54 protein-coding genes and 1 tRNA gene (1 of these 55 running past the window's edge) are annotated in these 56,049 nt (G+C 72.6%); 21 read left to right on the top strand and 34 right to left on the bottom strand.

Annotated features, from left to right (window positions below):
* Window positions 1-1,368: the 3' portion of a multiple monosaccharide ABC transporter ATP-binding protein gene (gene mmsA / locus ACYQBY_RS20665; RefSeq protein WP_459645781.1), read on the top strand. 219 nt of this gene lie to the left of the window's left edge; the window shows 1,368 of its 1,587 coding nt (coding positions 220-1,587); its start codon lies off the left edge, out of view; it ends in the stop codon at window positions 1,366-1,368.
* Window positions 1,365-2,609, top strand: a complete 1,245-nt coding sequence (gene mmsB / locus ACYQBY_RS20660; protein WP_459645780.1) for a multiple monosaccharide ABC transporter permease — start codon at window positions 1,365-1,367, stop codon at window positions 2,607-2,609. Before mmsA ends, mmsB begins: the two co-directional genes overlap by 4 nt.
* Before the next feature lie 80 nt (window positions 2,610-2,689).
* On the opposite strand, the gene ACYQBY_RS20655 is transcribed toward mmsB, so the two are convergent.
* The 4 genes from ACYQBY_RS20655 to ACYQBY_RS20640 form a co-directional block, all read right to left on the bottom strand.
* Window positions 2,690-3,097: a rhodanese-like domain-containing protein gene (locus tag ACYQBY_RS20655; RefSeq protein WP_459645779.1), complete on the bottom strand. Its 408-nt coding sequence runs from the start codon at window positions 3,095-3,097 to the stop codon at window positions 2,690-2,692.
* Between the two features lie 87 nt (window positions 3,098-3,184).
* The gene (locus ACYQBY_RS20650; protein WP_459645778.1) at window positions 3,185-5,923 is read right to left on the bottom strand and encodes an endo-1,4-beta-xylanase; all 2,739 of its coding nucleotides are present in this window, start codon (window positions 5,921-5,923) and stop codon (window positions 3,185-3,187) included.
* 186 nt (window positions 5,924-6,109) lie between these two features.
* Window positions 6,110-6,592 carry an anthrone oxygenase family protein gene (locus ACYQBY_RS20645; protein ID WP_459645777.1) on the bottom strand — a complete coding sequence of 161 codons (483 nt, stop codon included), beginning with the start codon at window positions 6,590-6,592 and terminating at the stop codon, window positions 6,110-6,112.
* Between the two features lie 40 nt (window positions 6,593-6,632).
* Entirely contained in the window at window positions 6,633-7,334 is a 702-nt protein-coding gene (locus ACYQBY_RS20640; RefSeq protein ID WP_459645776.1) for a hypothetical protein, read from the bottom strand.
* Window positions 7,335-7,787: 453 nt separating this feature from the next.
* On the opposite strand from ACYQBY_RS20640, the gene ACYQBY_RS20635 reads away from it, so the two are divergent.
* Window positions 7,788-8,729, top strand: a complete 942-nt coding sequence (locus ACYQBY_RS20635; protein ID WP_459645775.1) for an alpha/beta hydrolase — start codon at window positions 7,788-7,790, stop codon at window positions 8,727-8,729.
* Window positions 8,730-8,795: 66 nt separating this feature from the next.
* Here the strand turns inward: ACYQBY_RS20635 and ACYQBY_RS20630 are convergent, their stop codons facing one another.
* Window positions 8,796-9,218 carry a VOC family protein gene (locus ACYQBY_RS20630; RefSeq protein ID WP_459645774.1) on the bottom strand — a complete coding sequence of 141 codons (423 nt, stop codon included), beginning with the start codon at window positions 9,216-9,218 and terminating at the stop codon, window positions 8,796-8,798.
* Window positions 9,219-9,337: 119 nt separating this feature from the next.
* On the opposite strand from ACYQBY_RS20630, the gene ACYQBY_RS20625 reads away from it, so the two are divergent.
* On the top strand, window positions 9,338-10,165 hold the full coding sequence (locus ACYQBY_RS20625; RefSeq protein ID WP_459645773.1) for a YciE/YciF ferroxidase family protein: 828 nt from the start codon (window positions 9,338-9,340) through the stop codon (window positions 10,163-10,165).
* 72 nt (window positions 10,166-10,237) lie between these two features.
* Here the strand turns inward: ACYQBY_RS20625 and ACYQBY_RS20620 are convergent, their stop codons facing one another.
* The 5 genes from ACYQBY_RS20620 to ACYQBY_RS20600 form a co-directional block, all read right to left on the bottom strand.
* Complete coding sequence (locus tag ACYQBY_RS20620) at window positions 10,238-10,765, bottom strand: hypothetical protein (RefSeq protein ID WP_459645772.1); 528 nt, start codon at window positions 10,763-10,765, stop codon at window positions 10,238-10,240.
* A gap of 25 nt (window positions 10,766-10,790) precedes the next feature.
* Window positions 10,791-13,973, bottom strand: coding sequence for a CHAT domain-containing protein (locus ACYQBY_RS20615; RefSeq protein WP_459645771.1), 3,183 nt, complete (start codon window positions 13,971-13,973; stop codon window positions 10,791-10,793).
* A complete protein-coding gene (locus tag ACYQBY_RS20610) occupies window positions 13,960-15,108 on the bottom strand; it encodes a hypothetical protein (RefSeq protein ID WP_459645770.1) in 1,149 nt (382 codons plus the stop codon). Before ACYQBY_RS20610 ends, ACYQBY_RS20615 begins: the two co-directional genes overlap by 14 nt.
* Before the next feature lie 278 nt (window positions 15,109-15,386).
* Complete coding sequence (locus ACYQBY_RS20605; RefSeq protein ID WP_459645769.1) at window positions 15,387-15,710, bottom strand: hypothetical protein; 324 nt, start codon at window positions 15,708-15,710, stop codon at window positions 15,387-15,389.
* A 145-nt stretch (window positions 15,711-15,855) separates the two neighbouring features.
* A complete protein-coding gene (locus ACYQBY_RS20600) occupies window positions 15,856-16,836 on the bottom strand; it encodes an ATP-binding protein (RefSeq protein WP_459645768.1) in 981 nt (326 codons plus the stop codon).
* A 203-nt stretch (window positions 16,837-17,039) separates the two neighbouring features.
* Here ACYQBY_RS20600 and ACYQBY_RS20595 point away from each other — a divergent pair, with 203 nt between their 5' ends.
* Window positions 17,040-17,852, top strand: coding sequence for an alpha/beta fold hydrolase (locus tag ACYQBY_RS20595; RefSeq protein WP_459645767.1), 813 nt, complete (start codon window positions 17,040-17,042; stop codon window positions 17,850-17,852).
* 36 nt (window positions 17,853-17,888) lie between these two features.
* On the opposite strand, the gene ACYQBY_RS20590 is transcribed toward ACYQBY_RS20595, so the two are convergent.
* From ACYQBY_RS20590 to ACYQBY_RS20560, 7 genes are all read right to left on the bottom strand, one after another.
* Window positions 17,889-18,215: a hypothetical protein gene (locus ACYQBY_RS20590; RefSeq protein WP_459645766.1), complete on the bottom strand. Its 327-nt coding sequence runs from the start codon at window positions 18,213-18,215 to the stop codon at window positions 17,889-17,891.
* A 452-nt stretch (window positions 18,216-18,667) separates the two neighbouring features.
* Window positions 18,668-19,063, bottom strand: coding sequence for a MerR family transcriptional regulator (locus ACYQBY_RS20585; protein ID WP_459645765.1), 396 nt, complete (start codon window positions 19,061-19,063; stop codon window positions 18,668-18,670).
* A gap of 9 nt (window positions 19,064-19,072) precedes the next feature.
* Entirely contained in the window at window positions 19,073-19,537 is a 465-nt protein-coding gene (locus tag ACYQBY_RS20580) for a hypothetical protein (RefSeq protein WP_459645764.1), read from the bottom strand.
* Window positions 19,538-19,857: 320 nt separating this feature from the next.
* Complete coding sequence (locus ACYQBY_RS20575) at window positions 19,858-20,652, bottom strand: DUF429 domain-containing protein (RefSeq protein WP_459645763.1); 795 nt, start codon at window positions 20,650-20,652, stop codon at window positions 19,858-19,860.
* 496 nt (window positions 20,653-21,148) lie between these two features.
* Window positions 21,149-22,432 carry a 5-methylcytosine restriction system specificity protein McrC gene (locus ACYQBY_RS20570; RefSeq protein ID WP_459645762.1) on the bottom strand — a complete coding sequence of 428 codons (1,284 nt, stop codon included), beginning with the start codon at window positions 22,430-22,432 and terminating at the stop codon, window positions 21,149-21,151.
* A 5-nt stretch (window positions 22,433-22,437) separates the two neighbouring features.
* Complete coding sequence (locus ACYQBY_RS20565; RefSeq protein WP_459645761.1) at window positions 22,438-24,147, bottom strand: AAA family ATPase; 1,710 nt, start codon at window positions 24,145-24,147, stop codon at window positions 22,438-22,440.
* A 283-nt stretch (window positions 24,148-24,430) separates the two neighbouring features.
* Entirely contained in the window at window positions 24,431-25,762 is a 1,332-nt protein-coding gene (locus ACYQBY_RS20560; protein WP_459645760.1) for a DNA-methyltransferase, read from the bottom strand.
* 537 nt (window positions 25,763-26,299) lie between these two features.
* Here ACYQBY_RS20560 and ACYQBY_RS20555 point away from each other — a divergent pair.
* The gene (locus ACYQBY_RS20555) at window positions 26,300-26,617 is read left to right on the top strand and encodes a hypothetical protein (protein WP_459645759.1); all 318 of its coding nucleotides are present in this window, start codon (window positions 26,300-26,302) and stop codon (window positions 26,615-26,617) included.
* 207 nt (window positions 26,618-26,824) lie between these two features.
* On the opposite strand, the gene ACYQBY_RS20550 is transcribed toward ACYQBY_RS20555, so the two are convergent.
* Complete coding sequence (locus tag ACYQBY_RS20550; protein ID WP_459645758.1) at window positions 26,825-27,541, bottom strand: creatininase family protein; 717 nt, start codon at window positions 27,539-27,541, stop codon at window positions 26,825-26,827.
* A 22-nt stretch (window positions 27,542-27,563) separates the two neighbouring features.
* Complete coding sequence (locus ACYQBY_RS20545; protein WP_459645757.1) at window positions 27,564-28,703, bottom strand: hypothetical protein; 1,140 nt, start codon at window positions 28,701-28,703, stop codon at window positions 27,564-27,566.
* A gap of 212 nt (window positions 28,704-28,915) precedes the next feature.
* On the opposite strand from ACYQBY_RS20545, the gene ACYQBY_RS20540 reads away from it, so the two are divergent.
* The 4 genes from ACYQBY_RS20540 to ACYQBY_RS20525 are packed head-to-tail and all read left to right on the top strand — an operon-like array spanning window position 28,916 to window position 32,437.
* The gene (locus ACYQBY_RS20540) at window positions 28,916-29,236 is read left to right on the top strand and encodes an SCO3933 family regulatory protein (RefSeq protein WP_459645756.1); all 321 of its coding nucleotides are present in this window, start codon (window positions 28,916-28,918) and stop codon (window positions 29,234-29,236) included.
* Between the two features lie 11 nt (window positions 29,237-29,247).
* Entirely contained in the window at window positions 29,248-29,445 is a 198-nt protein-coding gene (locus ACYQBY_RS20535) for a hypothetical protein (protein WP_459645755.1), read from the top strand.
* A complete protein-coding gene (locus ACYQBY_RS20530) occupies window positions 29,442-30,878 on the top strand; it encodes an FtsK/SpoIIIE domain-containing protein (protein ID WP_459645754.1) in 1,437 nt (478 codons plus the stop codon). The genes ACYQBY_RS20535 and ACYQBY_RS20530 overlap by 4 nt, the downstream gene beginning before the upstream one ends.
* A gap of 47 nt (window positions 30,879-30,925) precedes the next feature.
* Window positions 30,926-32,437 (top strand): replication initiator, encoded by a 1,512-nt coding sequence (locus ACYQBY_RS20525; protein WP_459645896.1) that lies wholly within the window; start codon window positions 30,926-30,928, stop codon window positions 32,435-32,437.
* Window positions 32,438-32,474: 37 nt separating this feature from the next.
* On the opposite strand, the gene ACYQBY_RS20520 is transcribed toward ACYQBY_RS20525, so the two are convergent.
* Window positions 32,475-32,678 (bottom strand): hypothetical protein, encoded by a 204-nt coding sequence (locus tag ACYQBY_RS20520; protein WP_459645753.1) that lies wholly within the window; start codon window positions 32,676-32,678, stop codon window positions 32,475-32,477.
* A gap of 190 nt (window positions 32,679-32,868) precedes the next feature.
* On the opposite strand from ACYQBY_RS20520, the gene ACYQBY_RS20515 reads away from it, so the two are divergent.
* A complete protein-coding gene (locus tag ACYQBY_RS20515) occupies window positions 32,869-33,060 on the top strand; it encodes a helix-turn-helix transcriptional regulator (protein WP_459645752.1) in 192 nt (63 codons plus the stop codon).
* Between the two features lie 64 nt (window positions 33,061-33,124).
* On the opposite strand, the gene ACYQBY_RS20510 is transcribed toward ACYQBY_RS20515, so the two are convergent.
* On the bottom strand, window positions 33,125-33,619 hold the full coding sequence (locus ACYQBY_RS20510) for a phosphopantetheine adenylyltransferase (RefSeq protein ID WP_459645751.1): 495 nt from the start codon (window positions 33,617-33,619) through the stop codon (window positions 33,125-33,127).
* 127 nt (window positions 33,620-33,746) lie between these two features.
* On the opposite strand from ACYQBY_RS20510, the gene ACYQBY_RS20505 reads away from it, so the two are divergent.
* Together ACYQBY_RS20505 and ACYQBY_RS20500 are read left to right on the top strand one after the other, a co-directional pair.
* Window positions 33,747-33,926, top strand: coding sequence for a helix-turn-helix domain-containing protein (locus tag ACYQBY_RS20505; RefSeq protein WP_369055614.1), 180 nt, complete (start codon window positions 33,747-33,749; stop codon window positions 33,924-33,926).
* Between the two features lie 2 nt (window positions 33,927-33,928).
* Window positions 33,929-35,077: a site-specific integrase gene (locus ACYQBY_RS20500; protein WP_459645750.1), complete on the top strand. Its 1,149-nt coding sequence runs from the start codon at window positions 33,929-33,931 to the stop codon at window positions 35,075-35,077.
* 91 nt (window positions 35,078-35,168) lie between these two features.
* On the opposite strand, the gene ACYQBY_RS20495 is transcribed toward ACYQBY_RS20500, so the two are convergent.
* From ACYQBY_RS20495 to ACYQBY_RS20485, 3 genes are all read right to left on the bottom strand, one after another.
* Window positions 35,169-35,241 (bottom strand) — tRNA-Thr (locus ACYQBY_RS20495).
* A 114-nt stretch (window positions 35,242-35,355) separates the two neighbouring features.
* On the bottom strand, window positions 35,356-36,054 hold the full coding sequence (locus tag ACYQBY_RS20490) for a GNAT family N-acetyltransferase (RefSeq protein WP_459645749.1): 699 nt from the start codon (window positions 36,052-36,054) through the stop codon (window positions 35,356-35,358).
* A gap of 9 nt (window positions 36,055-36,063) precedes the next feature.
* Window positions 36,064-38,316, bottom strand: a complete 2,253-nt coding sequence (locus ACYQBY_RS20485; protein WP_459645748.1) for a serine/threonine-protein kinase — start codon at window positions 38,314-38,316, stop codon at window positions 36,064-36,066.
* A gap of 234 nt (window positions 38,317-38,550) precedes the next feature.
* Between ACYQBY_RS20485 and ACYQBY_RS20480 the strand changes: the two genes are divergently transcribed.
* Together ACYQBY_RS20480 and otsB are read left to right on the top strand one after the other, a co-directional pair.
* Entirely contained in the window at window positions 38,551-39,999 is a 1,449-nt protein-coding gene (locus ACYQBY_RS20480; protein ID WP_459645747.1) for an alpha,alpha-trehalose-phosphate synthase (UDP-forming), read from the top strand.
* Window positions 39,996-40,811: a trehalose-phosphatase gene (gene otsB / locus ACYQBY_RS20475; RefSeq protein WP_459645746.1), complete on the top strand. Its 816-nt coding sequence runs from the start codon at window positions 39,996-39,998 to the stop codon at window positions 40,809-40,811. The genes ACYQBY_RS20480 and otsB overlap by 4 nt, the downstream gene beginning before the upstream one ends.
* A gap of 27 nt (window positions 40,812-40,838) precedes the next feature.
* Here the strand turns inward: otsB and ACYQBY_RS20470 are convergent, their stop codons facing one another.
* The 4 genes from ACYQBY_RS20470 to ACYQBY_RS20455 form a co-directional block, all read right to left on the bottom strand.
* Window positions 40,839-41,447 carry a CE1759 family FMN reductase gene (locus ACYQBY_RS20470; RefSeq protein ID WP_459645745.1) on the bottom strand — a complete coding sequence of 203 codons (609 nt, stop codon included), beginning with the start codon at window positions 41,445-41,447 and terminating at the stop codon, window positions 40,839-40,841.
* Complete coding sequence (locus ACYQBY_RS20465; protein ID WP_459645744.1) at window positions 41,444-42,550, bottom strand: LLM class flavin-dependent oxidoreductase; 1,107 nt, start codon at window positions 42,548-42,550, stop codon at window positions 41,444-41,446. The genes ACYQBY_RS20470 and ACYQBY_RS20465 overlap by 4 nt, the downstream gene beginning before the upstream one ends.
* Before the next feature lie 85 nt (window positions 42,551-42,635).
* Window positions 42,636-43,838: a cation:proton antiporter gene (locus tag ACYQBY_RS20460; protein WP_459645743.1), complete on the bottom strand. Its 1,203-nt coding sequence runs from the start codon at window positions 43,836-43,838 to the stop codon at window positions 42,636-42,638.
* Window positions 43,839-43,846: 8 nt separating this feature from the next.
* The gene (locus ACYQBY_RS20455; RefSeq protein ID WP_459645742.1) at window positions 43,847-44,329 is read right to left on the bottom strand and encodes a cation:proton antiporter regulatory subunit; all 483 of its coding nucleotides are present in this window, start codon (window positions 44,327-44,329) and stop codon (window positions 43,847-43,849) included.
* A 307-nt stretch (window positions 44,330-44,636) separates the two neighbouring features.
* Between ACYQBY_RS20455 and ACYQBY_RS20450 the strand changes: the two genes are divergently transcribed.
* Together ACYQBY_RS20450 and ACYQBY_RS20445 are read left to right on the top strand one after the other, a co-directional pair.
* Window positions 44,637-45,710 carry an ABC transporter ATP-binding protein gene (locus tag ACYQBY_RS20450; RefSeq protein ID WP_459645741.1) on the top strand — a complete coding sequence of 358 codons (1,074 nt, stop codon included), beginning with the start codon at window positions 44,637-44,639 and terminating at the stop codon, window positions 45,708-45,710.
* Window positions 45,711-45,828: 118 nt separating this feature from the next.
* Window positions 45,829-47,091: a DUF4032 domain-containing protein gene (locus ACYQBY_RS20445; RefSeq protein ID WP_459645740.1), complete on the top strand. Its 1,263-nt coding sequence runs from the start codon at window positions 45,829-45,831 to the stop codon at window positions 47,089-47,091.
* A gap of 51 nt (window positions 47,092-47,142) precedes the next feature.
* Here the strand turns inward: ACYQBY_RS20445 and ACYQBY_RS20440 are convergent, their stop codons facing one another.
* From ACYQBY_RS20440 to cysS, 3 genes are read right to left on the bottom strand one after another with little or no spacing between them, the layout of a single operon-like run.
* A complete protein-coding gene (locus ACYQBY_RS20440) occupies window positions 47,143-47,664 on the bottom strand; it encodes a MarR family winged helix-turn-helix transcriptional regulator (RefSeq protein ID WP_459645739.1) in 522 nt (173 codons plus the stop codon).
* A gap of 57 nt (window positions 47,665-47,721) precedes the next feature.
* The gene (rlmB, locus tag ACYQBY_RS20435) at window positions 47,722-48,687 is read right to left on the bottom strand and encodes a 23S rRNA (guanosine(2251)-2'-O)-methyltransferase RlmB (protein WP_459645738.1); all 966 of its coding nucleotides are present in this window, start codon (window positions 48,685-48,687) and stop codon (window positions 47,722-47,724) included.
* Complete coding sequence (gene cysS / locus ACYQBY_RS20430) at window positions 48,687-50,126, bottom strand: cysteine--tRNA ligase (protein WP_459645737.1); 1,440 nt, start codon at window positions 50,124-50,126, stop codon at window positions 48,687-48,689. Before cysS ends, rlmB begins: the two co-directional genes overlap by 1 nt.
* Window positions 50,127-50,197: 71 nt before the next feature.
* Here cysS and ACYQBY_RS20425 point away from each other — a divergent pair, with 71 nt between their 5' ends.
* The 3 genes from ACYQBY_RS20425 (at window position 50,198) to ACYQBY_RS20415 (ending at window position 53,412) form a co-directional block, all read left to right on the top strand.
* The gene (locus tag ACYQBY_RS20425) at window positions 50,198-51,403 is read left to right on the top strand and encodes an S-(hydroxymethyl)mycothiol dehydrogenase (RefSeq protein ID WP_459645736.1); all 1,206 of its coding nucleotides are present in this window, start codon (window positions 50,198-50,200) and stop codon (window positions 51,401-51,403) included.
* A complete protein-coding gene (locus tag ACYQBY_RS20420) occupies window positions 51,403-52,113 on the top strand; it encodes an MBL fold metallo-hydrolase (protein ID WP_459645735.1) in 711 nt (236 codons plus the stop codon). The genes ACYQBY_RS20425 and ACYQBY_RS20420 overlap by 1 nt, the downstream gene beginning before the upstream one ends.
* Before the next feature lie 87 nt (window positions 52,114-52,200).
* Window positions 52,201-53,412 (top strand): AI-2E family transporter, encoded by a 1,212-nt coding sequence (locus ACYQBY_RS20415; RefSeq protein ID WP_459645734.1) that lies wholly within the window; start codon window positions 52,201-52,203, stop codon window positions 53,410-53,412.
* A gap of 10 nt (window positions 53,413-53,422) precedes the next feature.
* On the opposite strand, the gene ispF is transcribed toward ACYQBY_RS20415, so the two are convergent.
* Genes ispF through ACYQBY_RS20400 form a run of 3 tightly spaced genes read right to left on the bottom strand, consistent with a single transcriptional unit; the run spans window position 53,423 to window position 55,103 of the window.
* Window positions 53,423-53,935 carry a 2-C-methyl-D-erythritol 2,4-cyclodiphosphate synthase gene (ispF, locus tag ACYQBY_RS20410; RefSeq protein ID WP_459645733.1) on the bottom strand — a complete coding sequence of 171 codons (513 nt, stop codon included), beginning with the start codon at window positions 53,933-53,935 and terminating at the stop codon, window positions 53,423-53,425.
* Window positions 53,932-54,624, bottom strand: coding sequence for a 2-C-methyl-D-erythritol 4-phosphate cytidylyltransferase (gene ispD / locus ACYQBY_RS20405; RefSeq protein WP_459645895.1), 693 nt, complete (start codon window positions 54,622-54,624; stop codon window positions 53,932-53,934). The genes ispF and ispD overlap by 4 nt, the downstream gene beginning before the upstream one ends.
* Entirely contained in the window at window positions 54,621-55,103 is a 483-nt protein-coding gene (locus ACYQBY_RS20400) for a CarD family transcriptional regulator (RefSeq protein WP_459645732.1), read from the bottom strand. Before ACYQBY_RS20400 ends, ispD begins: the two co-directional genes overlap by 4 nt.
* Before the next feature lie 245 nt (window positions 55,104-55,348).
* Here ACYQBY_RS20400 and ACYQBY_RS20395 point away from each other — a divergent pair, with 245 nt between their 5' ends.
* Window positions 55,349-56,020 carry a hypothetical protein gene (locus ACYQBY_RS20395; RefSeq protein WP_459645731.1) on the top strand — a complete coding sequence of 224 codons (672 nt, stop codon included), beginning with the start codon at window positions 55,349-55,351 and terminating at the stop codon, window positions 56,018-56,020.
* Window positions 56,021-56,049 lie beyond the last annotated feature (29 nt).

Genomic DNA, 56,049 nt, shown 5'->3' with positions numbered 1-56,049 from the left:
CAGGGGATCGCCGACTCCGAGCACAGCGGCATCGCGATCATCCACCAGGAACTCGCGCTGGTGCCGTACCTGTCCATCGCGGAGAACATCTTCCTCGGCAACGAGGTGAAGGGCCGCAGCGGTCTCATCGACTGGCACCGCGCCAACGGCGAGGCCTCCAAGCTGCTGGCCCGCGTCGGGCTGCACGAGAACCCCACCACGCCCATCGGCCAGCTCGGCGTCGGCAAGCAGCAGCTCGTCGAGATCGCCAAGGCGCTCAGCAAGAACGTGAAGCTCCTCATCCTCGACGAGCCCACCGCCGCGCTGAACGACACCGACTCCGAGCACCTGCTCGGCCTGCTGCGCACCCTGCAGTCCGAGGGCATGACCAGCATCATGATCTCGCACAAGCTCAACGAGATCACCGCGGTCGCGAACTCCACCACGATCATCCGCGACGGCCGCACCATCGAGACCCTCGACATGGTCGCGGACAACGTCACGCAGGAGCGCATCATCCGCGGCATGGTCGGCCGCGACCTGGAGAGCCGCTACCCCGACCGGGAGTCCAACCCGGGCGAGGAGGTCCTGCGCATCGAGAACTGGACCGTCGGGCACCCCGTGCAGGACCGCCTCGTCGTCGACGGCGCCGAGCTGAGCGTGCGCGCGGGCGAGGTCGTCGGGATCGCGGGCCTGATGGGCGCCGGGCGCACCGAGCTCGCGATGAGCGTCTTCGGCCGCTCCTACGGCCGCTTCCTCGGCGGGCAGCTCTACAAGCGCGGCAAGCCGATCCAGACGCGCTCGGTGCGGGAGGCGATCCGCCACGGCATCGCCTACGCCACCGAGGACCGCAAGAAGTACGGGCTGAACCTCATCGACGACATCAAGCGGAACGTCTCCGCCGCGGCGCTCGGCAAGCTCGCCAGGGGCGGGCTCGTCAACTCCCACGAGGAGATCCGCGTCGCCGAGGACAGCAAGCGGAGCATGAACATCAAGGCCCCCACGGTCATGGCCATCACCGGCAAGCTGTCCGGGGGCAACCAGCAGAAGGTCGTCCTGTCCAAGTGGCTGTTCGCCGACCCGGACGTCCTCATCCTCGACGAGCCCACCCGGGGCATCGACGTCGGGGCGAAGTACGAGATCTACACGATCATCAACCGGCTCGTGGCGGCCGGCAAGGCCGTCATCGTCATCTCCTCCGAGCTGCCCGAGCTCCTCGGGATCTGCGACCGCATCTACACCCTGTCCGCCGGCCGGATCACCGGCCAGCTGCCCAGGGAGCAGGCGACGCAGGAGAGCCTCATGGCGCTCATGACGAAGGAGAAGGAGCCGGTCACGACCGCACCCGCCACCTCCACCGCCGACCGCAACCAGGAGCACACCGCATGAGCGGCAACCCCGTCGTCACGGGCTCGTCCCAGGCCAACACCCCGAAAGGCCTCCCGCCGGCGCACACGGGCAGCGCGAACCCGCTGGTCGCGATCAGGAACAACCTGCGCACCAGCGGCATCTACGTCGCGTTCGTCTTCGTCGTGGTGCTGTTCGCCTTCCTCACGGACGGGCTGTCGCTGAGCTCGGGCAACGTCACCAACATCATCCTGCAGTACTCCTACGTGCTGGTCCTGGCGATCGGCATGGTGATCGTCATCGTCGCCGGGCACATCGACCTGTCGGTCGGGTCCGTGGTGGCGCTGTGCGGGGCGGTCTCGGCGAAGCTCGTCATCGCCAGCGGGTACGACTGGTGGGTGGGCCTGCTCGCGGCGATCGGCGTGGGCCTGGTCATCGGCGCCTGGCAGGGCTTCTGGGTGGCCTACATGGGCATCCCCGCGTTCATCGTGACCCTCGCGGGCATGCTGCTGTTCCGCGGCCTGACGTTCTACGTGCTGAACAACGTCTCCCTCTCCCCGTTCCCGAGGGAGTACTCGCAGGTCGCCACCGGGTTCCTCAACGGCCTCCTCGGCGGGTTCGGCTACGACGCGTTCACCCTGCTGATCTTCGCGCTCGCCGTCGCCGGCTACGCCGTCAGCCAGGTCCGCACCCGCAGGGCGCGCATCCGGTACGAGCAGGTGGTCGAGGCCATGCCGCTGTTCGTCCTGAAGCTCGTCGCGGTGGCCGCGGTCGTCATGTTCTTCGCGTGGAAGCTCGCCACCGCCCGCGGCCTGCCGGTCGTGCTGATCATCCTCGCGGTGCTGATCCTGGCGTACTCCGTCATCACCCGGTCCTCCGTGTTCGGCCGCCAGGTCTACGCCATCGGCGGCAACCTCTCCGCCGCGCAGCTGTCCGGCGTGGACGTCCGGAAGGTCAACTTCTGGATCTTCGTGAACATGGGCTTCCTGGCCGCCGTCGCGGGCGTCATCTTCTCCTCCCGCTCCAACGGCGCACAGCCCGGTGCCGGTACCGGCTTCGAGCTCGAGGCCATCTCCGCGGCGTTCATCGGCGGCGCCGCGGTCACCGGCGGCGTGGGCACCGTGACCGGTGCGATGGTCGGTGGCCTGCTCGTCGGCGTGCTCTCCAACGGCATGCAGCTGCTGAACCTGGACCAGTCCCTGCAGTCGGTCATCAAGGGCCTCGTGCTCCTGCTGGCCGTCGCGTTCGACGTCTACAACAAGCGGCGCGTCGGCAACCGCTGACCCCGGCCGCACCCCGCACGACGGGCCCCCGCTCCAGCCGGAGCGGGGGCCCGTCGCCGTTCCGGGGCGGACGTGCCCCGTCAGCGGCGCACGTCCGCCGGCCCCCGCCCCACCGGGAACCCCGCGGCGATCCACGCCTCCACCCCACCGGCCAGGTCCGTCGCCCGGTGCAGGCCGACCGCGCGCAGGGAGGCCGCGGCCAGCGAGGAGGAGTACCCCTGCCGGCACACGCACACCACCTCGACGTCCGGGCCGGTCACCTCGGGGATGCGCCACGGACCGCCGGGGTCCAGGCGCCACTCCAGCACCGTGCGGTCGATCACCAGCGCACCGGGGAACTCCCCCTGCTCGCGGCGCTGCGGCTCGGTGCGGGTGTCGACGACCAGGGCGCCGCGGCGTGCGGCCTCGGCCGTCTCCGCCGGGGACAGCCGTCGCACCCCGGCGCGCGCCGCGGCGAGGACCTCCTCGACTCCCACACCGCACAGCATGCCGGGCCCGGGGCTCCACCGCGCGGGACGCGACGAGGCCCCGCCCCCTTGCGGGGAGCGGGGCCTCGTCGGATCAGGACGCGGACGTCACTTCCGGACGTCCACCGTCACACGGGTCGTGGTGGTGACCGGCGCCCCGAAGGAGTCCTTCATCGACAGGGTGCAGTCGAACACCGCCGTACCGGTCCCGGTGGGCCGGGCCCGCAGGGTGAACGTGGCGTTCTGCCCGGCCGGGTAGTCCCGGTTGGCGACCTGCGCCGAGCCCGGGGCGAGCTCCAGCGCCAGCCGGGTCGAGCCCGCCGCGCCGGCGTTCACCTGGGTGCAGGAGTAGGCGAAGGTGCGCCCGAGCAGGGTGCCGGTGCCCTTGTTGCCGAACTGGACCGCGATCTGGACGGTCTGGTTCGCGTTCGCCCGCACGACGGGGCCGTTGTTGACCTGCTGGTACAGCTTCGTCGTGGTGGGCGGCGGGGTGACGGTCACGGTGAACACGCCCGGCTTGGCCTGGTTGCCGGCCTGGTCGGTCAGCGTGCACGTCACCTGGGTGGTGCCGATCGGGAACTGCGAGCCGGACGCCGGGGTGCACGCCGGGGTGAGGACGCCGTCGCGGGTGTCACCGGCCACCGGCGGGGTGTAGGTGACCTTCGCGCCGTCGATGCTGGTGGACAGCACCGCCACGTCGTCCTTGCCGGCGATGCGCGGGATCAGGAAGTCCGCCGGGCGGGCGGGCAGCTTCGACGGGTCGACGATGCCCCAGTACGCCGGGGTGACCTGCAGGTCGTCGTCGAAGGGCAGCGGCTGCTCCCACGGGCGGGCGTACGGCCAGGTCCGCAGCCAGGTGCGGGCGTTGCTGATGCCCCAGAACGTCACCGACTCGATGGAGCCGGAGTGCTCGCGCAGCACCCCGAACAGGTCGCGGTAGTAGTAGCCGTTCTCCACCCCGGCGGCGGCGTCGTCCGGCGTGGCGCGCTTGGGTGCCCCGGTGCTGTTGATGTCCGCGGAGGCCATCTCCGTGGAGGTGCTCACGTCCAGCTCGGTGATGACCTGGGCCAGGGGCCGCTTCTTCTCCGCGCTGAGCTCCTCCACCGCGGTGAGGGAGTCGTCGAGCCACTGCACGGGGCGGCCGAAGTCGACGTGCGCCTGGTGGCCGACGCCGTCGATGGGCACGCCGCGCTCGATGAGGGAGGAGACGAGGCTGAGGTAGTCGGCCCGCTTCTCCGGCATCTCGGTGTTGTAGTCGTTGATGAACAGCTTCGCGTCCGGGAAGTACTTGTCCGCCGTGCGGAAGGCGTGGTCGACGAAGCCCTCGCCGAGGACCTGGAACCAGCGGCTGTCGCGCATGTCGTGCGGGTTGGCGTTGTCACCGTCGTTGATGACCTCGTTGACGACGTCCCACGCCCAGATCGGGCTGTTCCCGTCGGGGTAGCGGGCGTTCACGTGGTCCGCGATCGCCTTGATGTGCGCCTCCATGCGCTGCTTCAGCAGGGCCTGGTCCGCCGGGGAGTTCGTCAGCGGGGTGCCGTCGGGGCGCTGGAAGACCCACGCGGGGGTCTGGGAGTGCCAGACGAAGACGTGGCCGTACACCTGGGTCCCGGTGGCGTCGGCGAAGTCGAGCAGCCGGTCCAGGTTGGTGAAGGTGAAGGTGCCCTCGGTGCGCTGGATGCTCTCCGGCTTGCCGTCGTTCTCCGGGGTGAGGGCGTTGAAGTGCTTCTGCACGAGCTGGGCGGGGCGGCCGGTGGTCTCGCGCTGGTCGAGCGCGACACCGACGTGCTCGAAGCCCTGCGCGCCGAGGACGTCCTTGAGGGCGGGGACGTCCTGGATCGGGGTCTCGGCAGCGCTCTTCAGGCTGAAGTCGTCGAGGAGGAAGTCGGTGCCGGCGGCGCCCTCGACGTAGACCTGCGCCCTGTCGATCGCGGAGCCGAGGGTGTAGGTGCCGCGGATCCGCGTCCAGCCGTCGGCGGTGATCTCGGCGCTGGCGACGTTCTCGTAGTTCGTCACCGTGCCGCGGTCGCGCTGGACGGAGACGGTGAGGGGGGCCGGGGCCTCGCCCGGGGCGAGCTTCGCCCACACGGAGACCTCGACGGTCTGCCCGACGGCCAGGCCCTTCGTCACGTCGACGGCGGGGCCCTGCCAGTTCTGCAGGCGGTTCGTCGCCAGCAGCGCGCCGCCGCTGCGGCCCTGGCCGGCCACGTGCTCGACCTTCGCGTCGCCGCGCGGGCCCCAGCCGTCCAGGCCGGCGTCGAACGTGGTGGCGATCGGCGGGGTGGTGCCCGGCTGCGTCGGCGCCGCCGCCTCCCCGCTGATGGTCACGTCGTCGACGTAGAAGCTCTGCGTCGGGTCCGGGCTCTCCAGGTACAGCTCGAGCTGGCTGTTGTCCGCGGTGGAGAACTCGTAGGTGCCGCTGACCTTCGTCCAGCCGCTGTCCGAGACGGGGACGGCGCTGGCGACGCGCTCGTAGGCGGTGGTGCCGCCGGTGGGCGTGCGGGCCACGGTCATGTTGACCGTGTCGCTGCCCGAGCCGGCCGCGAGGCGCACCCACGCCTCGACGGTGTACGTCCCGGCGGGCATGAGCGTGCGCGCCTCGAGCGCGGGGCCGTGCCAGTCGGCCGTGCGGCCGGTGACGGCGAGGCTCTGCGCCCCGGTGCGGGCCTGGTCGGTGCTGGCGGTGACCTGGGCGGCGCCACGGCCGAACCAGCTCTGCGTGCCGGACTCGAAGCCGGCGGTGTGGACGGTGACCGGGGCGGCGGTGGCCGTGGGGGCGACCACGGTGCCGAGCCCGGCGAGGAGGCCGGTGGCGAGCGCGCCGGCTCGCAGACGTCGCTGTCTCATGGGTGCTGTGCCCTTCGGGACGGGCCGGCGGCAGCGCCGGTGATCCACTGCTTCCGGAATCGTTCCGGAAGGTATGGCGGAAGTAGAACACCCCTTCGGGCAGGGGTCAAACCCTCCGGCCGGTCCTCACCCGCCTGCACGAGCCGGGCGATCCCCGTTCTCGCGCAGCCCATCCGGTGGGTACGTTCACACCCGGGACGCGGCCAGCACCGCCAGCAGGCACGCCGCGGCGCACGCGAGGGTCCGCACGTGGTTCCACGCCGACCACCGCGCCGCGTACCCGCGCCACACCCCGGCCAGCTCCTCCCCGCCGGCGCGCGCCAGCCGCTCGTTGAGCGGGACGTTGCCCACGACGGTCACCACCACCGCACCCACCAGGTACAGCACCGCCCCCACCACCCCGGCGAGCGGGACACCGCGGCCGAGCACCGCCAGCACCAGGAGCGCCGCCTCCGCCAGCGCCGTGCCGAACAGCAGGAGCATCAGCGGCGGCCGCACCGCGGCGACGTTCACCTCCCGCATCGCCACCGCGCCGACCTGCCCCGGCGCGCGGACCAGCGCCCGCAGCACGAAGCCCGAGAAGGCGAAGAACACCCCGCCCACCAGGCCCGCGCCGACCGCGACGAGGACGAGGAGCAGGAGCACACCCGGCCGGCCCGTGGAGGTCACCGGGCGATCATGCCGTGCCGGGGCTCGTCGCCGGGGCTCCTCAGCGCCGGTGCAGCTGCGGGTACCAGTACGCCGAGGACTCCTCCAGCGGCAGCTCCCGCGGGCCCGGGTCCGGCGCCTGCCGGCCGGGCGTGCGGCCGGCCCCGATCGCCGTGGGCTCCCCCGCCGGGGCGGTGCGCGTCATCAGCAGCATCCGCAGCGGTCCCTCCGCCGGCGCGGCCCGCGCCCCACCGGTCGCCATCAGCAGCGCCAGCATCACCCGCTCCGCGCCGTCGCACACCAGGATCGGCGCGGCCGCCTCCCGGGAGATGCGGTGCTCGTCCATCGACAGCGCCACGTACACCGCGCCGCCCCGCAGGTCCGTCACCGCCACCGCGCGCACCTCGTCCGGCGAGTCGCACCGGTACGCCAGCGTCCGCACCTCCCCGTAGCCGTTGCGGGAGCGCGGGTGGGTCAGCGCCGGGACGGGGCGCAGCTCGACGGGACCGACCTCCGGGTCGAAGGTGCGCGCCAGCCGGTCCGCCACCACCTGCGGCGGCGGCTGCACCGGGGGTGGCGGGCCCAGCAGCAGCAGCGGCGCGAACGCCAGCACCCCGCAGACGGCGACCAGCGGCGGCAGCCACCACGGGGCGGACCGCGCGGGCACCGGCGGCACCGGCCCCCCGGCGACCGGCGACCAGGTGGGCTCCCCGTCCCCCGCGTCCCCCGCGTCCCCCGCGTCCCCCGCGTCCCCCGCGACCAACGTGACCTCCGCGGGCCCCACCGCCGGGGCGGACCGCTCGCGCGGCGCCCACGCGGGGGCGGCGGGGCCGACCGGGGGCACCGGGACGGGCGCAGGCAGCGGTGCGGTCGCGGGCGCGGGCGCGGCCGGCGGTGCGAGCGCGGGCCGCGGAACCCGCGCGCGGGACGCGGCGGGGCGCGGCTCGACGCGCCGGGAGCCGGCCCGGCAGTACTCACACACCGCTGGTCAGCTCCCCGGGCCGGTCGCGGTGCTCCACGGGGGAACTGTCACCCCCGCCGGGCCCGCGCGCGCGACGAACGGGGACGGGCACACCCGGACGGCCGGGCCGCGGGACGGCGGACGCGCGGTCGAGGCCCCGGGGGGATGCCGTGAGGAGTGCGGCGCGGGGTGTTGTGGGACGGCGGCACGCACGGTTCCCTTGACCCGCCACCACCGCCCGCCGGAAGGGGCTCCGTGCCCGAGGACGCGTTCCACCCCGACCTGCGCCTGGCGCGGTCCCTCCCCCGCCACGTCGTCACCGCGCGCAGCCTGTGGCGGGTGCGGAGGCTGACCGGCCTCGCCGCGCGCCTCATCCGCTCCCGCGCCGTCGAGGAGCGCGCCGCACCGGAGGTCCCGGTCCTCGTCCACGGCCGCGCGCCGGGACGGGGGCGCCGGCCGGCGCTGCTGTGGATCCACGGCGGCGGGCTCGTGATGGGCGACCCCCGCCTCGACGACGCCTTCTGCGCCCGCGTCGCGGACGAGCTGGACGCCCTCGTCGTCTCCGTGGGGTACCGCCTCGCCCCCGAGCACCCCTTCCCCACCCCGCTGGAGGACTGCTGGAGCGCGCTGCGCTGGCTGGCGCGGCAACCCGACGTCGACCCGGAGCGCATCGCCCTCGGCGGGGCCAGCGCCGGCGGCGGCCTCGCGGCGGCGCTCGCGCTGCTGGCCCGCGAGCGCGGCGAGGTCTCCCCCGCGTTGCAGCTCCTCGCCTACCCGATGCTCGACGACCGCACCACGCTGCGCACCGACGTCGACGGCGCCTCCCTGCGCATGTGGGACCAGGACAGCAACCGCCTCGGCTGGCAGAGCTACCTCGGCCCGTACCGCAGGCCCGGCCAGCCCGACGGCGTGCCCGAGCTCGCCGCACCGGCGCGCGCGCGGGACCTGAGCGGCCTGCCGCCGGCGTGGATCGGCGTCGGCACCCTCGACCTGTTCCACGACGAGGACGTGACCTACGCCCGGCGGCTGCAGCAGGCCGGGGTGGGGTGCACCCTGCACGTCGTGCCGGGGGCGTACCACGGCTTCGACGCGGTGGAGCGCGGCGCGGCCCTGTCGCGGGAGTTCACCCGGCGGCAGCTCGCGGCGCTGGAGGGCGCGTTCGCGTGGCGCGGCGCGGCGGGGCGCCACGTGCGGTGAGCCCGCCCGGGGCGCCCCGCCGTGCCCGTCCCGGGGCACGGCTCAGGGCACGGCTCGGGGCACGGCTCAGCCGGCCGGGGTGAACAGCTCCAGCGCGATGCCGTCGGGGTCGCGGAACTCCAGGATCAGGAACGCGCCGAGGTCCTTGATGCCCTCGTGCGCCACCCCCAGCGCGTCCAGCGCGCCGGTCGCGGCCTCAAGCTCGGCCCGCGAGGCGACGCCCAGCGCGAGGTGGTCCAGGCCCACGCGGTCCTCGGAGAACCGGTCCGTCCCGGGCGCCACCGGGCGCAGGCCGAAGAGGCCGCCGGGGAAGGAGTAGACGACCCCGCCGAACAGGAAACCCAGGGAGGCGCGGGTCTCCTCGTCGGCGTCGTCGGGCAGCTCGTACGCCACGTCCCAGCCGAAGAGTGCGTCGTAGAACTCGCGGGAGCGGCGCAGATCGGTGACGGTGAGCCGTACATGCGCGAAGCCGGTCACGGGTATGGGCATGGCGAAGGATCGCACGCTCCCGCCCGGGCCGGCACGCCCGCTCCGTCCCCGCCCGCACCTGCTGCGGGGACGCGGCCCGCGGTCGCGCCGCGACGACCACCCGCACTACAGGAGGCACGATGTTCGAGAGCCTGAAGACCCCCGAGGACATCTTCGGCTACAAGCTCGGTCTGGCGCTGAACATGGAGCGCGACATCCTCGAGCAGCTCGGCGTGCTGGAGAAGGCCGCCCAGCGGCAGGAGCTGAAGACCCTCCTCGCCGAGCACGCGGTGGAGACCCGGCAGCAGATCGAGAACCTCGAGGCCGCCTTCCGGCTGCTGGGCGAGGAGGTGCAGGAGCACCCGTGCCTGGTCACCAAGGCCATGGCCAAGGAGGTGAGCGGCCTGCTGCGCAAGACCGACGCGAGCCTCGCCGACGCGGTCGTGCTGTCCGCCGCGCTGGAGACCGAGCACCACGAGGCCGCCGTCTACGAGTTCCTCATCACCAACGCCGACGCCCGCGGCGCGCAGGGCGTCAAGGCCCTGCTGGAGGTGAACCTCGCCCAGGAGGACGCCACCCGCGAGCGCATCACCACCCTGGCCCGGCGCATCGCCCACGAGGGCGTCGCCGTGCCCGTGGAGGGGATGAGCGGAGGCGTCAAGGCCGCCGTCGCCGCGGGGGTCGCGGTGGCCGCCGGCGCCGCCGCGGTGCTCGGCTCCAAGGCCGCCGGTTCCTCCGGGGAGGCGGCACCGGTCACCACGACGGGGCACGCCACCGGCGGCGGCTCCACCGCGGCACCGGCGTCCGGGACGGTCACGACGTCCACCACGACGTCCACCACGGCGTCCGGCACGACGTCCGGCACGGCGTCCGGCACGGGCGCCGCGGGGGTCGCCGAGGAGTTCAACGACCACGCCCTGCAGGAGCGCATCGCCGAGAGCGAGCACCGCGAGGCCGCGGAGCGCTGAGCCGCCAGCCGCCCACCGCCCACCGCCCGCAGCCGGGCGGTGGGCGGTGCCCGTACGCGACGGCACCCGGCCTCAGGGCAGGAACAGCCCCTTGGCGATGCCGACGAGCTGCTCGACGAGCGAGCTCTCCGCCGCCTCCTTGCCGACCTCGACCGTGAAGTCCGACCGGCCGTCCTTGCGCTCCACCCGGACGTTCACCCTGGTCTGCAGCAAGGTGACCAGGGCGGCGACGACGATGAGCACCTCCAGGCCACCGGCCAGGGCCATCTGCTCGTTCTCCGGGGGGTCCGCGACGAGGTCCTGCGCCAGGTCCGCCGTGCCGGGGTCCTCCACGGCCGCCCGCAGCAGTTCCCGGCTCGCGGCCAGCGCCGCGTCCCGGTCGAGCGGGCGGGTGTCCCCGACGAGCTGCGGCGTGCTCCCGCCGAGCCACGCGGCCAGCGCCAGCCGCGCGTCCTCCGCCGTGGCGACGGCCCGGCGCTGGTCCTCCGGCAGCCTGTTGCGCAGCTCCTCGGTGAGCTCCTGCAGCGCGGACAGGACGGTCGCGTCGTCGAGCCGGTCCACGGACGCCGGCTCGCCGGCCGTCAGGTTCTGGAACGTCACGTCGGGTTCTCCTTCGCTCGGTGTTTCAGCGCCAGTCACCGATCAGGACCAGCGGGGCCCAGTGGTAGGGGTGCGCCAGGTACGGCTCGTCCTCGCAGGCGCGCAGGTGGCGCTGCGCCTCCCACAGCGCCCGCCAGGCAGGTGCTCCCCGGGCGAGCCGCTCGTAGAAGACCCGCAGCATCCGCCGGGAGCTCGGCTCGTCGACGTTCCACAGCGACGCCACGACGGCCCCGGCGCCGGCGTAGAGCAGGCTGCGCACCAGCCCCTCGAACTCGTCCCCCCGGTTCCGCTGCCCCTGCACGGCGGTGGAGCAGGCGCGCATCGTGACGAGGCGGGCAGCCAGCGGTGACCGGGCGATGTCCTGCGTGGAGAGCAGGAAGCGGTTGCGCTGCATCCGGGACAGGCCGGCCAGACCCGCCGGCGGGCGCGAGGCGCCGTCGCCGAGCAGGAGACCGGAACGGGACGGGTCCCGCTCGTCGAAGTGCCCGTGGCAGGTGAGGTGGACGATCTCGGCGTCCCGCATGCCGGCGAGGACGGCCTCCGGCGATGCTCCCGGCCCGCGTGCGACGCGGGTGTCCCACCGACCCGCGAAGAGCTGGTCGTCGTGCTCGAAGGCGTCCGTGTCGTCGCCCGACGCGGCGGAGACGCCCGCGACGAAGGCGGTCCCGGACACCGGCTCGGCGACGTCGCGCTGCAGGGAGTACGCGAGCGCCGACAGGCTGGGGGCGTACACCACGGGGTACCGCTCCCCCAGCGGTTCCCCCCCGGGGCGGCGCAGGGCGTGGAAGGGGACCAGGTGCAGGGGCCCGTGCGCCGCGACGCACAGCAGCGTGCCCGCCGCCACGTCGTCCTCGAACCCCAGCAGGGCCGCACCGAGCTCGTCGAGGCGGTCCAGGCTGCGCCGGTGCGGTGACCTGCGGCGGATCGGCGGGGTCGGCGGGAACGCCGACGGGTCCCCGTTGAACGTGGCGCGCAACCACCGGGCGACCTCCTCCACCCTCTCCCGCGTCAGCGGGGAGCGGTGGACGCGCAGCTCCCCGTCCGGTCGCAGCAGGAAGCACGTCGTCCCCGTCGGGGTGCAGAAGTACGAGACGACGGCCACGGGGGTCGAGGGGTCGGCCGCCGACAGCAGCGGCCGCACCTCGCGCAGGGTCAGGGGTTCGCCCTCGCGGGAGCGGACGTACTCCGGCGCCCAGGGCCGCACCAGCTCCCGGACCTGCCGCAGGCGCTCGCGCGTCTCGCGCAGCCGCTCGATGCGCCGGCGCCCCCCGGCCGAGGGGTCCCCGACGAGGTGTTCCTGCAGTTCCCTCTCCAGCACCAGCAGGGAGTCCTCGGCGGCGCACAGCTCCGCCGGGACGGCGCGGGGCCGCGGGAGGCGGGAGTCCGCCAGCGCGGCGGCGAAGCTGCGGGAGCGGGCGGCCTCGTGGAGGTCGAACGCCAGTTCCCCCGCCGCCCGTCCGTCGGGCAGGTCCAGGAGGTGCCCGTCGGTCGTCAGCAGGTCCACGAGGCCCTCGTAGACCGCGACGGACTCGGCCACGACCTCGGCGCGCCGCTCGTCGAGCACCGCCGCGTCCAGGCGCGCGGTGGTCTCCGACAGGGCGGACCACAGCAGCTCGAACGCCTGCTGCGGCTCGCGCAGATCCTGCCGGAGCAGCCGCGCGCACCGCACCCGCAGTCGGGTGACCTCCGGTCCCCGGAAACCGCGCGCCGCGCAGTCGGCCAGCTGCGAGCGCAGCACCTCGACGGCCGCCGCGGGGTCGCCCGCGCGCTCCAGCCGCCGCGCACCGGCCTCGACGACGAACGTCAGCGCCCCCACGTCCCCCTGCGCCACGGCCTCCTCGCGTCCCAGCCGCAGGAAGGACCGGAACTCCTCGTCGGTGCCCCAGGTCCCGTCGGCGCGGCTGAGGTAGGTGCGCAGGTTGGACAGCGCGTCCCCGGCCTCGATGCCGGTGACGAGGGCCGCCGTGTAGAGGGACCCGACGGTCTCGGCGCCTCCCCCGCGCTCGCGCACGGTGTCACCGAGGCCGAAGAGGGCGATCGCGGCGCTCGTGCTGGGCGTGCCGGGGTCCAGCGCCGCCAGGGCGGCGGAGTACTCCGCCGCGGCCGCCTCGGGACGGCCTGCGTGCAGGAGCGCCGTCCCGAGGTTGTTGCGCGCCCTGGCCGTCACGGCGGGGTGCCCCCACCGCTCCACCGTGCGGACGATGTCCCGCATGGCGTTGATGCCCGCGGTGTCGTGGCCCCTCTTGAGGTGGTTCGCGGCGAGGTTCGTGCGCGCGCCGAACTCGCGCGGCCGGTCACCGGCGCGGGCGAAGAGCGCGACGGCCCCGGCGTGGTCGGCGGCGCCCTCGTCGTGGTCGCCGAGGTCCTCGTGGACGAGGCCCCGCAGGTTCAGGCAGCGGCCCGCGAGGACCTCCCCGTCCGGCGTCGACCCGGTGATGTCCCCGAGGGCGGTGGTGAGGGCGGCGAGGGCGTCGGCGCGCATCCCGAGCGCCCGCAGGCACCCGGCCAGCTGGTAGCGCACCATCGCCGCCGGGCCCGCGTCCAGGAACCGCAGCGCCTCCAGGAACGCCTCCGCGGCCGCCTCGTTCTCGCCGCGCTGGTCGTGCAGGGTGCCCTGCATCATCCGTGCCGCGGCGAGGGCCGACGCCGGCAGCCCGGCCGCGCGGGCCTCCGCGACCGCCCGGTCGACGTGGCGCACGGCGTGCGCGAGCTGCCCGCGGTCGCGCTGGAACGCCGCCCACACGAGCCGCCCGTTCAGGCGCTGCCGGGCGTCACCGCGCCACACGGACAGCGCCGCCACCGCGGGCCCGGCCCCGCGCGGCAGGTTCAGCCGAGGGGTGAGCAGCGCCAGGTGCGCGTCGGCGACGGGGTCGTCGACGTCCAGCAGGTGCTCGTGCCGGCGCAGCAGCAGGAACGCGTCCAGCGGGCCGGCCTCCCCGGCGGCCGCGCGCACCAGCTGCTGGAGGGTCCCGGGGCCGGCGGAGGATCCGCGGGGATCGGGCAGCAGCCGGTCCACCTGCTCGTCGAGGAACTCCAGCAGGGCGACCTCGGCCCGCAGCCCCGCCGCCTCCGCAGCCGACCCGCGCGCGGCGAGGGCCTGCTTCAGCGCCCCCCGGCCGAGGCCGAGCTCGTGCACGAACGCGTCGAGGTCCGCCAGCGTGCGCGCGCGCAGCAGCGCCTCGACGGCCCGCTCCTCAACGGGCGGCACCGGTCACCCTCCCCTGCCGCGCGCGCACGGCCTCCAGCACGTCGCGGCGCTGCTCGTCGTCGCGCGCGAGCCGGTGCGCCTCGGCGAAGTGGTGCGCACCGCGCTCGGTGTCCCCCGCGCTCCAGAACACCTGGCCCAGGTTGAAGTGGCGCTCGTGGTCGGGGCCCGGCAGCGCCTCCAGCCACCGGGCCTCGACCAGCGCACCCTCGACGTCGGAGACCCCGAGCAGGGCGAACATGAGCATCGAGCGGCGGTTCAGGGAGTCGGGGAACCGCTGCACCAGCGCCCGCAGCGACGCCACCGCCGCCTCGGCCCCCGGGCCGCCCTCCATCGCCGCGACCAGGAGCTCCCGCGCCCTCGCGTCTCCCGCCGCGCTGCGCTCCGCGGCCTCCCCGCGCCGGTGCCCGTCGAGGGCCTGCAACGTCGGGGAGTCCGGCTCGACGTCCTCCAGGAGCAGGAGGACCTCGTGGAGCCGCGGGCCGGGGCGCGGACCGGAGTAGAGGAGCGCGAGGAGCTGCAGGACCTCCGGCTCCCGGGGGAGCCGCTCGTGCAGGTCTTCCAGCAGCGCGAGCGGCTCGTCCCAGTCGTGACCCGCGTGGCCGGCCCAGAGCAGCGTCGTGAGCGCGTGGGCGAGGTCGAGGCGCTCGCGGTCCTGCGCGGTGCCCCGCACGACCCGCTCGCGGAGGAACCCGACCCGCAGGACGGTCCAGCGGGTCTCCCGCTCCAGGATCGTGCTCACGCGGTCCACCTCACCGACGTAGCGCGAGGCGACCCGGCCGAGCGGCCCGTCCCCGTCGGCGACGGGCAGGAGGAGCAGGCGCGCGCGCGCCAGGTCACCGACGTGCAGGAGGGCCACCGCCGAGTTCACCGCGACGAGCGGGTCACCGGGAGCGGAGCGTCGCGCGCGGTCGAACGCGAGGACGGCGACGTCGTGCCTGCCGAGGCGGGCGAGGGCGAGTCCCGCCAGGTGCGAGGTGGCCGGGTCCTCCGCGTCGCAGAACCCGCGCAGCCGCTCGGCGAGCTCGTCCTGCTCCTCGCGGGGCAGCGCGGGCAGTTCCTCCAGCCACCGGGCGTCCTCGGGCAGGACGTGCTCCTCGTCCACCTGGAAGGCGACGTCGAGTTCCCTTCCGGCCATGTCGGGCCTCCTCGGCTGGGGGAACGCGAGCCGTGGCGGACGACCGGCGCGGCGCTGCGGCACGAGCCACGGATCCCCGCGGCGACATCGCACGAGACCTCGTGCGACGCCGGATCCCCGGATCGCCGATCGTCGTGGTCGTCACGTCACCCCTGACGCCACCTCCCTACGGCAGTCAGCGTCCTCCCCCGCGCCCCGCTCGTCCAGCAACTCCGGGAACCTGGACGGCTCGCCGGGCCCGGCGGGGACGAGGGCCTCCTGCCGCGGGGTCGCCGCCGTCAGCGGGTGCCGGGGTGCTCGGGCCCGTCGTCCCCCGGCACGGCGTCCTCGCGGTCCTCGTCGCCGATCCGGACACCGGCCGTCGGGTCCCCCTGGCCGGTGCCGTCCGCGACGTCGTCCTGCAGGCCGAGCGGGTCCTCCGGATCGCGCGCGGGAGGCGCGGGCGGGCCGGAGTTGGACGCCCTGGCGTTCTCGCGGCTGCCCTGGTCCTGGACCTGACGGACCTCGGCGTTGTCGAACACGTCGACGGTGTGGTCCCCGTCGCCGCCCGTGGGTCCGTCGGAGGAGGTGGCGCCGGTCGGGGTCTCGCTGTTCTCGCTCACGGGAGGCCACCCTCCGGCCCGCGGGCGGCGACCGCCACCCGAGCAGCGGATGGCTCCACGACCTCGGCCTCCGCGGTGTCGCCCGGTCCCCTCGCACGGGCCGAACAGGTCACCGTCGCGCCGCATCGGCTCTCGCACAGCAGGATCAGGCGGTGGCGTCGCCGAGTCCCCGGATGATGCGGTCGAGGTAGTGACGACGGATGCCGGCGTGGCGGGACAGGGCTTCGGTCAGGGTGAGGAGGGTGGTGCCCCGGCTGAGGTTCTCGGCCTCCTCGACGGCGTCGCGGTAGCGGATGGCGGCCCCCAGCAGGGCGGGGTCCAACGACAGCTCCAGGCTGACGCGGTCGGCGCCGCTCTCGTGGGCGCGCAGGGCCTGGCTGCGGATCTGCAGGCGGGCGGACTCGAAGTCGCGTGCGGCGGAGTCGAGGCGGTGGGCCAGGCCGGTGAAGTCGGTGGCGCCCGGCGTGCGCGCGGCCGCCTCTCCGGTGGCCTGCCCGTGCAGCAGGACGAGCTGGAGCTCGCGGAGGAGGTCGTCCATGTGGGTCTTGGCGGCGATGACGTCCGCTGCGGGCAGGTCGGGCACGGTGACGAGCCTCTGCGCTGCCGGTTCCGCAGCGGTTCGCGGGTGGGCCGGCTCGTCGTCACCGAGCGTGGCCCACATCTCCAGCAGCTCCTCCGCCGTCACGTCGGAGCCGGACGGCGCGGAGGTCGGGAGGAGGTGGGCCCACAGGCACTTGCCGCCCTCCCGGGGGTCGACGCCCCAGCCGGCGGCGAGGGCGTTGACGAGAGGCAGGCCGCGTCCGCTCATGGCGACGACGTCGAGGGTGCCGGAGAGGGGGTGGGTGGTGGAGCCGTCGCACACGTCGACCCGGAGCCCACCGTCGAGGACGCGCAGGTGGACCTCGAAGTCGGTGCGGGCGTGCAGGACGGCGTTGGTGGCGAGCTCGGCGACGACGAGGGCGGCGTCGTCGGCGACCTCCCCCACGCCGTGCGCCTCGGCCCAGGAGGTGGTGAAGCGTCGCGCCAGGCGCACCGACTCGAGAGCAGGGGCGCAGCGGACGTGGTCCTGGCGCGCCGGGTCGTGTGAGGACGGCCGCTTCACGGCAGCGTCTTCGCCTCCGGGCATCTGGCTCCCTGCATCCTGCCGCGCGTCGACGCGGCGCCTGTCATGACCGCGGTTCCTCCCACAGTCTCGCACCGGGGCGACGACCCGGCCGCCGGGCGGCTGCACGCGGTCGACCGGGCGCAGGGGCGAGCTCCGCGATGAGTTCGCGGCACGACACCGGTCTGCACAGCGGTCAGCTCACACGGACACGCGAGGAGCACACCATGACGGCCCCGACCACCGCCCCCGGTCGCCACGCCGACGTCAACGGCGTCCACCTGTACCACGAGACGCACGGCAGCGGGCGTCCGCTGGTCCTGCTGCACGGCGGGCTGGCGTCCGGCGAGATGTTCGCGCCGCTGCTGCCCGCGTTCACCGCGGACCACCAGGTGGTCCTCGTCGACCTGCAGGGACACGGCCGCACCGCGGACGTCGACCGGCCGCTGGACGCACGGCTCATGGCCGACGACGTCGCCGCCCTGATCGGTCACCTGGGTCTGGGACAGGCGGACGTGGCCGGGTACTCCATGGGCGGCAAGGTGGCGCTGCAGGTCGCGATCCGGCACCCCGGCACGGTGCGCCGCCTGGTCGCCGCGTCGGTCACCATCCGCCGCGACGCCGCCTACCCGGACATCCTCGCGCAGCAGGAGCAGGTCGGTGCGGCCGCGGCGGAGTTCATGAGGGGCACCCCCATGTATGAGCTGTACCAGCGCCTCGCGCCACGCCCGGAGGACTTCCCCCGCCTGCTGGACAAGATCGGGGCGGCGCTGGCGCAGGACTTCGACGTCACCGACGACGTCCGCGGTCTCACCGTGCCGACGCTGATCATGGCTGCCGACGCGGACATGGCCCCGCCCAGCCACTTCGTCGAGGTGTTCGGGCTGCTCGGCGGCGGCCGGCGCGACGGCGGCTGGACCGGCGAGGGACGCCCCGAGGGCGGCCACGCACTCGCCATCCTCCCCGGCCTGACGCACTACGACCTCGCCACGTCACCCCTGTTCGCCGCGACCGCGCTCGCCTTCCTGGACCGCGACTGACCCTCCCCGGAGCGGCTGCGCAGGCCGGGACGTCCGTCAGCGGGTGCCGGGGTGCTCGGGCCCGTCGTCCCCCGGCACGGCGTCCTCGCGGTCCTCGTCGCCGATCCGGACACCGGCCGTCGGGTCCCCCTGGCCGGTGCCGTCCGCGACGTCGTCCTGCAGGCCGAGCGGGTCCTCCGGATCGCGCGCGGGAGGCGCGGGCGGGCCGGAGTTGGACGCCCTGGCGTTCTCGCGGCTGCCCTGGTCCTGGACCTGGCGGACCTCGGCGTTGTCGAACACGTCGACGGTGTGGTCGACGTTCCCGTCCCTCGTGCTGTCGTCGGTGGAGTCGGTGCCGGTCGAGGTGTCGCTGTTCTCGCTCACGGGAGGCCACCCTCCGGCCCGCGGGCGGCGACCGCCACCCGAGCAGGCCGGCCGCTGCACGGCTTCGTCTCCCGGCCTCAGACAGACGGCAGGAGGCTCCGGGACCGGCGCGGCATCCCCCGCTGTTGGCGCAGGACATGAGGGGGCTGGGCGTTGCCGCAGGTCAGCGGGGAGCCGGCACGGGGACTCGAACCCCGAACCGCCCGATTACAAGGTCGCCGCTCGGGGGTCTCGGCGGGGCAGTCGGGCGGGGTGGTCGTTGTGCCACAGCGGCTTTCGTCCGGGCGTGTCTGGTGCTGCTCGTGACGTTGGCTGCACCTTTGGCTGCACCCCTGGCTGCACCCCTGGCTGCTCGTCGGAGGCTGGCCTCCCAGTCGGAGCCTTCCGCACGCGGGCGAGGTGTGCCGAGGCGCGTCGAGCCGCCGCCCGTGAGATCGGCGGCGGCCCCGCGCTCAGCCCGCGAGGGCCTCGATGATCGGGCAGGGGGCGTCGGCATCGAGGCACTGCGCCGCGAGCAGCTGCGTGATCGCGTCGCGGGTGCGGGTGAGGTCGTCGATGCGCCCGTCGATCTCGGTGATCTTTCGACGGGCGAGCTCGGCGACGTCGGCGGCGAGGACACCGCTGGCGCGTGCTTCACCCGAGAGCCGGGTGAAGGCGGCCAGCTCGGCCAGGGCGAAGCCGAGATCCTGGCCCCGGCGCAGGAACCTGACGGTGCGCGCGTCGTCCGCGGTGTAGGCGCGGTAGCCGTTGCGGTCCCGGGCCGGTGCTGGGAGGAGGCCGTTGCGCTCGTAGAAGCGGACGGTGGAAACGGCTACTCCCGCCAGCCGGGCGAGGTCGGAGGTGCGCACGTGTCGACTCTAGGAGGCGGTGGCGGGGACCTTCCGAGTCCCGGTCGGGCTGCGTCGCGTGGAGAGCAGGACACCGGCCTGCGCGAGGCCCCAGCCGATCTCCAGGACGAGCATGACCGCAAGGATCGGGGAAGCTCCCCGGCTGAGTGCGGCGATCATGGCCAGGGAGAAGAGACCGCGAGCGACGACGTCGGCGGCCCCAGCCGTTCGCGAGGGACGCAGCAGGCGGTAGACCGACCACACGGTCACGACGCTGCCCGTGAAGTTGGCGAACAGCACGGTGAACACGTCGGGTGCGGGCGTGGTGCCGGACAGGGCGGCTGCGGTGTGGAGGGTCCCCAGCGCGGCGAACAGGACCGGCGCGGTGAACGGCAAGGCGAAGCCAGCGGTCACGATCAGGTCGTAGCCGGCGGAGGCGCGCACCACGCGGCGGGCGGTGATCGTGAGCGGGCGATCGGTGTCCTGGGGCGTCATGCGCTCAGCGTCAACCCTGCACCATGGTGCAAGGTCAAGTCGCGATTCCCTGGCTTGGAGGGTGACCAACCGGCCAGCCGAGGCGCGGGTGAGTGCTCGGGTGTCCTGCCGGAGCTCGGCGGCTTGGGCTGCGCAGCTCGGGCCGTGAGCCGACGTCGAGATGTGACCACCTTCAGGAGCGACTAGGAGGCGGACGCCGGCCATGCTGCCAGGCCGCCCCCTCGTCCAGGCCTGCTCAGGTGAGCGGGTCGGGCCGGGTCACGAGTGCTGCCAAAGAGCGCCGGGCCTGGGTGGGACGGGTGCCTGCTACCGCGGCAGCGCTACACCGCTGGGGCCGCTCCCTCGTCGTCCAGCGCCAGCAGATGTCCGATGCTGCGGCCGGCCTCCGGCACGTGGATCCAGCCCTCCTCCGCTGCCAGCTCCCGCTCCCCCTGTCCCGGCTCCGCGGTCATCCCGAGCGCGACGGCCCGGGCGGTGATCGCCGCGATGAGTGCGTCGAAGATGTGCTCGTTGTTTAGGGCGTCGCGGATTGAGGGCTCGGCGTCGAGCGGCAACTGATCGAGCAGTCCGGTCAAGTCCCTGTCCGCAGGCAGTCCCCAGGCTCGACGACTGGCGGCGGGGTACACCTCGCAGACGATGCCCGTGCCGGAGCGATCGACTGGCTCACCGCCCTGGTCGAGGAGGTCGAGGAGACGTGCCGCTCTGAGCGCCGTGCTTCCCAGCTTGTCGGTGCTGACGGACAGCGGCCGTCCTCCGGCAGCTACCTGGGCGCGGTCGGTGGCGCGATAGCGGAGCTCTGGGGTGGTGAGGGCTGGTCGCGGCAGGGGACGGCGAGCGGCATGGGCGGTGACGTAGTCCACGAAGGCACGTGGCCAGCCGAGGGGGCAGTCGATGCCCACCTTGCCGCCCGAGTCACCCACCTGCCCGCAAATGTCGATGATGTCCTGATCGGTAACCCGACGGACGGCGCTGACGACGACAGGCGGCGATGACCGCCAGTCGATGACGACAGCGCCCGTGTTGAGCGGTTGTGCAGCCAGGTCGACGCCTCCCGTGAGCATGGCGGCATCCTGCCCGTCGTGGCGGACATGGCTGTCTAGCCGGCGGCTGGCCACTTCCAGGTCCTCGTGACTTTCCCAGCCACGGACAACAGCAGGCCCCGGGACCGGCGCGCCAGCGCCGCAGCCCGGGGCCTGCTGTTGTCCGGCCCGCGGAGCGGGCCCTTGACGGAGTATGGATAATTCTCACTGCGGTCTTCGCTAGCGCGGCGCCATTGCGGCGCTCGCTACGGTGCCCCGCCTCAACCTGCCGGCGATGCATAAGAAGCTTTTGCGACTCTAGTTGGGCCGCCCGGCGCGTCGCTGTGCCTCAGACGTTAGGCGACCGCGATTGCTTAAGTGGACGAAGAATCAGTGACCCTTCGGCAACACCCTTGCCTCTCAGTGTCGAGGTCAAGTGCTTTCCGCACACACCGCTCAAAGTTGACTGAGTTCCCGTCTCGACTCAGCGAAGAGTTCACATTCACGCGTGGCACGTGAGGGGCATGGGAAACATGCCTCCGCGGTGGCGCAGCCCTTGGCAGCAAGGTTGGCCGGCCACGGCAGTGAACTGCTACCACTCTATAAGCAAGGCTTCAATAACCTTGCTTAAATCCTCCCTTAGGTAGGTCGGGCGTATTGCCGCGATCCAGGTATCGCACCCAGTTGCCGAACGCCCCAGAAAGCGGATAGTCATTTGCTCAGCACTGTCGGCAGCATAAACAACTAGCGCTCTATTGCATTCTAGAGAGGCCGCATGCATTAGAACTTGATACAAGTCCGGCCTGGGTGCCTTTTTTGACCGCCGCCGCGGCACTGTCTCGTAGTCATGATCAGCAACAGCGGAATTTAGTGACTTATATTTTACGTCCGCGACCAGGCGCACGCCCGTCCTACCGTGAACGATTATGTCGGGGTTGACCTTTGAGCGATCAACTCCACCGGTAAACAATCTACGCGTGGATGACTGGCCGCGATCGACGGTGTCGTCTGGCAAAATTGCGGCAAGCGTCGATCTCACGGCTCTCTCAAATAGCGACTCAAGATTGAGGAACCAGGCGCGCGGTGTGGCACCGTCAGATTGCTCCTGTTCATCCCAACCCTTCTGCATTAGCGTAATGGCCGCAAGCCGCGCCAAATCCTTGTCGAGCATTGGCGTATCAAATTCCTCCTCCACCTCTTCTGCGAGCTTCAGGTGACCTATCGTCCCGAGCATGAGGAAGTCTTCGTCCCGCACCTCCTCAAGTGCGCCCGCTACCACACGTGCCCGAAAGATGGTGCCAGCGTCCAAACCAAGCGTTGCCCCCTCCTCGTCGAGAAGCATGAGCGCGGCTAGGACAATCCTGTCCAGCGGTTTGTCTCTTAGGACCTGACTGCGAGAAAAGGCGAAGTAGTTGGTGCGCCCCAGAGCATGCAATCTCAAGGTGGCGGCCATATTGAGGGACCCCGCCAGGACGGGACTCGAAGCGGGCTTATATACGTACCGTGCTTCCCTGCGGGACGCAACATATGATTCCGAAGCACGCACGAATTCCGTCAGAAGGAAACGCGAGACGATGCCAAACTCTGCCAGCCTTGATGACTCGTCCTCGACTCTAATGTCCACGCCGGTGATTTCGGTCAACAAAGCTCGCAGTGAGCCCGTGACCTTCTCTGAGATGGCGACGATGCAATTTTGATCAATAAGGGCGCGTCCGACGTACTGGTGCCCTTCGATTTCGACATGCCTAGGGCCGCGCTGTCGCAGCGAGAAGAGGCCCGACTCGACAAGGCGCCATGCCGCCGGCGAAGCCAAAATAACGGCGGCTTCTTCTCGAGTCAGGCGTCGCCGTCCTCGCTCAGGGACGATTATGTCCATCGCAATCAATTGCCGTCGGTGGCTGCGCCGATGTCCTCAACGGCGCTGGACGACTCGCTGCTGGGGCGGGCCGGCACAGTGACGTTCGGCCCGATCGCCCAGGGGTAGTGTTCTGCGATAACGGGATAAAGCTCATGACGCGGGGCGCGCGGTCGAAGAAGTAGGTGCCGAATCTCTTGTTCCCACAGGTCGTGGAGATCTGGGCATTCATCAAATACGGCATGAAAGATGGCGTGCCCAAACGGCATGACTTCATCGAAGCGGTCCGCCCCGACCGCCTCCTTGCAAGCATCGAACATTTCAATCAATTGATCGATTGCCTCAGGGCTGACGTCCGTAGGTTCCAACATTTCGCGCAGCAGTTCGACGTCGGGAGGGAATGAAATGATTCGCAGGCGCCGGATTATTGCGGCATCTAGGTTAACCGCCGATTTGTCCGTAGGGTTTAGAGTTACCAGGATGGCCAGGTTTTGAGCGAGGCGGACAGGCGGAGTTCGCCTATATATCGTACTGAAGGTGTCCTCCTCCCCTCGGTACTCGACGTACGTCAGCAGCTCGCCTAGAACGCGCGGCAGATCCGCTCGGGTGAACTCCTCAATGAGAAGGACATACTGATTCTCAGGGTGCGTGATCGCTTCTTTGTTCAATGCAAGAAGAGCACCCGGGATCACCTCGACTTTTCCGTTTTCCAGCCGAGGGCCCTCGATGAACTCTTCGTAGGAGAATCCAGGGGAAAATTGGATCTCACGCATGCATTCTGGACTGGCATACTTACGCGCCGCGATACGGGCTACGTGGCTCTTACTCGTGCCCGGAACTCCTGCTAGGGCAACGATCGCTCGGTCACCATGCCGCTCCAAGGCCATAAGGACGCGCTCGACGGCGGCTCCTAGGTGCGGCGGCAAACCAAGAGGCAGGGCGGTGAGTGTTTGATCCGTAGTCGCTACGGACGCGTCAGGACGTAGTGAAGCCGCCATTGCCTCGGGATTCCACTCAGGGCCGTCGAATAGTGGAACTTCTTGCAAAGCTGGCGGCGATGTTATTTTGGCAAATTGATCCGGTGTCAAACCTAGCTTCTTCAGGGTATGCGTTTGCAGGTCAGTCCACGAAGTGTCCGGAGGCAACGGATCGTTCCGCATAAACAACACGCTAAGTACATCGCGCGGCGGCCATGTGTTCGATGGCGACTTTCTGCTAATAACAATGTCGAGAGCGTCGTCGCGTAAAGGTTCTTTGTAATTATCGTTCTGGAAAAGCAATCGTCCTTTGCCGGACGGCCCAACATAGTTTTGGAACGCTCCGCGGGCCGCGTCGTTCGTCATCCACTGAAGCTTCCCCCCAGATCCCCTGAGGCGGATAGTGCCGTTCACCTCATTTGATCCAGGAATAACAACAAAAAGATGCTCGGTTGCCCTTCTGATGGCGGCGCCGTTGACAGCTTCTTGGTTCTTCTCGTCGTCAGAGCCGTCGGAGCCGTCGGAGCCGTCGGAGCCGTCGGAGCCGTCGGAGCCGGTGTCAGTAGCTTCGTGCACCGCAGCATCAGTGGCGCTCGAGCCCGGGGTGCCAGCCCACAACGCCTTGAAGGTCAGATAGACCCGCAACGTTGAATCGGCTTGGGGCTTTAAGTTGACCGCCCTCAGTGAATCCAAAGCTTTTTCCACAACCTGCTGGGAGATACGCCGCAAGGCACCGTTCTCGATGAGCCTTTCGGCCATTACGCACACTCCTAATCACCTTGAGACCACGCTGTCCGCGACTCGACGCATGCTGGCCTAGCTGCGCACCGACTCAGTTTGCGGCGTGCCATGCCAGCACAGCAGGGCAAGCCACAGCTCACTCTAGGGGCTCACTGCCCCCATAGAGCTCTCGTGCGTCTATCACGTGAGCCCAGCTCACGAGTGGCCCTTCCTTCTGCACGACGTCACGTGTCTATTACGACATGGCTTATTCGGGCAGCGAGATGAGCGGTCGTTGCGCAATACGGGGACGCTGCTCACGTCACATCCGCACCGCACGGGTCACGCGATCAGCCTTATCCGTCTCATGAAGGCTCAGCTCCTGATGCCCGCCGAACAAGCTGTCTTGGACTAGGCCGATGGCTTGGTCGGCCTGTGCTAGGTATTCGGGGGAGACGTCTATGCCGACGAACCGACGCCCCAACGAGCGAGCGGCAACACCGGTCGTTCCACTGCCGACGAACGGGTCCAGCACCACGTCACCGACCTTAGTGCTCAGCCCAATGCACCTCGCCGGCAGAGCCAGCGGAAACTGAGCTCCATGCCCACCTCCCTGTGAGGTCGCCAGGTGCCAGACGTCGGAAAGCTTGTCAGTTTCCAAAAGCGTGTTGCGGCCGCCTAGCGTTGGGGGGAGCAGGCGGTAGGCCTCGCGATTAAACGTCGGTGTGCGGTGCTTCGCCAGGTGCAGAACGTACTCCAGGCTGCGACTGACCCGAGAATTTTGCGGCTCAGGGGTGGTGTACGGCTTTGCCCAAGTGATTGTGCTCTTGACGTAGTACCCCAGCCGGCTCGCCCTGGAGGCAATCTGCGCAGGAATCTGGCACTGCTCCCCGTCCTTCAGGTAGGAATGGCCGGCGCTGTAGCGCCTACTCTCATGGTCACCCCATGCTCGCTTATCGTGACCTTGCATTGCCCGCAACGCCTCGGCCGCGTTGCCGCGAATTTGGGTTCTGGTGTTGAAGGTGTCCATGACGTTCCACCACACGCTGGCGTGTGGCGCCAGAACAGGCATCAGGCGGTACAGCAGCTCAGTCGTGTGACGCATAAAGCCTTCGGGCGTCTGCTCATGGCCGTACGGGCAGACCTCGCCATCTGCCCAAGTCACGAAATGCGAGGTTTTGTATATGCGCATCGCCCAGTAAGGGGTCGAGGTAACAACACAGTCCACGCTATTCGGGGCAATGTGGGAGAGCAGGTCTAAAGCATTGCCCTGTAGCAGGGTTACCTGGTCCGCTTCAGGGGGCTGCGGAGCGGCCTCGACGCAGGCGTCGGTGGCCTGTGCACCCTCGTTATCAACGAGGCTAAGGAGGTAGTCCAGAACCTGGCTTCGACGCACGAAAGTCTCGCAGTAGGCGTCCTGGTCTAGCAGTTCCAGGATCTGATCAGGGGTCAGAGCGCTCGATCGGGTATCCAGCACGCGTCGGATGAACGTCACCGACATGCCCACGACGGGGGCAACCAGCTCCATGGGAATGGACTGTGTGCTGCCGACGTGGCGGGTTCGGTCCAAGCGGGCGATGGGCGTTTGTGGCTTGATGTCCGGCAAGGCCGGCGTCACCGTCTTTAAGACAGTCGGCTCGCGAACTTCACTCACAGCTTCAACCCCTCCGCCTCGATAGCGTCGAGTTTTACTCCGTCAGAACTTGCAGTGTTTTTCGGCCTCGCCGCCAGTGGGATGACGTCGCTCCTCTCGCTCCATCGGTAGGGCCAATCCGCGCGTATCGCGATGCGACTGGCTGGGGGGGACTGGGTCGGTGGCAGCGCTTGCACTGGCGAGCCGATCGCTCCGATCATCACGTCCCAGCGCGCGCCTCGGATCCTCGCCCGCAAATCCTCGGGCACATGTGATCCGAAGGCGAGAGCGAGTACCCGGTGACTGGCCATACGTCAGTCTATCTCGTGGACATGGGCGCATCTTCACGACATGCCGGCACTCCAGTACGCTCGGCGAGGGCATCCATGCGTTGAGGTTCGCGTTCGCGAGCTGCGGCAAGCCAAGGCTCGGGCCACCGTCGTGCTGACCGTGGACGATTATAATCACTGCGCGGGAACAAACTGACTCGATACATCCGCGACTACCGAGGGGTAGCAACTACTACTGGCACGGTTGCGCTGGTTCTATAGTGTTGCAGTGTCTGGCGAGCTGTCCCTCTTCGGTGACGACCTAGAGCCGGCGGCAGTGCCGGCAGGTGACCCTGCCGAGGAGCTGGCTGCTCCATGGCAGATCAAACTGCTGCGCGAGATGCTCGACGCGCAAGGGCTCAAGACCATGGCTGAGCGCCAGCAGGCCATCGAGGCGGCTGCGGGCCACCCCGTGGAGTCACTCAAGGCGCTGACCCGCCGTGAGGCGCTGTTTGTGGCTGAGCACCTCGGTGAAGTGGGCGGCAGGACTACCAAGCGATCTCACTGGGATGACCGCGAGGACAACACCTGGATTGACAATCTTTGACGCAGACGAGCTGTTTGGTGCCAAAGCAAGCGCCCGATACTCACTGGCAGGTGGGTTTCGCTCACGTGCATGCCTACCCGCTAACGCAGACGGGTTGCCCAACGCACGAGCGACGGGTGCGCGCACGTACTAAAGCATCACCAATATTCAGCTTCCTGAGTGTTCAACATCAAAATAGCGCCCGGAGCACCGCTGTCGACGACAGGTTCACTGTGGTCGGGAGTCAAATACAGCGAGACGCGGGCCGAATGATTTAACCAGCGCCAATACGAGAGCCTCACCCTTGCTCTCTGTTGCAAGCGACGGCTTACCAATCACGCCCGTATCCGTATAGGCGGACATTCCAAGTAGGAGGAGATCTGGTCGGTCTGGCGCAGGCCAATCTGCCTTCTCCCAGTCATCGCGCACAAGGCTGGGGGCATACTTTAAAAGCACTGATGTTTCACCCTCGCCACCGTGCATGTCTTCGTGAGCATTAGTCTCGCAACCAGCCGCCAGGCGGGCAGCATCCCAATCTGTGCCGCTCGGGTACAAAATGATTCGCGGCCCTTCAATATTGGCCTGCTGTGCGATGTTGCTGAGTACGTAATTGCCGCCATGTCCATTGACTAGCACGAGCTTACGGATTGCCTGCTGCTCCAGCGATGCGAAAAGGTCATCTATAATGGCCACGAGCGTAGACGGGGAAATGCTTACTGTGCCCGGAAAATGTGCATGCTCATGCGAACAGCTGACGGTGAGCGGCGGCAGCAGGAAGAGGCCATATGCTTCACTAAGGGCCTTAGCGATGGTGCAGGCGATGACTGTATCGGTAATAAGCGGCAAGTGACTGCCGTGCTGCTCAAAGCTGCCAACTGGCAGGACGGCGATGTCCGCCGCCCGCTCGCGCTCGTCAGCTGACGTTGCCGTCGTGAGCAGTTCCACTCCCGCCTCCGCTCCTTCGCCGCTACACCGCCGTGGCGAGCTCCGCTCGCAACGCCATCACATCAGGCCGCCGGCGGTACGGCACCAGCCGCCCCCGCAGCTCGCGCAGAGCGCTCGATGTCCTGGCAGACGGAGCTGCCCGCAGCACGGCGACGGCCTGGCCAGCGACCCGGCAGGCCTCCTCGGGCTCGCGCGAGGCTGCATAGGCATTGGCGAGCCGCGCCAAGCACAGGCCCTTGTCCCGCTCCTGCCCTGCCGGCCACGCCGAGGCAGCATCGGCGAGCAGGCGCACTGCAGGCTCCGGCCGGCCCAGCTGCGCCACTGCCTGGCCGCCCTCCATGCCCATGTAGGCGACGGTGCAGTAGCTCCCGAGTGTGAAGCTCCCCGTCGTCGCCGCGGCCGCCTCCATGCCAAGCCCAACGGCTTCAGCGCACTCCCGCCCTTCGTGACGGAGAGCGTGCGCCGCGGCCTTCTGGCGCAGCGCCAGTGCGCGCATCTCTGGGGCGAGGGACCCGCTATGCCGCAGCGCGGCCTCGGCAAGGTGCAGGCCCTCGTCCGCCCGGCCGGCCTCCGTGGCGATGTTGCTGCGACGCATGAGCGTGTAGGCGATGAGCTCGGTGTCGGCGAGCTCCTGCGCCATGTCGAGAGCGCGCCGGGTCCACGTCTCGGCGCCTGCGTAGTCGGCCTGGTCCTGGTGGAGCCAGCCGCAGAACTCCGCGAAGCGGCTCCCCACCCGCAGCAGGTCCTCTCGGACAGCCCCGTGAGCGCTTGCCGCCCACGCCTCCGCCTGCTCCGTCTGCGCAGAGACGACCGTAAGGAGGTGCCGGGACCCGAGCAAGGAGTCCGCTGACGAGTGCTGCGCGAAAACCGCTTGCAGGTAGTCGGCGACTCCCGGCCCGATAGTCGGTGCCGGCGGCGGGGCGGCCTCCGCGCTCGCGAACCCGAGGTCCGCCTCCGTGGACTCGAACACTTCGCACAGCAGCTGCCGGTACATCGCGTCCGGCTGGTGGTGCCCGTTCTCCCACCGGGAGAGCGTCACCCGCATCGTTGCCGAGTTCGGGAGCGTGAAGCCGTTCCTCTTGGCCGCTGCCTCCAGGAAGCGGACCACCTGGGGCTGCTTCCACCCGCGGATCGTCCGGGCCCGCACCAGGCCGTTCTGCATGACTGCTCCCTGCTCGAAGGCCGACTCGTCGTTGAGGCGGCGTCTCTCGGCACTCCTCACAGCATGGCGCACGGCAACGACAGAGTCACTTGACGTAGCAGGGGTTAGCTCACCCCGTGCTACGTCCTGCCACGTTCCGCACGGGGGCTCTCCGGCGCTGCACTCGACTCACAGGCAGCCGACCGAGCTGCCGCGAGACATCGGGAGTGATCGTGCGGATCAAGATGGATACGACCAGCGTGCGCTTCATGGTGACCCGGCCTGGTGAGGCCAAGGTCGACCGGGAGACGGGGCAGCAGCGGGTGGACCGCTCGACGGGTGCGCTGCTGTGGCAGGTGCAGGTGATGGCGCTCGATGAGTCCGGCGGGGAGATCCTGACGGTCACCATCGACTCGGAGCCGAAGATCGCCGTGGGTGAGTTCGTGCGGCTCGACGGGCTGGTGGCGATCCCGTGGTCGCAGGGGGACCGCTCCGGCGTCGCGTTCCGCGCCTCGGGCATCGCGCCCGTGAAGCCGTCCGCGGCTGCGGCCTGAGGGCGGCCGCCATGACCGTCGTCGGTGTCGTCGTGGTGCTGGCCGCCCTGGCCGTGGTGCTCATGCGCTGCCGGGTCGTGACGCCCGGCGTCTTCCTCTTCGCCGCGACGTGGGGCTTCCTGTTGGGGTCCACCCCGGCCGGTGAGCCGGTCGATGCGGTGTTCGACCAGCTCGGCCGTGGGCTGTGGGCGGCGGTGACGTCGCTGTGAGGCGCACGGTGGTCGCGGCCTCGCCGGGCCGGTCGACGGCGGTGCGGGGCCAGCGCGGCGACGTGCTGCTCGTGCCTCAGGTGCGGCTGTCGCTGTGGGGCGTGCTGGCGGTCAACCTCGGCCGGCTGCTGCTGCGCCTCGGCGTGGCGGTGCTGTGGCACCCGCTCGTCGCGGCGGTGGTCCTGGCGGCCTGGGCGCTGTGGGCGTGGGCCGGCTGGGCATGGCTACTGCTGGCTTTCGGTGTCGTGGCGCTGGTGCTGACGACGTGGGGCCTGGTGTGGCCGGTGTCGTTCGGCCGCTACGTCGCGGGGCCGGCGCGGTCGTCCTGGCGAGGGTGGTGGCGCTACCGGCGGCACTGGCAGCCGGTGATGGTCACGGCGGGGCTGTCGCTGGACTACGACGGGCACGAGTACCTGCCGCGGCTGCGGAAGGTGCAGTGCGCCCCGTGCCGGGACTCGCTGCTCGTGCAGCTGCTCGCGGGGCAGTCGCCGGCGGACTACGAGAGCCGCGCCGACGCCCTGGCACACACCCTCGGGGCGTCGTCGTGCCGCGTGCGGGTGGACCGGCCGGGCTGGGTGTGGCTGGACGTCACGCACGCCGACCCGCTCTGCACCCCGGTCGCGGCGCTGCTCGTGGCGGAGGTGCCGGACCTGCTGGCGCTGCCGCTGGGTGTCGCGGAGGACGGGGCGCCGTGGTGCCTGCGGCTGCTGGGCACGCACGTCCTGGTGGCCGGCGCGACGGGTGCGGGCAAGGGGTCGGTGCTCTGGTCGCTGATCCGGTCGCTGTGCGGGGGTATCCGCTCCGGGCTGGTGCAGGTGTGGGCGGTGGACCCGAAGGGCGGCATGGAGCTGACGTTCGGCACGGCGCTGTTTACGCGGTTCGCGTACCGCACGACGGACGACATGCTCCTGTTGCTGGAGGACGCTGTTGCGGTCATGCGGCGCCGGCAGGAGCGGCTGCTCGGGGTGACGCGGCTGCACGAGCCGAGCACGGACGAGCCGCTGGTGGTGGTCCTCGTCGACGAGCTGGCGGCGCTCACCGCGTACAGCGACCGGGAGACGCGCAAGAAGGCCGCGGAGCTGCTGCAGCTGCTGCTGTCGCAGGGCCGCGCGGTCGGGGTCCTGGTCGTCGCGGCGCTGCAGGACCCGGGCAAGGACGTGCTGCCGTTCCGGGACCTGTTTCCGACGCGCATCGCGCTACGGCTGACGGAGGACGTGCAGGTCGACATGATCCTCGGCCGTGGTGCCCGGGAGCGGGGCGCGGTGTGCGACCGGATCCCGGAGTCGCTGCCGGGCGTGGGCTTCGTCCAGGTCGAGGGCCGGCGGGAGCCTGTGCGGGTGCGGGCGGCGCACGTCACGGACGAGGACCTGGCCGCGATGGTGCGGGACTACTCCCCCGCCGCACCGGTCAGCCTGGTGAAGGACGAGTCGTGAGCGGGCCGGTGTCGCTCGGGGAGCTGCTGCCGGGTGCGGTGGCGGAAATGGCCGCCCGTGCGGCCCGTGCGGATTTCGAGCGGTGGCAGGCGCAGGCGGCGGGGTGCGGGCACTGCTCCCGGCCGATCCGGCTGCGCGGTGCCACGGAGACGCGCACAGCGGACGGGCGCCTCGTCGAGTTCTACGACACCGCAAGCGAACCGGACGGGGTTGCGTACGTTCGGTGCGGGAACCGGCGAGCGGCGGTGTGCCCGTCGTGCTCGCACGAGTACAAGGGCGACATGTGGCACCTGCTGTTCGCCGGTGCCGCCGGCGGCATCAAGGATGTTCCCGAGACGGTCGCGGAGCACCCGATGGTGTTCGCGACCTTCACGGCCCCGTCGTTCGGTGCGGTGCACACCACGCGGCACGACCCGTCCCGCGGCCGCGGCGACCGGTGCCGGCCAAGGCGGGACCACCCGCGGTGTGAGCACGGGCGGCCGATGTGGTGCTCCGCGGTGCACGGCGAAGAGGACCCGGCGTTGGGAACTCCGCTGTGCCCGGACTGCTACGACTACGGCGCGCATGTGGCGTTCAACTGGTACGCGCCGGAGTTGTGGCGGCGCTTCACGATCGGCCTGCGCCGGCACCTGGCCGACCAGCTCGGCGTCCCGCGCTCGAAACTGCGCGATGTCGTCGTGCCGTCGTTCGCGAAGGTCGCGGAGTTCCAGCGTCGCGGCGTCGTGCACTTCCACGCCCTGATCCGGCTCGACGGTCCGGGTGACGGGTACCCCGCTCCCCTGCTGCCCGTCTCGGCGGAGGAGCTCGGCCAGGCGGTGACCGTCGCGGCCTCGGAAGTCCGGGTGACGACGGCGCCGTGGACGGCCGGCGCACCGACGTGGCGACTGCGGTTCGGGGAGCAGCTCGACGTGCGGCCGGTGCACGGGGCGGCCAACCGCAACGCCAGCCGCGGGGACATGCACCCGCAGATGGTCGCGGCCTACATCGCCAAGTACGCCACGAAGGCCGCGGAGGACTTCGGGATTTCGGCGCGGCTGATGACGCGGGAGGACGTCGAGAGGCTGCGCGTCGGGGAGCACCCGAAGAACATCCTGCGGGCCGCGGCGTCCATCGCGGCGGAGGCCGCGTCCACGATCGAGATGCTCGGGGAGGACGCCGACGCCCTGGGCGACGACGGGCCGGACAACGCCGCGGTCGTCGAGGACGCGGAGTCGTGGCTGTTGCTCGTGAAGTGGCTGCACATGCTCGGGTTCCGCGGGCACTTCTCCACCAAGTCCCGCCGCTACTCCGTGACGCTCGGCAGCCTGCGCGAGGAGCGGCGGACGTGGCGGCGCCGGCGCGAGGCGCAGCGGGGCGGTGATGCCCTCCGCCTGCTCGGCAGCGACTCCGAGGAGGCCGACGACGGCACCGCTCTCGTGGTGCTCAAGCGGTGGTCGTTCGAGGGCGTCGGCTGGTTGACCAACGGCGACGCGGCGCTGGCCGCTTCCGCCGCGGCTCGTGCGCGGGAGCACCGCGAGGCGGCCCGCCTGGCGGACGACTCCCCGGACGAGACCTACTGAGCGCCGGAACTGCGACGCCCCCAGGTGACGTCCGCGGTCAGGGACGGTTCCGCAGCAGCTTGACGAGGGACGGCGCGGAAATGGCGCCGGCCATGATGAGCGCCGGGCCGACCCCCAGGGCGTAGCTCTTGAAGAGCGACCCGAAGACGAACGTCAGCACCGTCGCGACGACGAGGAAGACGACGGCTGCCAGGACCAGCTGGGCGCGCTTGCTGGAGGTTGCTGCTGCGGTGCGTGCCATCTCAGCTCCTACCGGATCGGGTGTGCACGGGAAGCAGTCAGGTCCGAATGATCTCCGTCCGGTGCCACTGTGCCGCAGCTCCCGAGAACGCACCACCCCATCGACCCGTCGAGATGCGGACGACTCGCTGTCGCCGAACGCACTGCGGCGCAGCCATTCGGCGTTCAACCAACCATGAAAGGAGAACTCCGTGACCCACCACGCGACGAGCCCCGACCGGCTCTGGACGGTCCAGCAGGTCGCCGACTTCCTGGCCGTCCCCGTCACCACGCTCTACCAGTGGCGCTACCTGCACACCGGCCCCGCGGCCTACCGCGTCGGCCGGCACCTGCGCTACGACCCGGCCGCCGTCCGCGCCTGGCTCGCTGAGAACGCCGTCTGACCGGGGCCTCGTGATGAACCGCACGACTCGGGCAGAAGCGCCTACTTGTGCCCTCTCGGCAGCCTCAGCGCCCGGTGACCGCCGGAACCGGGTCGGAAGCCGGCGGGGACGTTGCACGCCGCCGCGACCGCAGGGTGATCGCCATGGCGGCGACGATCAGCGGGAGGAGGACCACGTCGACGAGGGCGACCTGCCGCAGCGGGCCGGACGCGCCCGCCTCGACGGCCAGGAGCACGAAGGATCCGGTGCTGAGGAGCGCGACGACGAGAGCGGTCGCCGTCACGGCCGGCCGGATCACGGCGATGAACTGCACCAGCCCGACCAGTCCCAGCAGCAGGGCGCGGTGGCGCATGAGGAGGACCTCGTCGGCGGTGAGACCCGTGATGCCGTAGAGGCCTTCGAGTCGCTGCGGTGCGACGAGGGCCACTGCGGGCAGGACGTGCACCAAGCCTACGAGGACCATCACCGAGCAGACGGCGATCCGCCAGCCCCGGTGCACCGGCGGCTCGGAGGTGGCCTGCTCGGTCCTGGTCGGCTCTGTGCCTGTGACGGCTTCCACGGCCGCACCGTACCGGGACGCCGACCGGCACCCGCGATCACCCGGTGCGGTCCCCCGTCGACCTCGGCGGCTCGTGCCGCGACCGGACACCACCCGACACCACATGCACAACTAGAGGAGAACTGACATGGACAAGCTGTTGCTGACCGCCAACGAGGCCGCCGCGGTGCTCGGGGTAGGACGGTCGAAGGTGTACGAGCTCATGGCCGGCGGCCAGCTGCCGTCGGTGCACATCGGCAAGCTGCGCCGCATCCCGTCGACCTGCCTCGCGGAGTACGTGGAGCGGCTGCGCCAGGACGCGGCGTAGCAATGGCGGGCAGGGGCCGGCGCGGGCACGGGGAGGGCTCGATCTTCCAGACCGCGGACGGCCGGTGGCGCGCCTCGGTGGACCTCGGCTGGCACGACGGGAAGCGGAAGCGGAAGTACGCGCTGCGCCGCACCCGCCGGGAGGCCGCGACGTGGCTGCAGGAGACGCTGCAGGCGCAGCGCAACGGCACCCTCGTGCGGGAGTCGGTGACGGTGGCGGCGTGGTTCCCGACGTACCTGGAGAAGGTCGCGGCGCCGAAGGTGCGGGCCTCCACGCTCGTCAACTACGAGCGGGACTTCCGCAGGCACATCGAGCCGAGCCTCGGGCGGATCAAGCTCGACAAGCTGGAGCCTCGGCACCTGGCGGACCTCTACGCGAGCAAGACGGCCGCGGGGCTGTCGGCGGCCAGCGTCCGGCACATCCACGCCACGCTGCGCCGCTCGCTCAACGTGGCGATGAAGTGGGGCCTCGTCAGCCGCAACGTCGCCCTCCTCGTCGACCCCCCGTCGCGGCGCGAGTTCCGCGTCGAGCCGCTGACGGTGGAGGAGGCACGCCTGGTCCTCGCGGCCGCCCGCGGGGAGCGGCTGGAGGCGCGCTGGGTCGCGGCGCTCACCCTCGGGCTGCGCCAGGGCGAGGCGCTCGGGCTGTGGTGGGAGGACGTCGACCTGGATACGGCCACCTTGCGGGTGCGCCGGCAGCTCGCCCGCGGCCGGGCCGGGGAGAAGGCGACCTTCACGTCGCTGAAGTCGGCGCGCTCCTCCCGGACCCTGTCGATGCCGCCCTACCTCGTCGAGGCGCTGCGCCGGCACCGGGAGGCGCAGGAGGTGGAGCGGGCGGCGGCGCTGGTGTGGGTGGACCCGCAGCTCGTCTTCACCACGCCGATCGGCTCGGCCCTCGACGCGAGCAACGACGCCAAGGCGTTCAAGGCGCTGCTGCGCGCCGCCGGGGTCCGCCCGGTCCGCCTCCACGACCTGCGGCACACCGCGGCGTCGCTGCTGCTGGCGCAGGGCATGCACCCGCGGGTCGTCATGGAAGTCCTCGGGCACTCCCAGATCGGGCTGACCATGAACACGTACAGCCATGTCATGCCGTCGATGCTGGGCGAGGCGGCGGCGTCGATGCAGTCCGCGCTGTGGGGCGAGAAGCCGTGACGATCATGCTGATCGGGGCCTTGGCTGCACCTTTGGCTGCACGCCGGCGGCTGGTCGAGCACCTGCGAGGAGTTTCCGCAGGTCAGCGGGGAGCCGGCACGGGGACTCGAACCCCGAACCGCCCGATTACAAGTCGGGTGCGCTACCAATTGCGCCATGCCGGCCGGCGCCGGGGCGTGCCCCGGCACGACCGATGGTAGCCGCCCGGGCACGGCCCACCAGGTGTGCAGGCAGCCCCGTGCCGCTCGAGGACGCCGCCGTGCCGCTCCGCCGCCCGCTCAGCCGTGGGGCAGGCGGAACACGGTGATGGTGAACTCCCGCCGCAGCTCGAACCCGAGGGCGCGGTAGAGGCGGATGGCGCCGGTGTTGTCGGCGGAGGCGTGCAGCAGCGTGGCCCGTCCCTCGGCGCGGGTGCGGGCGACGACGGCGGAGACGAGCCGGGAGGCCAGCCCCTGCCCGCGGAAGTCCGGGTCGGTGCAGACGGCGCTGATCTCGGCCCAGCCGGGTGGGCGCATGCGCTGCCCGGCGAGCGCGGCGAGCCGGCCGTCGCGGCGCAGGCCCAGGTAGGTGCCGAGCTCGACGGTGCGTGGGAGGAAGGGGCCGGGTTCGGTGCGCCGGGTGAGGTCGAGCAGGTCGGGCACGTCGGCGGTTCCCAGCTCGACGGCCTCGGGGTCGTCGGAGGCGTCGACCCCGGCGTCGACCAGCTGCACGCCGGGCAGCGACCACACGACCTCGGCTGCGGTGGGCACGTGATCGGGGACGGCGAAGAGCACGGCGGGCCGCCCGGCGGTGAGCGCGGCGAGGTCGTGCCAGTCGCGGTCGTCGGCGTCGAGGGGCAGGCTGGCGAACGGGGAGACGTCGTCGGGGTAGCGGGCGGCGCGGCCGCGGCGCAGCGCGAGGGAGGTGTGGCCGCTGTGCAGGGACTCCCAGACGGGGTTGTCGAGCACGGCGGGGTCGGGCGGGGGCGCGTCCTGCACGGGCCGGGGTCAGCTCCCCGGCTCGAGGAAGGGCGGGCGCTCCAGGGGGCGCCAGTCCGGCTCGGACCCGCCGCCGATCATGAACGCGGCGGACAGCGCGAGGAGGGCGCACAGGGCCATGACGACGCGGGCCTCGCGCTCCCCGCCGGCGACGGCGCGCACGACGGTGCGGGTGCCGCGCTGCAGGGACCGGCCGCCCGGGCCCCACCAGGCGGTGAGGACCGCCGCGAGGGCACCGAGGGCGAGGGTGGTGGGGTCGCCGGGGCTCCCTGCGGGGCCGGCGGGGAGGAGGCCGACGACGAAGAGGGTGCTGACGCCGACGAGCACGGGCACGATCGCCGCGAGCACGGTGGTCAGGGCGGCGCGCAGCACGTTCCACGGCACGGCGAGGGCGACGGCGAACCCGTCGCTGGCGCGGGGGCCGGCGACCTCGCGGCGGCGCGCCAGGGTGCCGCGGCTGCGGTCGACGGTGCGGGCGACGAGGGCGCCGAGGACGCTGAGCACGAACCCGGCGGTGGGTGCGACGGCGCAGACGCCGACGAGGGCGAGCAGGGCGAGCAGGAGCACCCCGGTGCCGGCGGAGCGCGGGGCCTCCCCGGGCGGCGGGGCGGGCCGGGCCGCGGACGGACCCGCCGGGTGGACCTGCCCCGGGTGGGCGGGGTGTCCCTGCGGGGCGGGCGGCCACGCGCCCGGCCGGTCCCACCCGGTGGGCCGCAGCGGCGCGGCGGCTGCGGCGGGCGACCCGGCGGGCGGGCGCTGCGGCTGGGCCGCCTGCCCCGGCGGGGCGGCGGGCACCGCGGGCAGCACCGAGGTGGCGTGGTCGGCGGGTGGGGTGTGGCCGGGAGGCGGGGCGGCCCAGGCGCGCGCCGGGGTCGTCGCCCCGCCCCACCGGGCATCGGCGGGGCGTGCACCGTGCGGACCGGGCTGCGGGGGCGGGGCCGCGTGCCGGACCGGCGGCAGCACCGAGGTGCGCTCGGCGGCGCTCTCCGGCTCCGGGCGGGGCGCGGCGGCGTCGCGCAGCACGGCGGCGTCGCGGGCGTCCAGGGTGCGCGGTCCCTGCGGGCGGGGGTCGAAGTCCCGGCCCCGCTCCGACCAGCCGTCGCGGGGGCCGACCTCCAGGCCGGTGCGGTGCTCGAACGGGGAGCGGTGGTCCACGGGCACCACCCGGGTGGCGTCCGCGTCAGGGCCGGGGACGGCCGCGGCACCCGCGGCGGCGCCCGCGGCGGGGTGCGGCACCGGCGGGGTGGCGTCCGCGTCCCACGCGTCCCGGTCCCGCGCGTCCCGGTCCCGCCCGTTCCAGCCCGGCACACCCGCGTCCCGCACACCCGGGTCCCGCACGTCCACGACCGGGTGCGGGCCGGTGACCACCCGCGCGCCCTCCCCCGCGTCGCGGCACGCCCGGTCCAGCGCCTCCAGCAGCGCCGCCGGCTCCGGCCGGTGGGAGGGGTTGACGGCGAGCGCGCCGGACAGCAGCCGCTGCAGCTCCGGCGGCAGCCCCGCCAGGTCCGTGTCGCCGCGGCGCACCCGGTCCAGGACGACCTCCATGGGGCCGCGGCCGAACGGCGGGCGGCCGGTGGCGGCGTACGCGACCGTGGCGGCCCAGCCCCACCAGTCGGTCGCCGCGGAGACGGCGCCGCCGCCGACGACCTCGGGCGAGAGGTAGCCGGGGGTGCCCATGACCAGGCCGGTGGTGGTCAGGCGGACGTCGTCGGCGACGTGCGCGATGCCGAAGTCGATGACGACCGGGCGCCCGTCCAGGAGGAGGACGTTGCCGGGCTTGAGGTCGCGGTGCACGACGCCCGCGGCGTGGATGGCGGCGAGGGCCTCGGACAGGCCGTGGCCCAGCTCGTGCAGGCAGCGGCCGGTGAGGGGCCCGTCGGCGGCGACGGCGGCGTCGAGGGGGCGGCCGGGCACGTAGCGGGTCACCAGGTACGGCCACTGCCCGGAGACGTCGGCGCCCAGGACCTCCGCGACGTGCGGGGAGCGCACCCGCTCCAGGGTGGAGACCTCCCGGCCCAGGCGCTGCCGGGCGTGCGGGTCCCCGGCGATGTGGGGCTTGAGGACCTTCAGGGCGACGGCGCGCTGGGCGGCGTCGAGGGCGAGGTACACGATGCCCATGCCGCCCTCGCCGATGACGTGCAGGAGGCGGTGCTCCCCCAGCGTCGTCCCCGGGGCGGGCATCCCCGCGGGGCGTCGGCCGTCGGCGCGCGGCCGGGTGGGGTGCTCGCCCGGCCCCGTCCCCACCGGCACGGGACTCGTCACCGGCTCGACCTGGGGTGGGGGCGCCGGGGTGTGCACGCGCACCACCGTACGACAGGCCCGCGCGGCCGGACGTCCACCGCTGGTCGGATCCCGGGCGGTCCCGGGGAGCCTGCGGGAAGGGCCGGTGGACGTCCCGTGGAGGTCCCCGGTCGGCCCCGCCGGGCCCGCTCCGGCTGCGCCCGGCGGTGATCCCGATAGGGTCGGGGCGTCCCGGACTCCGAGGAGGATCCCCGTATGGCGGGCGACTACGACCTGGTGGTGGTGGCCAACCGGCTCCCCGTGGACAAGGTGGAGGAGGCGGACGGGACCACGTCCTGGCGGCGCAGCCCCGGGGGCCTCGTCACGGCCCTCGAACCCGTGATGCAGCGCGAGGACGGCGCGTGGGTCGGCTGGGGCGGTGCCCCGGGCGAGGCCGAGGAGCCGTTCGACGCCGAGGGCGTGCGGTGCGTGCCGATCGGCCTGTCCGCGGAGGAGGTCGAGGACTACTACGAGGGTTTCTCCAACGGGACCCTGTGGCCGCTCTACCACGACGTGATCGTGGCGCCCACGTACCACCGCCGCTGGTGGGAGGCGTACGTGCGTGTCAACGAGCGCTTCGCGCAGGCCGCCGCCGAGCAGGCCGCCGAGGGCGCGACGGTGTGGGTGCAGGACTACCAGCTGCAGCTCGTGCCGCGGATGCTGCGCCGGCGCCGCCCCGACCTGCGCATCGGCTTCTTCAACCACATCCCGTTCCCGCCGTTCGAGATCTTCGCGCAGCTGCCGTGGCGCAGCGCGATCCTCGACGGCCTGCTGGGCGCGGACCTCGTGGGCTTCCAGCGCCCGGCCGACGCGAACAACTTCCTGCGCGCCTGCCGGCGGGCGGTGGCGATCCCCGCCCGGCAGGGCGTGGTGCGCCTGCCCGAGGAGGGCGGCCGCCAGGTGCGCGCCGCGTCGTTCCCGATCTCCATCGACTCCGCCGCGCTCGACCGGATGGCCAGGCGCGAGGACATCCGGGAGCGGGCGCGGGAGATCCGCCGCGACCTCGGCGACCCGCAGTACGTGCTGCTCGGCGTGGACCGCCTGGACTACACCAAGGGGATCCTGCACCGGCTCAAGGCCTTCGAGGAGCTGCTCGCGGACGGGCGGGTCCAGGTCGGCGAGGCGGCGCTGGTGCAGGTCGCCACGCCGAGCCGGGAGCGGGTGGACCAGTACGTGCAGCTGCGCCAGGACGTGGAGGTCACCGTCGGGCGCATCAACGGCACGTACTCCGAGATCGGCAAGGCGCCGGTGCAGTACCTGCACCACTCCTACGGCCGGGAGGAGATGGCGGCGCTGTTCCTCGCCGCCGACGTCATGCTCGTCACGTCCCTGCGCGACGGCATGAACCTCGTCGCGAAGGAGTACGTGGCCTCCCGCTACGACGAGCGCGGTGTGCTGGTGCTGTCGGAGTTCACCGGTGCCGCCGACGAGCTGACGCAGTCGCTCATGGTCAACCCGCACGACATCGACGGGCTGAAGGACGCCGTGATCCGGGCGCTGCACATGCCCGATCGCGAGGCGGCCCGGCGCATGCGCGCGCTGCGGCGGCGGGTGCGCGAGTACGACGTGCAGCGCTGGGCGACGACGTTCCTGGAGGCCCTGGAGCGCACGCGCCCGGGCGAGGTCGACCTGACGGACGCGGCCGCGGCGGAGGTGGGCCGGTGACCTCCCCCGCGGCGGCGCCCGGGGACGCCCGGGACGCCGCGCTGGAGGAGGCGCTGGCGTTGTTCGCCGGGTCCGGGCGGGTGCTGGTCGCCCTCGACTTCGACGGTGTGCTCGCGCCGCTCGTGGACGACCCGCTGTCCTCGCGGCCGCTGCCGGGCTCGGCGGAGGCGCTGCGCCGGCTGGTGGAGACCACCGACGTGGCGCTGGTGTCGGGGCGGGACCTGGCGACGCTGCGCGCGCTGTCGGGTGCGCCGGAGGCGGCGGTGCTCGTCGCGGGTCACGGCACGCAGTGCTCCCTGGACGGGGAGGACGGCGGGCAGGTGCTGACGGCGGAGGAGTCGCGGCGGCTGGCGGAGGTGACGGCGGCGCTGGAGGCGGTGGCGGCGGCGGCCGAGGGCCTGCACGTGGAGCGCAAGCCGATGTCGGCGGTGCTGCACACCCGCCGCGCGGACCGGGTGGCGGCCGTGGAGGCCACCCGGTCGGCGGTGACGGGCCCGGGCTCGTGGCCGGGCGTGCACTGCCTGCGCGGCAAGGAGGTCGTGGAGATCGCCGTGGTGCCGCTGGGCAAGGGCGCGGGCCTGCTGCGGCTGCGGGAGCGGCTGGCGGCGGCGGGCCCGGCGGTGGAGGCGGTGCTCTACGCCGGTGACGACGTCACGGACGAGGACGCCTTCGCCGTGCTGGGCGCGGGCGACGTGACGGTGAAGGTGGGCGCGGGCGAGACGCGGGCGCGGTTCCGGGTGGCGGACCCGGAGGCGTTCGCGGAGGTGCTGACGCGGCTGGCGGACCTGCGCGACGCCGCGGCGGCGCGCTGAGGGGCGCGCCACCGCGGCGTCGGGTGCTCAGCGCCCGGCGAGGAGCTGCTCGAAGGACGTGGTGAGCGCGAACGGGTCGGCGGCGGCGGTGGGCTCGTGCAGCTCCACCTGGGCGGCGAGCTCCCGCCCGGCACGGGTGGTGCGCTCCCCCAGCGCCCCGGCGCCCCCGCCGGCCCAGTCCCCGGAGGCGGCGAACACCCCGGTGGGCAGCACGAGGGCCTTGGCGTAGGCGAAGAGCGGGCGCATGGCGTGGTCGACGACGAGGGAGTGCCGCGCGGAGCCGCCGGTGGCACCCAGCAGGACGGGCGTGCCGGCCAGCGCGTCGCGCTCCAGCACGTCGAGGAACGACTTGAACAGCCCGCTCACCGAGGCGTTGAACACCGGGGTGACGGCGACGAGGCCGTCGGCGGCGGAGACGGCGTCGAGGACCTCCCGCAGCGCCGGGCGGGCGAAGCCGGTGAGCATCGCGTCGACGACGTCGTGCGCGATCTCCCGCAGCTCCACGACCCGCACGGCGGCCTCCACCCCGCGCGCGGCCAGCGCGTCGGTGGTCGCGGCGGTGAGGCGGTCGGCGAGCAGGCGGGTGGACGAGGGCTGCCCCAGGCCGGCGGAGACGGCGACGAGCGAGCGCTTCACGGGGTGACCTCCAGGGTGGCCGGGCCGGGCTGCGTGCGGGCGGCGAGCAGCGAGGCGTGGGTGGGGGCCTCCGGCACGTGCGCGGGGCGCAGCGCGTCGAACTCCCGCCGCAGCACGGGCACGACCTCGGAGCCGAGGATCTCCAGCTGCTCCAGCACCGTGGACAGCGGCAGGCCGGCGTGGTCGATCAGGAACAGCTGGCGCTGGTAGTCGCCGACGTAGTCCCGGAAGCCGAGGGTGCGCTCGATCACCTGCTGGGGGCTGCCCACGGTGAGCGGGGTCTGCGCGGTGAACTCCTCCAGGGACGGGCCGTGCCCGTACACGGGGGCGTTGTCGAAGTACGGCCGGAACTCGCGCACGGCGTCCTGGGAGTTCCTCCGCACGAACACCTGCCCGCCGAGGCCGACGATCGCCTGGTCGGCGCGGCCGTGGCCGTGGTGCTCGAAGCGCTCGCGGTACAGGCCGACCATCCGCCGGGTGTGCTCCGCCGGCCAGAAGATGTGGTTGGCGAAGAACCCGTCGCCGTAGTAGGCGGCCTGCTCGGCGATCTCGGGGCTGCGGATGGAGCCGTGCCAGACGAACGGGGGCACCCCGTCCAGGGGGCGGGGGGTGGAGGTGAAGCCCTGCAGGGGGGTGCGGAAGCGGCCCTGCCAGTCCACGACGTGCTCGCGCCACAGCCGGTGCAGCAGGGCGTAGTTCTCCACGGCCAGCGCGATGCCGTCGCGGATGTCCTGGCCGAACCACGGGTAGACGGGCCCGGTGTTGCCGCGGCCGAGGGTGAGGTCGACGCGGCCGTCGGCGAGGTGCTGGAGCATCGCATACTCCTCCGCGAGGCGCACCGGGTCGTTGGTGGTGATGAGGGTGGTCGCCGTGGACAGCTGCAGGCGGGTGGTGCGCGCGGCGATGTAGCCGAGCATCGTCGTGGGCGAGGACGGCACGAACGGCTCGTTGTGGTGCTCGCCGGTGGCGAAGACGTCGAGGCCGACCTCCTCGGCCTTCAGCGCGATGGTGACCATGGCCTTGATGCGCTCGGCCTCGGTGGGCGTCCGGCCCGTGGTGGGGTCGGGCGTCACGTCGCCGACGGTGAACACTCCGAACTGCATGACCGCTCCCCTGCTCCGACAGCACCTTCGTTGAGCATTCAACCAAAGATGCCCGGGGATATTCCAGGGCCGGCACCCTCCCGGCTCAGCCCGCCGCCCGCCGCACCTTCCGCGCACGCTCCCGGTCCGCCAGCGCGCGCCCGAGGGAACGCCCCCACGGGTCCGCGAGCCTCGCCAGCACCGGGCCAACCACCGCCAGCGCCAGCACGTACGCCGCGGCCAGCGGGGCCAGCCGCTGGTCCACGACCCCACCGGCCGTCGCCAGACCGGCGATCACGATGGAGAACTCCCCGCGCGGGACCAGCGCCGCGCCCGCGCGGACCCGGCCGGGCACGCCCACCCCCGAGCGCTCGGCCGCCATCCACCCCGTCACCAGCTTCGTCAGCACCCCCACCACCACCAGCGCCAGGGCCGGCAGCAGCACCGGCGGCAGCTGGTGCGGGTCGGTCGTCAGGCCGAAGGAGACGAAGAACACCGCCGCGAAGAGGTCCCGCAGCGGCTCCATCAGCCGGTGGGCGTCCTCGTCGAGGTCGCTGGAGAGCGCGATGCCCAGGAGGAAGGCGCCCACCGCCGCCGAGACGTGCACCGTCTCGGCGACCCCGGCCACGAGCAGCGCCAGGCCGAGGATGCGCAGCATCGTCACCTCGTTCGAGGCGCCCGTCACGAACGAGGAGATCACCTTGCCGAAGCGCAGCGCGAGCACCAGCGCCAGCGCCAGGCAGGCCAGCGCCACGGCCACCGACCCCGTGGCCTCCCACACCCCCGAGGCGGCCAGGACCGCCGTCAGGACCGGCAGGTAGACCGCCATGCCGAGGTCCTCCAGCACGAGGATGCCCAGCACGCTCGGCGTCTCCCGGTTGCCGAGGCGGCCGGTGTCGGAGAGCACCTTCGCGACGATGCCGGAGGAGCTGACCGCGGTGATGCCGAACATGGCCAGCGCCCCGATCGGGCCGAAGCCCAGCAGCAGCGCGACCGCCGCGCCGGGCAGGCCGTTGAGCAGCAGGTCCAGCACCCCGACCGGCGCCTGGCGCCGCAGCGTGGAGAGCAGGTCCCCGGCGGAGTACTCCAGGCCCAGCACCAGCAGCAGGAGCACCACCCCGATCTGGGAGGCGGACTCCAGGAACTCGGCGGGGGCGTCCAGCGGCACGACACCGCCGGTCCCGAACGCGAGGCCGGCGAGCAGGTACAGCGGCACCGGCGAGATCCCGATGCGCCCGGCGAAGCGGCCGACCAGGCCCAGGCCGAAGATGACCGCGCCGAGCTCCAGCAGCAGCGTGGCGGCGTGCACGCTCCCGCTCAGCCGTCCGTGAGGAGCTTCGCCGTCGCCCGCACGCCGTCCTCGGTGCCGACCACGACGACCTTGTCACCCGCGCGGAAGACCTGCGCCGGCGTCGGGGAGGGGATGACGTCACCGCGCCGCACGAGCGCCACGACGGAGGCGCCGGTGCGGCTGCGGATCTGCGCGTCGCCCAGGGTGCGCCCGTCGTACGGCGAGCCGGGCTCGATGTAGATGCCCTCGGTGGCGATGCCCTCCACCTGCTCGCGCAGGCGCGCCAGGCGCTCCACGACGCGGGGGGCGCCGAGCAGCTCGGCCAGCGCCTCGGCCTCGGAGGGTTCCAGGTCCACCACGAACGAGCAGGCGTCGGGGTCGTCCTTGCTGTAGACCAGCAGCTCCCGGTCGCCGTTGCGCTGCGAGATGACGCCGATGCGCCGGCCGCGCTCGGTCACGAAGTCGTGGCGCAGGCCGATGCCCGGCAGCTTGGTCTCCTCGATGTCCACGGCATCGAGTGTGCGCCCGGCGCCCGTGCGGCGTTCACCCGGGTGGGCTCCCCGACCCCCTCCCCACGTGTGTCCTGCGTCACATCGGTCACGGGGGCGGTGCCCCGTCGGTCAAGATGTGCGCACCCCCGAGGTCCGACCACAGGCCGGGCGCGGGGGTCGGGGTCGCGGTCGATCCCCGGTCCGTCCTCGTGACCGACCAGGGCCGCCGGTCCCCGTGCTGACAACTGCACACGAACCCGGCGACGCCGGGTCTCCACTTCACGACGGATCGTCCGGCACGTACCTGCCGGTGAAGGAGAACACCATGGCTACGGTCACGTTCGACAAGGCGACGCGCCTCTACCCCGGCGGCGAGAAGCCCGCGGTGGACGCCCTCGACCTGCACGTGGAGGACGGGGAGTTCCTCGTCCTGGTCGGCCCCTCCGGCTGCGGCAAGTCCACCTCCCTGCGCATGCTCGCCGGCCTGGAGGACGTCAACGGCGGTCGCATCCTGATCGGTGACCGTGACGTCACCACGGTCCCGCCCAAGGACCGCGACATCGCGATGGTGTTCCAGAACTACGCGCTCTACCCCCACATGACGGTCGCCGACAACATGGGCTTCGCCCTGAAGATCGCCGGCACCCCCAAGGAGGAGATCAAGCGCCGCGTGCAGGAAGCGGCCAAGATCCTCGACCTGGAGCAGTACCTCACCCGCAAGCCCAAGGCCCTCTCCGGCGGCCAGCGCCAGCGCGTGGCCATGGGCCGGGCCATCGTGCGCCAGCCCCAGGTCTTCCTCATGGACGAGCCGCTGTCCAACCTCGACGCCAAGCTGCGCGTGCAGACCCGCACCCAGATCGCCTCCCTGCAGCGGCGCCTGGGCGTCACCACCGTCTACGTCACCCACGACCAGATCGAGGCCATGACGATGGGCGACCGCGTGGCGGTCCTCAAGGACGGCATCCTGCAGCAGGTCGACACCCCCCGCCGGATGTACGACCACCCCAACAACGTCTTCGTCGCCGGCTTCATCGGCTCCCCCGCGATGAACCTGCTCAGCCTCAAGACCGTCGAGGGCGGCGTCGTCTTCGGTGACACCGTCCACCCCGTCGAGCGCGCCGCGCTCGCCGCCAGCGGTGAGAACCTCACCCTGGGGGTGCGCCCGGAGGACCTGGAGCTCTCCGAGCACGGCCTGCCCGTCACCGTGGAGGTCGTCGAGGAGCTCGGCGCCGACGCCTACATCTACGGCACCCTGCGCCAGGGCACCTCGGACCTGCCCGTCATCGCCCGCGTCGACGGCCGCCGTCCCCCCGAGAAGGGCGCCACCGTCCACTTCACCGCCAAGCCGGGTCACGTGCACCTGTTCAGCGGCAAGACCGGCGAGCGCATCGAGGCCTGAGCCTCACCAGCACGACGGGGCCGTCGCCAGCACCGCTGGCGGCGGCCCCGCCGCACGTCCGGCACCGCCCGCGGACTCCGCCCCGCCAGCCGGACCCCGACCGTGGAGAATGCAGCCCGTGAGCGTTCCGACGGCGACGTCCCTGCAGATCACCGCATCGCGCCCGTACCCCGAGCTGCTGGACCTGCCGTGGGAGATCCCCCTGGAGGAGTGGCCCGACGAGCACCTCGCGGCCCTCCCCCGCGGCATCAGCCGGCACGTCGTGCGGTTCGTGAAGCTGGGCAGCCGGGTGCTGGCCGTGAAGGAGACCAACGCGGAGATCGCGCACCGCGAGTACCGGATGCTGCGCCTGCTCAACCGGCTGGAGGTGCCCTCCGTCTCCCCCGTGGCCGTCATCACCGGCCGCAGCGACCCCGACGGCGAGCCCCTGAACTCGGTGCTCATCACCCGGCACCTGCAGTTCTCCCTGCCCTACCGGGCCCTGTACAGCCAGACGCTGCGCCCCGACACCGCCAAGCGCGCCGTCGACGCCCTGGCGGTCCTGCTCGTCCGGCTGCACCTGACGGGCTTCTACTGGGGTGACGTGTCCCTCTCGAACACCCTGTTCCGCCGCGACGCGGGGGCCTTCGCCGCGTACCTGGTGGACGCCGAGACCGGCGAGCTGCACGACGTGCTCTCCGACGGCCAGCGCGAGTACGACCTCGACGTGGCCCGCACCAACATCGCCGGGGAGCTGATGGACGTCGTCGCCAGCGGCGCCCTGGAGGTCGACATGGACGAGGTCATCGCCATCGCCGACCGGATCATCTCCCGCTACCGCACCCTGTGGGTGGAGCTGACGGAGGCGGAGTCCTTCGAGAAGGGCGACCGCTGGCGGGTGGAGGCGCGCATCCGGCGCCTCAACGACCTGGGCTTCGACGTGGGCGAGCTGGCCATCACCACGGACCTCGACGGCACGACCGTGCGGATCGAGCCGAAGGTCGTCGACGCCGGGCACCACTCCCGCCGCCTGCTGCGCCTGACGGGCCTGGACGTGGAGGAGAACCAGGCCCGCCGCCTGCTCAACGACCTGGATTCCTACCGGGCCGCCACGGAGCGGCAGGGCGACGACGAGGAGATCGTCGCCCACGAGTGGATGGCGGAGCACTTCGAGCCGGTGCAGCGGCGCATCCCGCGGGAGCTGCGCGGCAAGCTGGAGCCGGCGGAGGTGTTCCACGAGGTGCTGGAGCACCGCTGGTACCTCTCGGAGCGGGCCGGGCGGGACGTGGGCCTGGAGGAGGCGGCGCAGTCGTACGTCGGCACGGTCCTGCCCTCCAAGCCGGACGAGCGGGCCGTGCTCGGGGTGGACACCCAGGCCCTGCCGGTCGTCGGCCGCGAGTGACGGCGCCGCCCGCCGCCGGACGCGGCGGGCACGCCGCGGGACCCGCGCCCGTCAGCGGGCGGGGTCGGACTCGCGCGCCAGGGCCGTGGCGGCGTAGCGCCCCTCGGGGTCCAGCACGTCCAGCAGGCGCGCGACGATCGTGTCGAGCTGGTCCAGCTGGTCGGCGTCCAGCGGGTCCAGGACCAGCTCGCGGACCTTCTCCACGTGCCCGGGGGCGGTGGCGACGACCTTGTCCCACCCGGCGTCGGTGAGCACGGCGATCTGGCCGCGGCCGTCCTCGCGGCACCGCTCGCGGCGCACGTAGCCCTGCTTCTCCAGCTTCGCCACGACGTGGGACACGCGTGAAGGGCTGGCGTTGGAGCGGGCGGCGAGCTCGCTCATGCGCAGCGCGCGGTCGGGGTGCTCCGAGAGCATCGCGAGCATGAGGTAGCCGGCGGCGGTGAGGTCGGCGTCGCGCTGCAGCTGCGCGTCCAGGGCAGCGGGCAGCAGCTCGATGAGCGCGGCGACGCGCAGCCACGCGCGGCGCTCCTCGCGGGTGAGCCAGCGGGGTTCGGGTACGGGGGATTCCGGCACGGGTCGAGGATACGCCTTACTTGAGGCTTCAACCAGTCGGTGCCGGGCACCCGCCCGTCAGCGGCGGCGCGCCACCTCGTACAGCGCCACACCCGCCGCGACCCCCGCGTTCAGCGACTCCACCGCCGCCACCATCGGGATGCTCACCACCTGGTCGCACGTCTCCCGCACCAGGCGCGAGAGGCCCTCGCCCTCCGAACCCACCACCAGCACCAGCGGCACGTCCGCCAGCTCCAGCTCCGGCAGCAGCACGTCGCCGTCCGCGTCCAGGCCCACCACGAACACGCCCTGCTTCTTGTAGTCCTCCAGCGTGCGCGTCAGGTTCGTCGCCCGCGCCACCGGGATGCGCGCCGCGGCGCCCGCCGACGTCTTCCACGCCGACGCCGTCACCCCCGCCGCCCGGCGCTCCGGCACCAGCACCCCGTGCCCGCCGAACGCCGCCACCGAGCGGATCACCGCACCCAGGTTGCGCGGGTCCGTCACGCCGTCCAGCGCCACGATCAGCGCCGGGCGCACGTCCTCCAGCGCCTCCTCCAGCAGGTCCTCCGGGTGGGCGTAGGAGTACGGCGGCACGCTCGCCGCCAGGCCCTGGTGCACCGCACCGTTCGTGAGGCGGTCCAGGTCCGCGCGCGAGGCCTCCAGCAGCGGGATGCCCCGGTCACCGGCGGCGGACAGGGCCTCCTTGACGCGCTCGTCGGAGTCGATGCGGCTCGCCACGTAGACGCCCGTGATCGGCACCCCCGCGCGCAGCGCCTCCACCACCGAGTTGCGCCCGGCGATCCACTCCGTCTCCCCCGTGCGCTTGGCGCCGGAGCGGCCCGCCGGGCGCGAGGAGCCGCCCGCCGAGCGCCGCTGCGACGACGCCGCACGCCGCGCCGCCGGGTGCCCGGTGCGCTCGGTGGCCTTGGGCGTGGGGCCCTTGCCCTCCAGCGACCGGCGGTTCTTGCCGCCCGTCCCGCCGCCGGAGCCGGTGTTCTTGCCCGCCTTGCGGACCGCGCCTCGGCGCTGGGAGTTCCCCGCCACTACTGCTCACCCTCCACTGACCACTTCGGCCCCGCCGCAGTGTCCTCGATGACGATGCCGGCGGCCTTCAGCCGGTCCCGGATGGCGTCGGCCGCCGCGAAGTCCCGCTCCGCGCGCGCCCGCGCCCGTTCCTGCAGCGACGCGGCGACCAGCACGTCCAGCGCCGCGTGCAGCCGCTGCACCTGCCCGCCGCCGGCGCCGGCCCCGGTCCACTGCGGCGACAGGGGGTCCAGCCCCAGCACCGCCAGCCCGGCCCGCACGCGCCCGTACCGCTCGCGCAGGGTGTCCAGCCCCCTCGGCCCGGCCGCCAGGGCCGCGTTGCCGGCGCGCACGTCGTCGTGCAGGGCCGCCAGGGCCGCGGGCGTGGCCAGGTCGTCGTCCATCGCCGCGGCGAAGTCCTCCCCGACCGCGGCGCCAACCACCTCGGCGGCGTCCCCCAGCCGCTCGGCGGCGCGGCGCACGAAGTTCTCCAGCCGCCCGTACCCCGCCTCCGCCTCGTCCAGCGAGGCGGGGGTGTACTCCAGCTGCGAGCGGTAGTGGGCGGAGATGAGGTAGTAGCGCAGCACCACACCGCGGTGCTGCGTCAGCAGGTACGGCACCCCGAGCACGTTGCCGACGGACTTGCTCATCTTCTCCCCGCCGAGGGTGAGAAGGCCGTTGTGCAGCCAGTACCGGGCGAAGCCGTCCCCGGCGGCGCGCGACTGCGCCTGCTCGTTCTCGTGGTGGGGGAAGCGCAGGTCCAGCCCACCGCCGTGCACGTCGAACTCCGCGCCGAGGTAGCGCCCCGCCATCGCCGAGCACTCCAGGTGCCAGCCCGGCCGCCCGCGCCCCCACGGCGTCGCCCACGACGCCGAGGTCGGCTCGTCCGCCTTGACGCCCTTCCACAGCGCGAAGTCCCGGGGGTCCCGCTTGCCGCGCGGGTCGGCGTCGGCGGCGGCCTCCATGTCGTCGATGCGCTGGTTCGTCAGCTCCCCGTACACCGGCCAGGAGCGCACGTCGAAGTACACGTCCCCCGAGCCGTCCTCCGCCGGGTAGGCGTGCCCTGCCGCCACGAGCCGCTCGATCAGCGCGACCATCTCCGGGACGTGGCCCGTGGCGCGCGGCTCGATCGTGGGGGGCAGCACGCCCAGGGCGGCGTAGGCGGCGGAGAACTCCCGCTCGAAGCGGTAGGCGTGCGCCCACCACTCCACACCCGCCTCGGCGGACTTCGCCAGGATCTTGTCGTCGATGTCGGTGACGTTGCGGACGTACGTCACGGCCAGGCCGCCCGCCTCCAGCCAGCGGCGCAGCACGTCGAAGGCGACCTGCGCGCGCACGTGCCCCAGGTGCGGGGCCCCCTGCGGGGTGGCGCCGCAGACGTACACGCCCGCACGACCGGGGTGCAGCGGCTCGAAGTCGCGCACCTCGCCACGGGAGGTGTCGTACAGGCGCAGGCTCACCCCCGAAGGCTACCGGGGCGGCACCACCCCGCGATCTCGCCGCGGGGTGCCGCCGGGGTTACTGTCCGGGCATGCCGTCGACGGTGCGTGGTGTGGTGTCCCGGGGCCGCGGCGCCCCGGTGGAGCTGACCGAGGTCGTGGTGCCCGACCCCGGCCCGGGCGAGGCGGTGGTGGACGTCGCCGCGTGCGGGGTGTGCCACACCGACCTGCACTACCGCGAGGGCGGCATCAGCGACGACTACCCGTTCCTGCTGGGCCACGAGGCCGCCGGGACGGTCGCGGCGGTGGGCGAGGGCGTCACGCAGCTCGCGGTGGGCGATCCGGTGGTGCTGAACTGGCGGGCGGTGTGCGGGGCGTGCCGGGCGTGCCTGCGCGGGGAGCCGCAGTACTGCTTCGCCACGCACAACGCCTCGCAGCCGATGACCCTCACCGACGGCACCCCGCTGTCCCCCGCGCTCGGGATCGGCGCGTTCGCGGAGAAGACGCTCGTGGCCGCCGGGCAGTGCACGAAGGTGGACCCCGGCCTGTACGCCGGCTCGGGCACCGCCTACGACCCGGCGGTGGCGGGGCTGCTGGGGTGCGGGGTGATGGCCGGGATCGGCGCGGCCGTGAACACCGCCCCCGTGCGGCGCGGGCAGTCCGTGGCGGTCATCGGCTGCGGCGGGGTGGGCTGCGCGGCGGTCGCCGGGTCGGTCCTGGCCGGGGCGCGGCGGATCATCGCGATCGACCTCGACGAGCGCAAGCTCGCGTGGGCGCGCCGGCTGGGTGCCACGCACACCGTGTGCTCCGCCGGGATGGACGAGGACGCGGTGGTGGCGGCGGTGCGGGAGCTGACCGACGGGTTCGGCGCCGACGTGGTGATCGACGCGGTGGGGCGGCCGGAGACGTGGCGGCAGGCGTTCTACGCCCGCGACCTGGCCGGCACCGTGGTGCTCGTGGGGGTCCCCACCCCCGAGATGACCCTGAGCATCCCGCTGCTGGACGTCTTCGGGCGCGGGGGTGCGCTGAAGTCCTCCTGGTACGGGGACTGCCTGCCCTCCCGGGACTTCCCCGCCCTGCTGGAGCTGCACGCCCGGGGCCGGCTGCCGCTGGACGCGTTCGTCACCGAGCGCATCCGGCTGGAGGACGTCGAGGAGGCCTTCGCCACCATGGGGCGCGGCGAGGTCCTGCGCTCCGTGGTCGTCCTCGACGACGGGGCCGCCGCCGTGGTGCCCGGCACCGCCCACGACACCACTCACGACACCACCGCCCACGACACCACCGGGGAGGGGTCCTGATGCACGCACGGGTCGAGCACCTCGTCACGTCCGGCACGTTCAGCCTGGACGGGCAGACCTTCGAGGTCGACAACAACGTCTGGATCGTCGGGGACGACACCGAGTGCGTCGTGATCGACGCCCCCCACGACATCGAGGCCATCACCACCGCGGCCCTGGGCTCCAGCGGCACCCGCCGCGTCCTCGCGGTCGTGGCCACCCACGCCCACGACGACCACGTGCGCCACGCCCCCCGCCTCGCCGAGCGGCTCGCCGCGATCCAGGGCGCGCACGTGCCCGTCCTGCTGCACCCCGCCGACCAGCCGGTGTGGGAGCTGACCCACGGCCGCACCGTCGACGGCGGCGCGGACGACGGCACGGGCGCGACGGTGTCCACCGGCTCCCGGGCCACCACCGACCTCGCCGACGGTCAGGTCGTCACCGTGGCCGGCACCGAGCTGCACGTGCTGCACACCCCCGGGCACACCCCCGGCTCGGTCTGCCTCTACGCCCCGGACCTCGCCACCGTCTTCACCGGCGACACCCTCTTCGCCGGCGGCCCCGGCGCCACCGGCCGCTCCTTCAGCGACTTCGGCACGATCGTGGACTCCCTGCGCACCAAGGTCCTCACCCTGCCGCCGGAGACCCGCGTGCTGACCGGGCACGGGGAGTCCACCACCATCGGCGACGAGGCACCCCACCTGCCGGAGTGGATCGAGCGCGGCCGCTGACGCGTCCCGCGAGATGCCGGTGTGCTCGCGGACTGCGAGCATCCAGGCACGAACCGATCATCCGGAGGTGCCTGCGGTGAGGACCACGTGACACAGAACATGCCCCCCGGCCCCGTCGCGGCCACGGACGAGCCGACCACGGTCGTGGTGGGGTCCAAGGTGGCCTCGGCCGCCCAGTGGGCGCTGCGCCTGCTGATCCTCGGCGCCTTCGCCTACGCCGTGCTGCGACTGCTCGCCATGTCGTGGTCCCTGCTGTTCCCCCTGCTGCTGGGCGTCCTGCTCGCCGCCGTGCTGTGGCCGCTGACCATGCTGCTGCGGCGGTTCATGCCCCGGGCGGCCGCCGCCGGGCTCTCCGTGCTGCTGCTGCTGGCCGTCGTCGCGGGGGTGTTCGCCTCGATCATCCCCAGCGTCACCAGCCAGGCCCCGGAGGTCGCCGACAGCGCCAGCCGCGGGCTGGACCAGGTGCAGCAGTGGGTCACCGGCCCGCCCCTGAACCTCGCCGACGACGAGCTGGGCGGGCTCATCAACCAGGGCATCGGCAAGCTGCAGGCCAACGCGCAGACCATCGCGCTGAGTCTCGTCGGCGGCCTGGGCAGCGTCGGCTCCGGCGTCATCACGACGCTGCTGGTGCTGGTGCTGGCGTTCTTCTGCCTCAACGACGGCGACCGGCTCGTGCCGTGGTCGCGCCGCTGGCTGGACGAGCGCACCTGGCGGCACACCGAGGCCCTGAGCACCCGCATCTGGAAGGTGCTGCGCGGCTACATCCTGTCCCAGGCCGCGGTGGCGCTGGCCGATGCCGTGTTCATCGGCCTGGGCCTGGTGTTCACGGGGGTGCCGTTCGCGCTGCCCCTCGCGGTGATCATCTTCTTCTCCGCGTTCATCCCGATCATCGGCGCGGTCGTCTCGGGGCTGCTCGCGGTGCTGGTGGCCCTGGTGACGGGCGGGCTGACCAGCGCCCTGATCATCCTGGCGGTCGTCTTCGCCGTGCAGCAGCTGGAGGGCAACGTCCTGCAGCCGCTGCTCGTGGGGCACACGATGAACCTGCACCCCGCCGTGGTCATCGGCGCGGTGACGATCGGCGGCACCCTGTACGGCATCACGGGCGCGTTCCTGTCCGTGCCCGTGGCGGCCATCGCGGCGGTGGTGCTGCGCTACGTCCGGCACACGCTGCGGCCCGACGAGCCGGAGAACCCGGTGCGGGGCCAGCGGGAGCAGGAGCGCATCGACCGCATCCAGCGGCGGCTGCGGCGCGCGGAGCGCCCGGAGCCGCCGCAGCAGGAGCCCGCGCCGACCGCCTGAGGCGGCCGGCTCAGCGGCCGGGCGAGGGGACGACGAGGGCGGTCGCGATGGCCGCCAGCCCCTCGCCCCGGCCGGTGAAACCCAGCCCGTCGGTGGTGGTGCCGGCCACGCTGACGGGCGCCCCGCAGGCCTCGCCCAGCGCGGCCTCCGCCTCGGCCCGGCGCATCCCGATCCTCGGGCGCACCCCGATGACCTGCACCGAGACGTTGCCGATGCGGAACCCGGCCTCCCGCACGAGCCGGGCGGCCTCGGCGAGCAGCACGGCGCCGGCGGCGCCGTGCCACTGCGGCCGGGAGGTGCCGAAGTGCAGGCCGAGGTCCCCGATCCCCGCCGCGGCGAAGAGGGCGTCGGCGGCGGCGTGGGCGGCGACGTCGCCGTCGGAGTGCCCGGCCAGGCCCACGGGCTCACCGGGCCACAGCAGCCCGGCCACCCGGCAGGGACGGTCCTGCGCGAAGGCGTGGACGTCCACCCCCGTGCCCACCCGGGGCAGCAGGATCTCGGGGGGTCGTGGCGCCTCGCTCATCCGTCCTCCGGGGTCCGGTGCGCCGCCGAGAGGACCGCGGCGGCCAGCAGCAGGTCGAGCGGTCGGGTCACCTTGAAGGCGTGCTCGTGGCCGGGGACGACCACGACCTCGTGCCCGGCGGCCTCGACCATGCCGGCGTCGTCGGTGACGGGCACCCCGGCGGGCGGGTCGGCGTGGACGGCCCGCAGCACCTCCGCAGCGAAGCCCTGGGGGGTCTGCACCGCCCACAGGTCGCCGCGGTCCACCGTCCCCACCACCGTGCGGCCGCGCACCCGCTTCACGGTGTCCGTGACGGGCAGCGCGGGCACCACCCCGGGGGCACCGGCGCGCACGGCGCGGATGACGTCGCCGAAGAGCGCCGGGGGCGCCAGGCAGCGCGCGGCGTCGTGGACGAGCACCACATCCACCTCCGCCGGGAGCACCGCGAGTGCGGCGCGGACCGAGCCCTGCCGGTCGGCGGCACCCTCCACGAGGAGCAGCTCCCCCGGCACCAGGGGCCCCAGCAGGTCCCGGACCCGCGGCACCGTCCCGGGCGGACAGGCCACCACGACGACGTCGACCGCGCCGGCCGCGCGGCGCACGGCGTGCACCAGCAGCGGCTCGCCGCGCAGGTCGACCAGGGCCTTGGGGGAACCCGCACCCAGGCGCTCGCCCCGGCCGGCGGCCGGGACGACGAGCCCCGTCCTCAGGACGCGAGGACCTCGTCGAGCAGGGACTCGGCCTTGTCCTCGTTGGTGTTCTCCGCCAGCGCGAGCTCGGACACCAGGATCTGCCGCGCCTTGGCGAGCATGCGCTTCTCACCCGCGGACAGGCCGCGGTCCTGGTCCCGGCGCCACAGGTCGCGGACGACCTCGGCGACCTTGATGACGTCGCCCGAGGCGAGCTTCTCGAGGTTGGCCTTGTAGCGGCGCGACCAGTTGGTCGGCTCCTCCGCGTACGGGGTGCGCAGCACGGAGAACACGCGCTCCAGACCCTCGCGGCCGACGACGTCGCGCACGCCCACCAGGTCGACGTTCTCCGCGGGCACCTCGATGGTCAGGTCGCCCTGCGCGACCTTGAGGACGAGGTACAGCTTCTCCTCGCCCCGGATGGTGCGGGTCTTGATCTCCTCGATCAGCGCGGCCCCGTGGTGGGGGTAGACGACTGTTTCGCCGACGGTGAAAGCCATGGTGAATGAGACCCCTTTCCCTAGTTCGATATTACCACGCGAAACGCCGCCCCGACAGCCCCGGCCGATGCGTTTGCGCAGGTCAGAGGCCATGTGACGGCGAACCTTGCCTTGACAGGCGCGGCGGGACGTGCTCCGCCCGGCCCGCCGGGCGCCCCGCGGGGGCGGGTGCACCTCCGCCCGCGGCCCGCGCCGGACCCGCCTCGGTCGGCGTCCCCGCAGGCCCGCCCGGTAGGCTCGCGAGCGTGAAGCGCCGCCTCCGTGGACCCGCCGCCCTCGTGATGACGAGCCTCGCCGCGCTCGGCGTGACGGGCTGCTCGGTCTTCTCCCCCGTGCAGACCACCTACGTCTACGAGCCCGGTGACGGGTACAGCACGCAGGTCGGCGAGGTGCTCGTCCGCAACGCCGTGGTGGTCTCCGAGGGCGAGGGCACCCCCGGGGTGCTCTCCGCCACGCTGGTGAACAACAGCGACGAGGAGGCCGAGATCACCATCACCCCGGAGGGCGGCAGCGCCACCACCGTGGAGGTGCCCGTCGGGGTGGCCGTGGTCCTCAGCAGGGGCGACGCGAGCCCCGGCGCCACCGAGCAGCTGCCCGAGCCGCTGCCCGGCGACGCCGAGCCCGCGTTCATCCAGCTCGGCTCCGTCGACGCGGTCCCCGGCGAGCTCGTCACCGTGTCCCTGGAGTCCGGCGGGCAGTCCGTGGAGCTCGGCGCGCCCGTGCTGCTCCCGCGCCACGAGTACGCCCCCTACACCCCGACCCCGACGGACACCCCCACGGGCACGGCGACCGGCGCGGCCGACGAGCCCACCAGCCCGGCCGACCGCACGGACAACACCCAGGACCCCGAGCCGATCGAGACCAGCGGCGAGCCGACCGCCACCTCCGGCGTGACGCAGAACCCCGGCGGCAACTAGCGCGCACCGGATCACCGGGGGACGTGGGC

It is taken from the genome of Kineococcus anabasis, from assembly GCF_054590795.1.
The sequence above is the reverse complement of the archived record's forward strand: the minus strand, read 5'-3'. Positions and strand labels throughout refer to the sequence as shown.

What these genes read in the sequence shown, in the direction of transcription:
- ACYQBY_RS20580 (WP_459645764.1), bottom strand. Translation starts at nt 19,537, where the DNA reads ATGACGCCCCAGGACACCGATCGCCCGCTCACGATCACCGCCCGCCGC.
- ACYQBY_RS20525 (WP_459645896.1), top strand. Translation starts at nt 30,926, where the DNA reads ATGGCCGCCCGTGCGGCCCGTGCGGATTTCGAGCGGTGGCAGGCGCAG.
- ACYQBY_RS20500 (WP_459645750.1), top strand. Translation starts at nt 33,929, where the DNA reads ATGGCGGGCAGGGGCCGGCGCGGGCACGGGGAGGGCTCGATCTTCCAG.
- ACYQBY_RS20465 (WP_459645744.1), bottom strand. Translation starts at nt 42,550, where the DNA reads ATGCAGTTCGGAGTGTTCACCGTCGGCGACGTGACGCCCGACCCCACC.
- ACYQBY_RS20650 (WP_459645778.1), bottom strand. Translation starts at nt 5,923, where the DNA reads ATGAGACAGCGACGTCTGCGAGCCGGCGCGCTCGCCACCGGCCTCCTC.
- ispF (WP_459645733.1), bottom strand. Translation starts at nt 53,935, where the DNA reads ATGAGCGAGGCGCCACGACCCCCCGAGATCCTGCTGCCCCGGGTGGGC.
- ACYQBY_RS20655 (WP_459645779.1), bottom strand. Translation starts at nt 3,097, where the DNA reads ATGCTGTGCGGTGTGGGAGTCGAGGAGGTCCTCGCCGCGGCGCGCGCC.
- ACYQBY_RS20600 (WP_459645768.1), bottom strand. Translation starts at nt 16,836, where the DNA reads ATGCCCGGAGGCGAAGACGCTGCCGTGAAGCGGCCGTCCTCACACGAC.
- ACYQBY_RS20570 (WP_459645762.1), bottom strand. Translation starts at nt 22,432, where the DNA reads ATGGACATAATCGTCCCTGAGCGAGGACGGCGACGCCTGACTCGAGAA.
- ACYQBY_RS20545 (WP_459645757.1), bottom strand. Translation starts at nt 28,703, where the DNA reads ATGCAGAACGGCCTGGTGCGGGCCCGGACGATCCGCGGGTGGAAGCAG.
- ACYQBY_RS20535 (WP_459645755.1), top strand. Translation starts at nt 29,248, where the DNA reads ATGACCGTCGTCGGTGTCGTCGTGGTGCTGGCCGCCCTGGCCGTGGTG.
- ACYQBY_RS20450 (WP_459645741.1), top strand. Translation starts at nt 44,637, where the DNA reads ATGGCTACGGTCACGTTCGACAAGGCGACGCGCCTCTACCCCGGCGGC.
- ACYQBY_RS20480 (WP_459645747.1), top strand. Translation starts at nt 38,551, where the DNA reads ATGGCGGGCGACTACGACCTGGTGGTGGTGGCCAACCGGCTCCCCGTG.
- ACYQBY_RS20505 (WP_369055614.1), top strand. Translation starts at nt 33,747, where the DNA reads ATGGACAAGCTGTTGCTGACCGCCAACGAGGCCGCCGCGGTGCTCGGG.
- ACYQBY_RS20595 (WP_459645767.1), top strand. Translation starts at nt 17,040, where the DNA reads ATGACGGCCCCGACCACCGCCCCCGGTCGCCACGCCGACGTCAACGGC.
- ACYQBY_RS20625 (WP_459645773.1), top strand. Translation starts at nt 9,338, where the DNA reads ATGTTCGAGAGCCTGAAGACCCCCGAGGACATCTTCGGCTACAAGCTC.
- ACYQBY_RS20610 (WP_459645770.1), bottom strand. Translation starts at nt 15,108, where the DNA reads ATGGCCGGAAGGGAACTCGACGTCGCCTTCCAGGTGGACGAGGAGCAC.
- ACYQBY_RS20565 (WP_459645761.1), bottom strand. Translation starts at nt 24,147, where the DNA reads ATGGCCGAAAGGCTCATCGAGAACGGTGCCTTGCGGCGTATCTCCCAG.
- ACYQBY_RS20630 (WP_459645774.1), bottom strand. Translation starts at nt 9,218, where the DNA reads ATGCCCATACCCGTGACCGGCTTCGCGCATGTACGGCTCACCGTCACC.
- ACYQBY_RS20420 (WP_459645735.1), top strand. Translation starts at nt 51,403, where the DNA reads ATGCACGCACGGGTCGAGCACCTCGTCACGTCCGGCACGTTCAGCCTG.
- ACYQBY_RS20400 (WP_459645732.1), bottom strand. Translation starts at nt 55,103, where the DNA reads ATGGCTTTCACCGTCGGCGAAACAGTCGTCTACCCCCACCACGGGGCC.
- ACYQBY_RS20425 (WP_459645736.1), top strand. Translation starts at nt 50,198, where the DNA reads ATGCCGTCGACGGTGCGTGGTGTGGTGTCCCGGGGCCGCGGCGCCCCG.
- mmsB (WP_459645780.1), top strand. Translation starts at nt 1,365, where the DNA reads ATGAGCGGCAACCCCGTCGTCACGGGCTCGTCCCAGGCCAACACCCCG.
- ACYQBY_RS20520 (WP_459645753.1), bottom strand. Translation starts at nt 32,678, where the DNA reads ATGGCACGCACCGCAGCAGCAACCTCCAGCAAGCGCGCCCAGCTGGTC.